Raw genomic sequence first — 57671 nt, forward strand, 5'->3', positions numbered from 1 at the left:
GACCAGTCCGCACGGCAACCGCGACAACTCGCTGGCAGCCGTCCTGGGGACGCGATCGTCGGTGGATTTGTCGCTGGTGCACCAGGCCCGCGGGATGCCGAGCTCGGCTCCGATGCGGGACCTGTGCCGGTCATCGCACCCCACGCGGTCCGCCGGCCGCGAAGCGCCGTTCGAGATGGCGCGCCCAATGCCGCGCAGGCGGGATTCGGCGTGCTGCCGGCGGCACGGCAAAATGGTAGTTCGGACGTTCTGAGGAGCACGATGAGCGACAGTTCGAGGCGCGGCGAAGATCGGGACCGCGATCGGCGTGACAGCGGCCGCGACAAGCGTTCGGGAGGCGGTGCCTCCCGAGGTCGGAGCGACGGTGCTGCCGGCGCCCGGGGCTCGCGCTCCTCGGGGACCGGCGGGCGCCCCGGAGGCCGCTTCGGCCAGGGCGGGTCCGGTCGTTCCGAGGGACGTCGTGACTCGAGTCAGGACCGGCGCGGCTCGGGACGATCTTCTGATCGGACCACCGGGTCTACGGGAGCGCGCTCGGGCGGCAGCCGTTTCGGTGGCGCCGGCGGCTCCCGGGACGGTTCTGGACGCCAGGACGGCGGCGCACGCGGTGCTGGAGGTGGCACCCGCGGTAGCGGCGGCTTCGGCGGCGCACGAGGTTCCGGTTCTGGAGATCGGCGGAGCGATTCGCCTCGTCGTAGTGATTCCCAGGGCTACCGCGGCGGCTCGTCCGGACGTTCGTCGAGTGCTTCGGGCGCCGGCCGGTCGAGTTGGGACAAGCCGTCGCGCACTTCGCGCTCTGACCAGGGTGATCGTGGGGGGCGTTCGGAGCGTCGGGATTGGAACGATCGGCCTGAGCGGAGTTCGCGGCCTGAGCGGAGCGACCGCGGGGATCGCCCCGGTCGCTCAGGTGGTGGCTTCGGACGTTCGTCGAGTGCTTCGGGCGCCGGCCGGTCGAGTTGGGACAAGCCGTCCCGGACTTCGCGCTCTGACCAGGGTGATCGTGGGGGGCGTTCGGAGCGTCGGGATTGGAACGATCGGCCTGAGCGGAGTTCGCGGCCTGAGCGAAGTGACCGTACGGATCGTGGGGGGCGTTCGGAGCGTCGGGATTGGAATGACCGGCCTGAGCGGAGTTCGCGGCCTGAGCGGAGCGACCGCGGGGATCGCCCCGGTCGCACGACTGGCGGCTCCGGACGGGGTCGCTTCAGCGAGGGCGACCGCCCGGCCGGGCGTTCCGCGACTGGCGCTGGTGGGCCTTCTCGCGCCGGATCCGGGCGCTCGCAGGGATCGTCGGCCTCGCGTTCTGGAGGCTACGCGGGGAAGGGCACCGGGTCGGACCGCCCAGGACGAAGCGGCGAGAAGCCGGAAAGGCGAAGCTTCGACGACCGCCGGAGCGGGCGGCCGTCGGACGCTCGGTCAGCCGGCAGCGATCGGCGCGACGGTTACGGCGAGCGTCGCCGCGGAGGCACCCGTGACCGTGAGGTCGCGGCGACCGTCGTTTCCGGGCCACCCATCCCCAGCGAGATCACCGGCCTGGAGCTCGATCCGGAGGTACGCCGTCAACTCGGCACCCTCAGCAAGGCGGCAGCAGACCGGGTGGCACGCCATCTCGTCGCGGCCGGCCAACTGGTCGACGACGAGCCCGAGACGGCGTTGGCCCACGCGATGGAGGCACGTCGCGAGGGCTCGCGCCTGGGTGTCGTCCGGGAGGCGGTGGGCTACACGGCCTACGCCGTGGGCAACTTCGAGCAGGCCCTGGCGGAGTTTCGTGCCGCCCGCCGGATGACCGGCTCCGCGGAGTACTTCCCGGTGATGGCCGACAGCGAGCGCGGCCTGGGCCGGCCCGAACGCGCCCTCGAGCTGATCGCGAGCGTGGATCGGACCGAGCTGGACCCGGTCGAACGCATCGAACTCCTGATCGTCGAGGCGGGGGCGCGTCGCGACCTCGGCCAGGCTGCTGCGGCGTTGGCGGTGCTCGATGTCCCCGCCCTGCAGGGTCGAGCCTCCGACACGGCCGTCGCCCGAGTCCGCTACGCCTACGCCGACACGCTCGAGGAACTCGGCCGCACGGACGAGGCTGCGCAGTGGTTCGAGCGCGCGATCGACGCGGATCCCGAGGGGGAGACCGACGCCGAGGAGCGCCTCGCCCGGCTGACCTGACCCGGTGTCAGAACTTCTCCACAGCTGCCGGATCGGTGGGCGTGTCCACAGCGCTCACGGCGGGCATGGCGGCTCCTACCGGCTGAGAGAAGAGTTGGCGGCGCCAACCTTCTGTCGAGCCGGAGGTAGTCGTCATGACCGACGCACCAGACGACACAGGTCCCGCCGTTCCACCACATCGCAACGAGGTCCTGCTGGTCGGCCGGGTCGCGGCGCCCGCGGTCCGTCGTGACCTGCCCAGCGGGGCCGTCGTGGTCTCCGTCCGCGTGGTCGTGGAGCGAGATCCGCTGACCTTGCGGGAGCGGTCCGCCCGGGTGGATGCGATCGACTGCGCGTCGTGGGTGGCGACCTGCCACGCCGCGATGGAGGAATGGCAGGCGGGCGACGTCGTCGAGGTCGCTGGAACGCTGCGGCGGCGGTTTCGGCACAGTGAGGCCGGTCCGATCAGTCGCTACGAGGTCGAAGCCGATCGAGTCCGCCTTCTTGCTCCGAAGGAGCGGGTTCATGCTCCCCGAACGCGCGCATGACGAAGCCGGTGCGTGGTTTGGGTCCGAACGAGGTCGACTTCCGCGGCATCCGCCCACCCGCGCGGGCGACGGCCTGGACCGTCGCCACGTCGACGGGGTTGAGAAGGATCGCGATACCCCCACCGTCGCGGGCGCGTTGTGCCGCGGCGGCTTCGGTGTGGTCATAGCCGATCTGGTTCTCGCCCACGCCGACGATCCTCTCGAGCAACATGCCGTGCAGGACCTCCGTGTCGAGCGCGGGCAGGTGGCGCGGTTCGCCCGTGTCGAGCCGCGCCTCCTCCGCACCCTCCGGGGATGGGCGACCAGCGCCTGGCGCCCGGGTGCCCTCCTGCGCGCCGGCGGCCTGTCCGGTGAGCGGAAGGCTGAGCAGCTCCCACTGCTTACCGTCGGTCAGAAGGAACGCGTGTCGCTCGCCGCGGCAGGCCGCGAGCGCCGCGTGCGCCTGGGTGGCGTCCGCGCCGTAGGAATCGATCCGAAACGCACTCGCCGCGGCGGCGGTGACGTCCGCGAGGGTCACCCCCGACACCGTTCGGTGGATGGCGGTGAGCTCGAGTGGATGGGCGCGCTGGTCGACGAGAAGTGCGAGGCCGCTGTCCCAGGGGCCGGCGCCGGCGCCGCGGGCGCGCATCTCTTCCTGCAGCCGCAGATAGGTCGCATACCGGTGGTGCCCGTCCGCGATCAGTGCCTGTCGTGGCGCGAGGTCGGCCGCGATGGCCGCCAACGCCGTAGGGTCGCTGATCCGCCAGATTCGATGCTCCGACCCGTCCGTCGCGGGCGCGTCGATCAACGGCGCAACACGGACCGCCGCCTCCACGAGTTCGCTGGCGACCCCGCCGCCGTCGTAGACGAGCAGGATGGGTTCGAGATTGGCCGCACAGGCCGACATCAGGGCCAACCGGTCTGCGACCGGCCCGGGCAGCACGTCCTCGTGGGGGAGGATCACCCCTTCTTCGGCCTGTCGCAGTCCGACCGCTCCGAGCAGCCCGCGAAGGATCACCGGCCGGCCGGTGAGGGTTTCCGTCCGCTGCTCGTAGACATACAGGGCGGGCTCGCCGTCCACCCGCAACACACCGTCCTCGCGCCAGCTGGCAAACAGTGCCGCCGCGCGCCGGTAGTGCTCGCGCCCGTTCTCCTCGGCCGCCGGCGGGCGACGGTCCGTCGTCCAGTCGGCGGGTCCAGCGGGACGTGGAAGGATGACCCGGACAATGTTGTGCGGTTCGGCCGCGGCCAGTGCCGCCACCGTTTCGCGGTCGAGGACGTCATAGGGCGGGGACGTGACGGCGGCCAGATCACTGACCTGATCGGCCGCATACCGCAGGCCACGAAACGGCGAGAGCACGAGTGGGCGGTTGGTTGGGGCGGTATCAGTCACGCTGGGCATGGTAGGTCGCCGCCCGCGGCCACTGTGAACGACGTGCATACCTGCTGACATACCCGTCAGGAATAGCGCCGCGCCCCCGCCGGTTGAGTGGGCCTTGAGGACGGGAGGTAAACGTGACCGAGAACACCGCTGGCGAACCCCGTGGGGACGTCTACGACTGGTATCGCCGTGGGGTCGAACTCCTCGAAGCCGGTGACTCCGCTGCCGCCGCCCAGGTGCTTGGCCACGCCCAGAACGCCGAGCCCGCGTCGAAGTCGATTCGGGAGGCACTGGCACGTGCCCTGTTCAACAGCCGACAGTACGCCGACTCCGCGGCCACCTTCGAAGGGCTGGTCGAGGAGAATCCTTCCGACGATTACGCCCATTTCGGGCTCGGCCTAGCGCTGAGCCGGATGGGGCGCCACGATGCCGCCGCGCCGCACCTCGCGATGGCGGCGGCGATGCGCCCGACGTCGGATCACTACACCGGTGCCCTCCGACAGGTGAGGGCCACGCTGAAAGCGCGGGAGGACATGCAGTGACCGGCTCGATCACGCCCGAGGCAGATCCCGATCCGGGGCTGACACCACTGGCCGGGGCGATCCGACCGCTGGTGGAACTCTTCGACACCGGACTGTTCGACCTCGACGGCGTGGTCTACGTCGGCGCGGACGCGGTACCGCGGGCTCCGGAGGAGCTGAAGCGGGCCCGTGCCGAAGGCCTACGGGTCACGTTCGTGACCAACAACGCATCTCGTACACCGGACGCGGTCATCGACCACCTGCGCAAGGTGGGGGTGGCCGCGTCCGTCGACGACGTGGTGACGTCGGCACAGGCGGCGGCTCGGCTGGTCGCCGACCGGGTGCCCGCCGGGTCCCGCGTCCTCGTGGTCGGCGGTGAGGGCCTCCTGGTCGCGGTCCGCGAGCGTGGCCTTGTCCCCGTCGCCTCGGCCGCCGACGATCCCGCCGCGGTGGTCCAGGGCTTCCATCCGAGCGTGGGCTGGCGCAACCTCGCGGAAGGGGCATACGCCCTGGCGAGGGACATCCCCTGGGTGGCGTCCAACGTCGACCGGACCCTGCCCACCGACGGCGGTTTGGCGCCTGGCAACGGCACGCTCGTCGAGGTGATTCGGCTGGCTACCGGGAAGACGCCGGTCATCGCCGGGAAGCCGGCACCTCCGCTGTTCCACGAGACGGTGGAGCGCGTGGGTGGCAAACGGCCGCTCGTGATCGGTGACCGACTCGACACCGACATCGAGGGAGCCCATGCCGCCGGAATGCCGAGCCTGTTGGTGCTGACCGGAGTCACGACCCTCGACGATCTCGTCGCGGCGCCGCCGAACCACCGACCCACCTACCTCGCCAACGATCTGGCCGGCCTGTTCACCACGCATCCAGCGCCACGGCGCGAGCCGAACGGTGCTCGGTGCGGCGCCTGGACGGCCACGATCGAGGACGCGTCCCGGGACGACGGCGGCGCGGCCGGCCGGTCCTCGCGCGCGCGGGTTCGACTGAGCGGCTCCGGTGACCCGATGGACGGCGCCCGGGCTCTGCTCAGCGCCGTCTGGGCGACCGACGACCCGGGCGAGATCGACGCCGCGGAGGCCCTGGAAGTCCTGCGCGCCCACCGGAAGTCCATGGGCTAGTGTCGAGTGGCGGGCCGGTCACGGTCCGCTGGTCAGACTCACTGATCAGGTTCTCGGCACCACCCGGTCGTGACGTGGTGGAAACGTCGGGCCGCCACGGGGAGCGTCGAGGCAAGGAGACACAGGCAGCGTGGAACACCAAACACCGGGGGAGCGCCCGGCCTTCTCCCACTCGGGCGAGCCCGAGTCGGTGTCGGTCGCGCCGCCCTACGACGACGCCGAGACGGTGTCGACCGGCGCGGATGTTGCCTACGACCCCACCGGCAGGCCCGACGTCGACGCCGTCCTCGACCGGCTGACCGAGCTCGAAGGGCTCCCGCCGAGCGAGCACATCGACATCTACGAGGACGCCCATCGCCGTCTGCACGAGACCTTGCTGGCGGCGGGAGAAGGCCGTGAGGATCGCGCTGGGCAGCCCTGAGCGGTCGGGTCAGCGGTCGGGTCCAGGAGGGCCCTCCGGGCGGGCGCGCCTCGATGTCGAGTTGGTACGCCGGGGGCTCGCGCGTTCGCGTGACCACGCCGTCGAACTCGTCGCGCGCGGCAGGGTGCGAGTCGGCGGTGTCGCCGCGACCAAGGCCTCCCGCCCGGTGACGCCTGACGACCAGCTCGAGGTCGACGACACCGGCACCGATTTCGTCTCGCGCGGCGGTCACAAGCTCGTCGGTGCGCTCTCGGCCTTCGGCCCACACGGGTTGACCGTCGAGGGCCGGCGCTGCCTGGACGCGGGTGCCTCCACCGGGGGTTTCACCGAGGTCCTGCTTCGGTCCGGCGCCACCCGGGTGGTGGCGGTCGACGTGGGCCGAGACCAGCTCGTACCGGCCCTGCGTGCCCACCCGCTGGTCGACGTCCACGAGCGGACCCACGTCCGCGATCTCCGGCCGGAGCAGGTGGGCGGAACCGTCGACCTGCTCGTCGCCGACCTGTCGTTCATCTCACTCACCGTCGTCATGCCCGCCCTGCGACGACTCGTCGAGGAGGGCGGCGACCTGGTGCTCCTCGTCAAGCCGCAGTTCGAGGTCGGCAAGTCCCGCCTGGGCCGTGGTGGCGTCGTCCGCGACCCCGCGCTCCGGCACGACGCCATCCGCGGTGTCGCCCGGGCCGCCGCTGAGGTGGGTCTCGGCGTCGCCGGCCTAACCGTGAGCCCGATCCAGGGACCGGCCGGTAACACGGAGTACTTTCTGTGGCTCCGCGCGGACGCGCCGTCCTTCCGGGAGAGCGCACTCGACACACTCGAAACACCAGACCAGGACAGCGAACCACCGAAGGAGTCTCCGCTGTGACTGACGAACGCACAGTGCTCCTCGTGGTTCACACGGGGAGATCGGAAGCCACCCATCTGGCCAGGGAGTCGGCCGCGAAGCTCGCGCACGCCGGCGTCGGCGTACGCCTGCTCGCTCCCGACGCCGAGGACGTGGGAGTGGACAAGGCCGAGGTCGTCGAGGTGACCCCCACGGCGGCCGAAGGCTGCGAGATGGTGATGGTGCTCGGCGGTGACGGCACCATTCTGCGGGGCGCCGAGGTGGCGCGGGCCTCTGGCACACCTGTCCTCGGGGTCAACCTCGGGCACATCGGATTCCTCGCCGAGTCCGAGCGCGACGACCTCGACGTCACCATCGACCACGTCGTCCACAGGAAGTACGCCGTCGAGGAGCGGATGACCCTCGACGTGACCATCACCTACAACGGTGGCGTGGTCGCCTCGCAGTGGGCACTGAACGAAGCCAGCATCGAGAAGTCGGCGCGGGAGCGGATGCTCGAGATGGTCGTCGAGGTCGACGGGCGGCCCCTGTCGCGCTGGGGCGCCGACGGCATCGTCGCGGCGACGCCAACGGGTTCGACGGCCTACGCGTTCTCCGCGGGCGGCCCGATCGTGTGGCCCGAGCTCGAGGCGATGCTGGTGGTGCCGCTGAGCGCGCACGCGCTGTTCTCCCGTCCCCTCGTCGTCTCGCCGCGTTCGGTGGTGGCCGTCGAGCTGATGCACCGCAACACCGAGCCCGGCGTCCTGTGGTGCGACGGACGTCGTACGGAGGAGCTTCCGCCCGGAGCACGTGTGGAGGTCCGCCGTGGCGTGCAGCCGGTCCGGTTGGCCCGACTGCACCGCGGACTGTTCACCGACCGCCTGGTGGCGAAGTTCGGCCTGCCCGTGCAGGGCTGGCGCGGCGGTCTGGACCAGCCCCCACGGCACGCGGCGGCCGATGTCGGGGCCGTACGACGGAAGCGTCCGACACCACCGGTGGACGAGCACTCGGACGACGTCGGCGCGACCCCGTAGAGTTCCGGCGATGCTGGAGGAGATCCGGATCCAAGGACTCGGCGTCATCGACGACGCCGTACTCGATCTCGACGCAGGCCTGACCGTCGTCACCGGCGAAACCGGCGCCGGGAAGACGATGGTGGTGACGGGTCTGTCGTTGCTGCTCGGCGGCCGTGCCGACGCGGGGCTGGTCCGCCCCAACGCCGACCGTGCGGTGGTCGAGGGACGGGTTCGGCTCGACGGCGCCTCGCCCGCTGCCCGCCGTGCCGTCGACGCGGGCGCCCAGCTCGACGACGACACCCTGATCGTGATGCGCACGATCTCCCGCGACGGCCGCTCACGCGCCTACGCCGGCGGAACGGGCGTACCAGCCGCGGTTCTGGCCGAGCTCGCCGACGAGACCGTCGCGCTGCACGGACAGTCCGACCAGATGCGACTGCTGCGGCCGTCCCGCCAGCGCCAGATCCTCGACCGCTACGCCGGAACCGCCGTCGAGGCGCCGCTCACGACCTATCGGGCCCGCTACGCCCGGCTCGCCGAGGTCGAGGCGGACCTCACCGAGCTGGTGGCACGTGCCCGCGAACGAGCCCAGGAAGCCGACCTGCTCCGGTTCGGGCTGGTCGAGGTCGAGGCCGCCGATCCCCAGCCCGGCGAGGACAAGGCACTGGCCGCCGAGGAGGACCGCCTCGCCTACGCCGACTCCCTGCGAGGTGCCGCCGCACAGGCGCACGCGGCGCTGACCGGCGACGACGACCCGGCGGCCGAGGCGGTCGACGCCCTCTCACAGGTCGCGGCGGCCCGCAAGGCACTCGACGCCGCGGGCGTCCACGACCCGGAGCTCGCGGGGGTGTCCGACCGGCTTGCCGAGGCGGCGGTCCTGCTCGCCGACGCGGGCGCGGACCTTGCCTCCTACGCCGCCGGTGTCGACACCGACCCGCTGCGGCTGCAGGCGATCGGTGAGCGACGCGCGGTGCTTGGTGCCCTGACCCGCAAGTACGGCGACTCCATCGACGAGGTGCTCGAGTGGGCGCGGCGTTCCGCGCAGCGGCTCGGCGAGTTGGACGGCTCCGACGATCGGATCGTCGGACTGCGGGCCGAACGCCAGGACCTCCTCGCCGCGCTCGCGAAGCTGGCCGGCCAGGTCAGCGCCGCTCGCTGCGCCGCTGCCGAACGACTCGGCGTGGCCGTGACGGCCGAGTTGGCTGCGCTCGCGATGCCGCACGCCGTTCTGACCGCCGACGTCGCCCAGACAGAGGTGGTCGATCCGGCGGAGTCGGAGGAGGGGTCGGGCAAGCGCCGGACCGGCGCGTCCGGGCGCACGTCGCCACCTTCGGCCGGCCAGACACCTGCCGAGGGCACCCGCAAGGCTCTGCTCGTCGACGGCCGCTGGCTGTCCTTCGGTCCGCACGGTGTCGACGAGGTGGAGCTGCGGCTGAGCCCGCACCCAGGAGCGCCGGCGCGACCGGTGCAGCGCGGCGCGTCCGGAGGTGAGCTGTCGCGGGTGATGCTCGCCGTCGAGGTGGTGTTCGCCGGAGTCGACGGGGTGCCGACGTTCGTGTTCGACGAGGTCGACGCGGGGGTCGGTGGCCGGGCGGCGGTGGAGATCGGCCGTCGACTCGCTCGGCTCGCGACCAACGCCCAGGTCGTGGTGGTCACGCACCTTCCGCAGGTCGCCGCGTTCGCCGACCGGCACTACGTCGTACGCAAGAGCAACGACGGCTCGGTCACGCGCAGCGGCCTGACCCGGCTGGACGACGACGGCAGGGTGGAGGAGTTGGCCCGGATGCTCGCCGGCCTCGACGACTCGGCCAGCGCTCGCGCCCACGCCGAGGAGTTGCTCGCGACGGCTGCCGCGGCGCGCACGCCGAAGCGGACGACCAGCCGACGGGCGAAGAAGGCCGGCGGTGCCGGAGCGTCCAGGGGCGATTCCGCAAAGTAGTGAAGCGGTCGCGTTGCGCCACGCCCGCGCGTCCCGGATGTACCGACACGTCAGCGTTCACGTGTCAGAATTCGCATTGCGATGAGACTCCCCACTTTGCGCCGTACCCGGTCGCTGACAGTGCCCGGTGTCGTTGGCGTGGCCCGGCTCGACACCCGCACGAAGAACCTCACCAAGCGCCTGCGCCCAGGCGACATCGCCATCGTCAACCACCTCGACCTCGACCGGGTGAGCGCCGAGGCGCTGGTCGCCGCGGGCGTCGCGGCGGTGGTCAACGCCGCCCCCTCGATCAGCGGGCGCTATCCCAACCTCGGCCCGGGAATCCTCGTGTCGGCCGGCATCCCACTCGTCGACGACGTGGGCATGGAGGTCTTCGCCAAGGTCGGTGAGGGAGACACCGTCCGGCTCGACGGACCGAGCCTGATCCGTGGAGATGCCGAGGTCGCCTTCGGTTCGGTGCAGACCCTCGAGACGGTCACCAAGGCGGCCGACGACGCCCGGGCCGGTCTCGCCACGCAGTTGGAGGCGTTCGCCGCCAACACGATGGAGTACCTCCGCCGTGACCGCGACCTGCTGCTCGACGGTGTGGGCGTTCCCGACATCGCGACCGAGGTCGAGGGACGGCACGTCCTGATCGTCGTTCGCGGTTACGACTACCGCGAGGACCTCGTCGCGCTGCGCTCCTACATCCGGGAGTACCGCCCGGTGCTCGTCGGTGTCGACGGTGGTGCCGACGCGCTGCTCGAGGCTCGATTCAAGCCTGACATCATCGTCGGCGACATGGACTCCGTGTCCGACACGGCGCTGCGCTGCGGGGCCGAACTCATCGTGCACGCCTACCGCGACGGGCGGGCGCCCGGTTCCGACCGGCTCGAACGGCTCGGCCTGGAGTCCCGCATCTTCGCCGCGACGGGCACCAGTGAGGACGTCGCCATGCTCCTCGCCGACTCCAAGGGGGCGGCACTCATCGTCGCCGTCGGCACCCATCTCTCGCTCGTGGAGTTCCTGGACAAGGGTCGTGCGGGCGCGGCGAGCATGTTCCTGACCCGGCTTCGGGTAGGCGGCAAGCTCGTCGACGCCAAGGGCGTCAGCCGGCTCTACCGCTCGCGGATCCAGACCTGGCAGATCGTCATGCTGCTGGTCGCGGGTCTGTTGGCGTTCCTGGTGGCGCTGGCCGCCACTCCAGCGGGCCAAGCCTGGCTCGAGGTCATCGGCATTCGATGGAATGACCTGATCTACTGGTTCCGGGGTCTGTTCACGTGATCGACTTCCGCTACTTCCTCGTCTCGATCGCCGCCATCTTCCTCGCGCTCGCGGTCGGTGTCGCCCTTGGCGCGGGGCCGCTCAAGGGTGAGCTCGACCAGCAGTTGCGCGCCACCATCGAGTCCCTGGGCAAGGAGAAGGACGGCCTTCGCCAGGAGATCAACGCCCTCCAGCAGGGTGACAAGTACCGCGACTCCTTCGCCGCCGACCTCGCCCCGAGCCTGGTCAAGAACCGCCTTGCCGGCGAGAAGATCGTCGTGGTCGCGCTGCCGGACGCCAACCGCGGCCTGGTCAAGGACGTGCAGGACAGCCTTCGGGCCGCGAACGGCACCGTCACCGGCACCGTTCAGATGACGGCGAAGTGGGCCGATCCAGAGCAACGTCAGTTCGTCGACGACCTGGCGGCCCGGCTGGTGACCGGCGACGTGCGCATGCCGGTCGAAGGGTCGGCCTACGACCGGGCCGGCATCGTGCTCGCGCGAGCCCTGGTCACCCGCGACGCCCAGGCCGCCGGCCGTAAGGACGCCGCGACCCCGACCATCATGGGGGCGTTCGGCGAGGGCGACCTGGTCGACGCCGACAGCGACCTGCCACAGGCCGACCTCGCCGTGGTGGTCGCGCCGCCGATGCCCAAGGGTGGAGAGAAACCCGATCCCGCGGCCAACGACGCGTGGGTCGCGTTGGCCCGTTCCCTCGACTCCGCGAGCCAGGGCGCGGTCGTCGTCGGCGACACGTCCTCCGCGACCGAGGGCGGTGTCCTGGCGAGCCTGCGCAACAACGCCCAGGCCAGTGCCCAGGTCTCCTCGGTCGACGTCGCCAACCTCACCAGCGGCCGGGTCGCCGCGGTCTGGGCGTTGGCCGAACAGGCGGGCGGCGGAGTCGGACAGTACGGCGCGGTCGGCACCACGGACGGCGCGCTGCCGAAGGCGGCAACCGGCCCATGAGACCTACGCCGGACCCCCGGACCCGGGCCCGTGCCACCACCCTCCTCGCCGCCGCTGCGGCGGCGGTCGCGGCCCGCGGCGTCTTCCGGGTCTGCCGCTCTCGCCCGCCGGGAGGCTCGGCCCGCTGGACGCGCACGAACCACCGCGGCGAACAGGTGAGCCTGCTGCTCGGTCCGGCGGCCGTCGCCGCAGCCGCGGCGACCACCGCGGTCGCACCCGGTCTGGATCGCGGCGAGCGTCTCGCCGGCATGGTCGCGGTGCTGGGCAGCGGGGCGGTAGGCCTCTACGACGACCTCGCCGGCACCACGACCGTGAAGGGGTTCCGCGGCCACCTGCGCGCCCTGCGGCGCGGGGAGGTCACCAGTGGACTGGTCAAGATCGCCGGTATCGGCGCGAGCGGGGTGCTCGCGGCCGCGGCGCTCCGGGAGGGAAGCCGCGCCCAGCGCACCGACGGGGCTCGTTCCGCGTCGGGACCGACCGCACTCGTCGACACCCTGGCCGACGGCGCTCTCATCGCCATGGCCGCCAACGTCGTCAACCTGTTCGACCTGCGCCCGGGCCGCGCCCTGAAGGTCGTCCTCGCCCACACACCCGCGCTGCTGGCCGCCGCGGGTCCCGCGCTGGCGGCACCGGTCGGAGCCGCGGCGGGGCTGGTGGCCGACGACCTCGGCGAACGCGGCATGCTCGGCGACTGCGGTGCCAACGCGCTCGGCGCCGGCATCGGCGTGGCCATCGCCGCACGCGCGCCCAGGCCGTTGCGCTGGGCGGCTCTCGCCGGCCTTGTGGGGCTGACACTCGCGGCCGAGCGGGTATCGTTCACCGCCGTGATCGAGGCACACCCGCCGTTGCGCCGGCTCGACGAGCTGGGCCGACGCAAGCCCAGCCGATGACGACCACGCGGGAGCCGCGGCAAGCGGGCCCGCGTGCGTGGGGGGCCGGTCTCGCCCGCGCGGCCGTGCTGGTCGCGGCAATCACGGTCGCGGCCCGGGTGGTGGGCTTCGGGCGTTGGCTCGTCTTCTCCAAGACCGTCGGTGACACCTGCCTCGGTGACGCGTACAACACCGCGAACCAGCTTCCGAACGTCACCTTCGAGATCGTGGCGGGCGGTGCCCTGGCCTCGGTGGTGGTGCCGGTCCTCGCGGGTGCCCTCGCCCAGCCCGATGGAGCGGGTCGGGCCGACGCCGAACGCACGCTGTCGGCTCTGCTGTCGTGGACGCTGCTCCTGCTCACACCGGTCGCGCTGCTCGCGGCGGTTCTGGCCGGGCCCTACGCCGAGTTCATGCTGGCCGGACACCCCGGCTGCTCCGACTCGACGGGAGCACTCGCGACGCGGATGCTGGTCGTCTTCGCGCCGCAGGTGTGGTTCTACGGAATCGCGGTGGTGCTCTCCGGCGCCCTGCAGGCTCAGCGTCGGTTCGTCGCCGCCGCGGCCGCGCCGCTGGCCAGCAGCGTCGTCGTGGTGGCGGCGTACGCCGGCTTCGGCCTGCTCGCCGACGGACGGCTCGGAGCGGCGGAGGTGCCCGGCGCCGCCATCGGCCTGCTCGCCGGTGGGACGACCCTCGGCGTCGTGGCGCTCGCCGTCACCGTGTCGGTGCCCTTCGCCCGGACCCGGCCGCGGGTGCGGCCCACCCTCCGCTTCCCCGCCGGCGTGGGCCGGCGGGTGCGCGCGCTGGCGGCGGCCGGCATGGTGGCGCTCGTCACCCAGCAACTCGTCGCCCTCCTGCTGACCTGGCTCGCCAACCACCGGGGCGACTCCGGGACGCTGACCCTCTACACCTGGGCGTACGCGCTGTTCACGCTGCCGTACGCCGTCCTCGCCGTGCCCGTGGCGACCACCGTCTTCCCGCACGTCTCCGCGCTCGCGGGGGACCAGGGGGCTCGACCTGCCCCCAGCGCCGACGTCGACGCGGTCGCGTCCGTCGCGACCCGGGCGGTCCTCCTGCTCGGAGCCCTTGGCGGTGCACTGCTCGCGGGTACAGCGACGCCGGTCGCCCGGCTCTTCGTCCTCGGCCCCGGGTCCGGTGCGACGTCGTCGTTGGCCGACGCGTTGGTCACGTTCGCTCCCGCGGTGCCCGCGCTCGGGGTCGTGACGCTCGCCAGCCGGCTGCTCTACGCGCGCGGCCACGCCGCGTGGAGCGCACTCGGCACGGCGACCGGCTGGCTCGCCGTGGCCGCCGCCGCGGTGCTCCTCACCGCACGGCTGTCCGCGGACGCCACGACCGCCGCACTCGGCGCGGCGACGTCCGTCGGCCTCGCGGTCGGCGCCACCGTCCTGGTCGTCGGAGTCCGGCGCAGGACGGGGCGGGCGGCGATGCGCGGCCTGCCTCGGGGGTTGCTGGCCGGTAGCCTCGCGGGAGTGGTGTCAGCAGCGGTAGGCGATGTGGTGGGTCGGGGGTTCGCGACGGTGGGGTTCGCGGCAGCGGTTCTGGGAGCGGTGGTCACCGCGGTGACGGTCGTGGTCGTCTTCGGGGCGCTCGTCGCCCTGGTCGACCGGAGGAGCGCGGCGCTCGTGGTGCGCCGGGTCGTCCGCCGTCCCGTCGGGGACGCGGAGTGAGTGGTCCCCGCGTCGCACTGGTCCTGGGACCGAGCACCGGGGGCATCGGACAGCACGTCCGCTCGCTGGCGCTCCGGCTGGTCGACGAGGGGTGCGACGTGCGCGTCCTCGGTCCCGCCTCGACGGGGGAGCGCTTCGGGTTCGGGGAGCACGTGGAGTTCGTCCCGCTCGAGATACCCACGCCCGGCTCGGTCTGGCACGGCCGGACCCTCCTCGCCGACACCGACGTGGTCCACGCGCACGGTCACGCGGCCTCAGCGGTCGCCACACTAGCCCTGCGCCGTACGACACCTCTCGTCGTCAGCTGGCACAACACCGTCACGGCACGAGGGTGGCGACGCGTCCCGTTGCGGCACGCCCGGCAGTGGGTGGTTCGCCGGGCGCGGGTCGTGCTCGGTGCGTCGGCGGATCTGGTCGAGGAGGCGACCGCCCTCGGAGCCGCGGACGCCCGACTCCTGCCGGTGGCGGCTCCCTCCCTCGAGCCGGCCACGCGCGAACGCGACGAGGTGCGGATGTCCTGGGGTCTCGCCCAGCGTCCACTCGTCCTCGCGGTCGGACGCCTCGCGCCGCAGAAGAGGTACGACGTCCTCCTCGACGCGGTCGCCCGGGTGTTCGCCCGCGACGCGATCCCGCCGCTCGTCGTCATCGCGGGCGACGGGCCACTGCGCGAGCCGCTATACGAGCGGATCCGACGGGAGCGGCTGCCGGTCCTGCTGGTCGGGCACCGCTCGGACGTGGCCGAACTCCTCGAGGCCGCGGACGTCGCCGTCCTCACCAGCGACTGGGAGGCACGCGCGCTGGTCGCCCAGGAGGCGCTGCGAGCGGGGGTCCCCCTGGTGGCGACGGCGGTCGGCGGCATACCGGATCTGGTGGGTGACGCCGCCCTCCTGGTGCCGCCGGGCGACCCGGAGGCGGTGGCGGCGGCGCTCGTGGAGGTCATCGAGCAGCCGGCGGTGGCGGCGCGACTGCGGGCGGCCGGACCGCCGCGAGCCGCGACCTGGCCCGACGAGGACGAAACCGCCCGGGAGATCCTGAAGATCTACCGCGAGGTCGTCACCCCGCGTGCTTGAACCGCGGCGGATCTCTGTCGAGGCCGCCCACCGCTCCGCCGAGCGGACGGATCACCTTGCACTCGGTGAGGCCCCGGCTTCCGATGGTGGCGAGATCCTGCGCAGATGCCCCCGTTCGACTGCTTCGTCCCGGTGGGCGGCGTGGTGTGTCGTAGGTTGGCTGCTGCTTGATAGGCTGAAAGCCCGTGGACATGCTGGATTCCGCCCGGGTTTCCGGCCCCGACCGACCACGGGGAGTTGCTTTGGCCGCCTCTTCGCCGACTAGGCATGTGTTCGTCACAGGGGGCGTCGCCTCCTCTCTTGGTAAGGGCCTCACCGCCTCGAGCCTCGGAAATCTGTTGAAGGCGCGCGGACTACGCGTCACGATGCAGAAGCTCGACCCCTACCTCAACGTCGATCCCGGCACCATGAACCCGTTCCAACACGGGGAAGTGTTCGTGACCGGCGACGGCGCCGAGACCGACCTCGACATCGGGCACTACGAACGGTTCCTCGATGTCGACCTCGGCCGTAGCGCCAACGTCACGACCGGACAGGTCTACTCGAGTGTGATCGCCAAGGAACGCCGCGGCGACTACCTCGGCGACACCGTCCAGGTCATCCCGCACATCACCAACGAGATCAAGGCCCGGATCAGGGCGATGGCAGCCCCTGGGATCGATGTCGTCATCACCGAGATCGGCGGCACCGTCGGCGACATCGAGTCGCTGCCGTTCCTGGAGGCCGCCCGGCAGGTGCGTCACGACGTCGGCCGCGACAACGTGTTCTTCCTGCACGTCTCGCTGGTTCCCTACCTCGCGCCCTCCGGTGAGCAGAAGACCAAGCCGACCCAGCACTCGGTCGCCCAGCTCCGCAGCATCGGCATCCAGCCCGACGCGATCGTCTGCCGGTCCGACCGGCCGATCCCGACCGGGGTGAAGCGCAAGATCTCGCTGATGTGCGACGTCGACGAGGAGGCCGTGGTCGCCTGCCCGGACGCGCCGAGCATCTACGACATCCCGAAGGTGCTGCACACCGAGGCGCTCGACGCCTACGTCGTACGCCGGCTCAACCTGCCGTTCCGCGACGTCGACTGGACCGAGTGGGACGAGCTGCTGCGGCGGGTCCACCACCCGGCCGACGAGGTCACGGTCGCGTTGGTCGGCAAGTACATCGACCTTCCGGACGCCTATCTGTCCGTCACCGAGGCCCTGCGCGCCGGCGGGTTCCGCCACGACACCCGCGTCAACATCCGCTGGGTCCCCTCCGACGAGTGCACCACCACGGAGGGAGCCGCGAAGCATCTCGCGGACGTCGACGCGGTGTGCATCCCCGGTGGGTTCGGCGTCCGCGGCGTCGAGGGGAAGATCGGCGCGATCACCTACGCCCGTGAACACCAGCTCCCGACGCTCGGCCTGTGTCTCGGCCTGCAGTGCATGGTGGTCGAGGTCGCCCGGAATGTCGCCGGCCTCGAGGACGCCAACTCCAGCGAGTTCGAGGTGGGCTGCGCCCATCCCGTGGTCGCGACGATGGAGGAGCAGCGCGACATCGTGGCGGGTGCGGGAGACCTCGGCGGGACGATGCGACTCGGGCTGTATCCCGCCAAGCTCGCCGAGGACACGCTCGTCCGGCGGGCCTACGGCGAACCGTACGTCGAGGAGCGGCACCGGCACCGGTACGAGGTCAACAACTCCTATCGCACCCAGCTCGAGGAAGCCGGGCTCGTCGTCTCGGGCGCGTCGCCGGACGGACGCCTGGTGGAGTTCGTCGAGCTGCGTCGCGACCTGCATCCGTACTTCGTGGCGACCCAGGCGCACCCGGAGCTTCGCTCCCGCCCGACCCGCCCGCACCCGCTGTTCGCCGGGCTGATCGAGGCCGCGCTCGTTCGCCAGCGCGAGATGCAGCTTCCCGTCGGTGACCTCGCGGTCGCCTACGCCGAGGACAGCGACGGTGCCCCCGCGAGTGTGGTCGAGGATCCGGACGAGCCCGCCGACGGTGTGGGTGCGTGGTTCCAGGCGGGAGCGCGGCCGTGACCGCCGCCCGCGGCAACGGTCGCACGCCGGAAGCGGGGGGCGAGCTCGGTGACGCCCCGGAGCGCTGGCCGGTCGAGTCCTCGGCCTTCTCCCTGCGCACCGGCCGGGTCATCGACATCCGTGAGGACGTCGTGGCCTCCGGTGGGCAGCGCTTCACCCGGGACGTCGTGGTGCATCCCGGCGCGGTGGGCATCATCGCACTCGACGAGCAGGAGCGGATGCTGCTGGTACGCCAGTACCGCCACCCGGTGGGGCAGCGGCTCTACGAGCCGCCTGCCGGGTTGCTCGACATCGAGGGCGAGGACTACCTCGCGGCAGCCCAGCGCGAGCTCTACGAGGAGGGTCACGTCCGCGCCCGCGACTGGAGGGTGCTCGTCGACGCGTTCACCTCGCCCGGCATGACGACCGAGTCCCTGCGGATCTACCTCGCCCGTGGCATCACCGACGTGCCGCCGCAGGATCGCCACAACGGCATCGACGAGGAGGCCGACATGCCGGTCTCGTGGGCGCCGTTGGCGGACGTCGTCGCCGGTGTGTTCGCCGGCCGGTTGCACAACCCGACGTTGGTGATGGGGTCCATGGCGGCGTGGGCGGCACGCAACGGTGCCGGCTACGACGCTCTGCGCGCGGGCGACGCGCCGTGGCCCGTACGCGACGAGATCCCCTACGACCTGCTGGCCCGACCACCGCTCAGATGTCGACGGTTCCGCCGCTTCGCCAGTAGACGGCGTACTCCCTGGTCATGAAGCCCTCGTCGACCAGGAAGCGGCGGAGCTCGGCGAAGTCGTCGTACACCAGTGAGAGCATGTCGTTGACGTCCTTCTCCGGATAGCGGACGCCGGGCTCGAAGAGCCGGGCCACGTAGTCGAGGAGGACGCGGCGGCGGGAGTACTTCGCGGGCATGGCCACGATGCGACCGTCGCGGACGAACGCACGGAAGAGCTTCTCGGTCTCCGGGTCGGCGTCGGGTGGCATCGCCAACCCGCCTCCGGTGGCCGCTTCGAGCCCCACGCGTTCCTCCTCCGCCTCGCCGGCGACGCCCGGTCGGACCGCCCGCTTCACCGGCGTCGCTGCAAAAACCGTGCCTAGTCTCGCAGCCCTCGGCGGCCCGGTGCCCGGGTTTTTCCCGGCCGGGCCTACCGTCGGTCAGCATGACGGACGTCGCTCGACCCACCGCAGGGGCCCAGTCAGGTAACGGCCGAACCCCGGACCTGGCCGGCCGTACCGCAGTCGTCACCGGTGGCGCCGGCGGCATCGGCCGCGCCTGCGCGCTGCGGCTCGCGGCGGCCGGCGCCCACGTCGTCGTACTCGACCGCGACGCCGACGGCGCGTCGGCGGTCGCGGCCGAGGTGGGCGGCGAGGCCCGCGTCGTCGACCTGGGCGTTCGGTCCGCCCTCGACGGGATCACCGTGGACGCTGACATCCTCCTCAACTGCGCGGGTCTCCAGTACGTCGCGCCGGTCGAGGAGTTTCCGGTGGAGATGTTCGCGCTGATCCAGCGGGTGATGCTGGAGGCTCCGTTCCGCCTGGCGCGGGCGGTCCTGCCCGGGATGTACGCGCGGGGTTGGGGCCGGCTCGTGCACATCTCCTCCGCGCACGGGCATCGGGCATCGGCGTTCAAGTCCGCCTACGTCGCGGCCAAGCACGGGCTGGAGGGTCTGTCGAAGGTCCTCGCGCTGGAGGGCGCCGGCCGGGGCGTCACGTCCAACACGATCTGCCCGGGGTACGTGCGGACCCCGCTGGTGGAGAAGCAGATCTCGGCCCAGGCCGCGGTGCACGGAGTCGAGGAGTCGGCGGTCCTGGACGACGTCCTGCTCGCGCGGACGCCGGTGAAGCGGCTCATCGAACCCGCCGAGGTGGCTGAACTCGTCGCCTTCGTCTGCGGTCCTGGTACCGCCTCGCTGACCGGAGCCTCGCTCAGCCTGGACGGCGGATGGACCGCGTCCTGAACGCGGAGGTCGCCCGACGACGTGTCGACCGGGCGACCTCGAGGCGCAGCGGCGGCCGTCAGATGTCGCGGAAGGTCTCGATCTGGGCGCCCAGCTGGTTGAGCCGTTCGGCCAGGTCCTCGTAACCGCGGTTGATGACGTAGATGTTGCGGAGCACCGAGGTGCCCTTCGCCGCGAGCATCGCGAGCAGGATGCACACGGCCGGACGCAGCGCGGGCGGGCAGATGACTTCCGTGCCCGACCAGTGGGTCGGCCCCTCGACGTAGATCCGGTGCGGGTCGGCCAGCTTGACCCGTGCGCCGAGCCGGTTGAGCTCGGTCAGGTGGATCGCGCGGTTTTCGTAGACCCAGTCGTGGATCAGGGTCGATCCCTGCGCCGTCGCCGCGATCACCGCGAAGAAGGGCACGTTGTCGATGTTGAGGCCGGGGAACGGCATCGGGTGGATCTTGTCGATGGGAGCGTGCAGCTGCGACGGGTAGACCGTCACGTCGATCAGCCGGGTGTGCCCGTTGACCGCGGCGTATTCCTCGCTACGGGAGAAGTGCAGCCCCATCTCCTCCAGCTGGGCCAGCTCGATCTCCATGAACTCGATCGGCACCCGCCGGACCGTCAGCTCGGAGGAGGTGACGATGGCCGCGGTGATCAGGCTCATCGCCTCGATCGGGTCCTCCGACGGCGCGTAGTCGACGTCGCGGTCGATCTCGCGCACCCCGTGGACGGTGAGGGTGGTCGTGCCGATGCCGTCGATCCGGACCCCGAGTTCGGTCAGGAAGAAGCAGAGGTCCTGAACCATGTAGTTGGGGCTGGCGTTGCGGATGACGGTCACCCCGTCGTGCCGGGCGGCGGCCAGCAGGGCGTTCTCCGTGGCGGTGTCGCCGCGCTCGGTCAGCACGATGGCCGACGGGGAGACGGTGCGGTCGACCTCGGCGTGGTAGAAGCCCGCGGTGGCCTTCACCTCCAGACCAAACTTCCGCAGCGCGACCATGTGCGGCTCGACGGTGCGGGTGCCGAGGTCGCAACCGCCGGCGTAGGGAAGCTTGAAGCGGTCCTCGCGGTGCATGAGCGGACCGAGGAACATGAGCACACTGCGGGTACGTCGGGCGGCGGCGACGTCCATGCTGTCCAGGTCGAGCTGTGCGGGCGGGACGATCTCCAGGTCGTTCTGCGCGTTCAGCCACCGGGTACGGACGCCCATGCTGTGCAGGACGTCGAGGATCCGGTTGACCTCCTCGATCCGCGCGACCTTGCGCAGCGTCGTCCGCCCGTTGTTGAGCAGCGACGCGCACAGCAGGGCGACGCAGGCGTTCTTGCTCGTCTTCACGTCGATGCTGCCGGAGAGCTCGCGGCCACCGACGACCCGCAGGTGCATGGGTCCCGACGTGCCGAGTGAGACGATCTCGCTGTCGAGTGCGTCACCGATCCGGGCCAGCATCTCGAGACTGAGATTCTGATGGCCGCGTTCGATCCGGTTGATCGCACTCTGGCTGGTGCCGAGTGTCTCTGCGAGCTGGGCCTGGGTCCAGCCACGATGCTGGCGTGCGTCCCGGATCAGCGTGCCGATCCTGCGCAGGTAGTCCTCGATCATGAGGCGAGACGATATCTCACATGTGAGGTAGATCGTCATCAAGGGGGCGGCGTGTCGTCCCAATTTGGGCGTGTCCATCAAGATCGACTTGCGCGTCATGGCATCAGGTCGAAGATTGCTGTCGTCGTCGAGCGGTTCCTCCCCGCTCACCTCCGCGTCCACCCCCGTCCGCTGCTGTCCGCTCCGGGGAGGTCATCCCGGGCAGAGCGCGTCGACGGCGCGTTCCACGTCCCGCTCGGTGTTGTAGACGTGGAACGACAGCCGCACCCGGCCACCACGAACGGCGGCCCGGACACCCGCGGCGGCGAGCCTGCGCTCGGCGTCGGCGACATCCGTCGAGACGATCGCCGAGTCACCCGGAGGAAGCCCCAGGCCCGCCCGGAACCCGTTCGCGAGCCCCACGTCGTGCGCGTGCACCTGCTCGACGCCGAGGTCCACCAACAGCTCCATCGCGGGCGCGGCACCGACGAAGCTGAACCACGCGGGGGAGAAGTCGAACCGCCGCGCGTCGTCGGCCAACCGGAGTGGCGGGCCGTAGAAGGAGTCGTGAACGTCCGCACCGGCGTACCACCCGGCCTGCAGTGGTCGGAAGCGGTCGCGGACAGCGGGGGAGAAGTAGCCGAACGCGGCGCCGCGCGGCGCCATCAACCACTTGTATGCCGAGGCCACCACCACGTCGGCGCTCGCCCACGAGCGGGGAAGCCAGCCGACCGCCTGGGTGGCGTCGACCACTACCAGGGCGCCTCGTTCGCGGGCGGTCTGGACCAACCGGTCGAAGTCCGCCACCTCCCCGGTCGCCGACTGGACCGCGCTGAAGGCGACGACCGTCGTACGCCGGTCGACCGATCGCACCAGGTCGTCCGTGGGCACGGTCACGACGTCCACGCCTCGGTCGGCGTGCACCAGCCACGGGAAGAGGTTGGACGTGAACTCGACCTCCGGCACGACCACGCGAGCGCCTGCGGGCAGCGCCGCCGCGACCGGGGCGAGCAGGCCGGACACCGTACTGCCGACCGCGACGTCGCCAGGCGGGGCACCGACCAGGCGGGCGAACGCGGCCCGGGCGCGCTGGGTGGAGACGTCCCAGGGCTCCCAGCTGGATCGGCCGACGCGCCAGTCGGCCAGGGCGGCCTGCAGCGCGGTCCAGGCCGGTCGCGGCGGCAGGCCGAAGCTCGCGGTGTTGAGCCAGCCCGGCTCGGCGTTCCAGAGTTCCTGCGCGTCGGCGAGGTCCATGACGGTCATCCTGCCCGGCCGCCGATCCTGTCGGAGGGTCGCCGAGGCCTGATCACCGTGGCGACGCGTGCGCCACGCGTGCGTGAGGGTCGGTGCCCGCCGCTCCCGCGGATTACACTCGGCCCCGCCACGACAGGTGCGTTTCCGGCCGGTCGCGGCCGTAGGTGGCATGGCAATGACGCCCTGTCGCGTGAGCAAGTGGAAGGTCTGAGCGACCGTGAAGATCGGTGTCCCGAAGGAAGTCAAGACCCACGAATACCGTGTCGCGCTGACCCCCGCCGGGGCGCACGAACTTGTCCGACACGGGCATGACGTCGTGGTCGAGCGGGGTGCGGGCGCGGGGTCGTCCATTCCGGACCAGGAGTTCGAGCGTGCGGGCGCCCGGATCCTCGGCTCCGCCGAGGACGTCTGGGGCGCGGCCGATCTCGTGTTGAAGGTGAAGGAACCGGTCGCCTCGGAGTACAACCTGCTCCGCAAGGGACAGGTGTTGTTCACCTACCTCCACCTCGCGGCGTCCCGCCAGTGCACCAACGCACTGCTCGACTCGGGCATCACCGGCATCGCCTACGAAACCGTCCAGCTTCCCGACGGCTCGCTCCCCCTGCTCGCGCCGATGAGTGAGGTCGCCGGCCGGCTCGCTCCCCAGGTCGGTGCCTACCACCTGATGCGCCAGGGCGGCGGCCGCGGCATCCTGATGGGCGGCGTGTCCGGCGTCTACGCCGCGAAGGTCGTCGTCATCGGTGCCGGCGTCTCCGGTCTCAACGCCGCCGCCATCGCGCTCGGCATGCAGGCCGAGGTCCTCCTCCTCGACAAGAACATCGAACGCCTCCGCCAGGCCGACCGGGTCTACCGCGGCCACCTGCAGACCGTGGCGTCCAACGCCTACGAGGTGGAACGCGCGGTGCTCGACGCCGACCTCGTGATCGGCGCGGTGCTCGTGCCCGGCGCGAAGGCACCGACCCTGGTCACCAACGACCAGGTAGCGCGGATGAAGTCGGGCAGCGTTCTCGTCGACATCTCGATCGACCAGGGCGGCTGCTTCGAGGACTCCCGACCCACCACCCACGACGAGCCGACCTACCGCGTCCACGACTCGGTCTTCTACTGCGTGGCCAACATGCCGGGCGCCGTCCCGCACACCTCGACCTACGCGCTCACCAACGTCACGCTGCCCTACGTCCTGGAGTTGGCCGACCGCGGCTGGCAGGAGGCGTGCCGCGCCGACCCGGCGCTCGGGCTCGGGCTCAACACCCACGAGGGTCATCTCGTCAACGCCGCGGTCGCCGAGGCGCACGGGCTGCCGCACGCCGACTTTGCCGGGGTGGTGGCCTGAGTGACGGCCACCGGGGTGGAGCGGGCTGTCACCGGCTACCTCAACCACCTCAGCGTCGAACGCGGGCTCGCGCCCAACACGCTCTCGTCCTACCGGCGTGACCTGCGCCGGTACGCGGAGTTCCTGGCCTCGCGCGGACTCGACCTGGCGGACGCGGTGGGGCCGGACGACGTGACGGCGTTCCTCGCGCGCCTTCGGGAAGGTGACCCCGACCACCCGCCGTTGGGTGCGAGTTCGGCGGCACGGACCGTCGTCGCGGTCCGGGGGTTCCACCGGTTCGCGCACCGGGAAGGGCTGGCGGCGGCCGACCCGGCCCGCGACGTACGCCCGCCCGCCCCGCCGCGGCGGCTGCCCAAGGCGCTACCCGTCACCGACATCGAACGCCTGCTGGAGGCGGCGAGCACCGGTGACACCCCGCTCGCGCTCCGCGACCGCGCTCTGCTGGAACTCCTCTACGGCACCGGCGCCCGCATCTCCGAGGCGGTCGGGCTCGACGTCGACGACCTCGACCTGGACGCGGGCGCCGTCCTGCTGCGTGGCAAGGGCGGCAAGGAACGCCTCGTGCCGGTGGGGTCGTACGCCGTCTCAGCGGTCAGGGCCTACCAGGTCCGGGCCCGTCCCGCGCTCGCCGCCGGGGGCCGGGGCACGCCGGCGGTGTTCCTCAACGCCCGTGGTGGCCGGCTGTCCAGGCAGAGCGCGTGGACGGTGTTGCGGCACGCGGCCGAACGCGCGCAGGTCAGGACGGAGGTGTCTCCGCACACGCTTCGCCATTCCTTCGCCACGCACCTGCTCGACGGTGGTGCCGACGTGCGCGTCGTTCAGGAACTCCTCGGACACGCGTCCGTCACGACGACCCAGGTCTATACCCTCGTCACCGTCGACAAGCTGCGCGAGGTCTATGCCGCGACACACCCCCGCGCACTGGCGTAGAAACCCTGCATTGGGTCTACCGTCTTAGGAAGCACGGCGCACGCGCCGCAGGGATCGCAGGGGCGAGACCAGTCGGCTCGGTGCCCTGACTCACCTCCACGTCCGACGTCAGGTGAGACTAGAGTCACCGAACCGCAGAGTGCACCTGAGGTATGGGCCCAAGAATGTGGCAGGAGGTTACGCGAGCCGTGAACGACTCGATGAACGGTCCCAGAGCCGAGTCTGCCCAGCTGTCCCGTGACGTCCAGGCAGAGATGCCGGACGACGGTGCGCTGGAGGAGACGACGCGGGCTCGGGGCAAGTTTCCCGAGCCGCCGCCGCTGGAGAGTCATGGGCCCGCGCGCATCGTCGCGATCGTCAACCAGAAGGGCGGCGTCGGCAAGACGACGACCGCGATCAACCTGGGTGCCTCGCTGGCCGAACTCGGCCGTCGCGTCCTGCTGGTCGACTTCGACCCCCAGGCCTCGCTGACGATTGGGCTCGGGATCGACCCGCTGGCCCTCGACGCGTCCACCTACGACATGGTCATCGACCGTGAGATGGGCGCCGAGGACATCCGGGTCAAGACCGGGATCGACGGGATGGACCTGCTTCCGTCCGACATCTCGTTGTCCGGTGCGGAGATCCAGCTCGTCTCGGAGGTCGCGCGGGAGACCACGCTCGCCCGTGAGCTCGAGGTGATGCGGCCGGAGTACGACCTGATCCTGATCGACTGCCAGCCCTCGCTCGGTCTGCTCACGGTCAACGCCCTGACCGCGGCCGACGGTGTGATCATCCCCCTCGAGTGCGAATACTTCGCTCTGCGTGGCCTCGGCTTCCTCGTGGACAAGACGATCCGAACCGTCCAGGAGCGGATCAATCCGAAGCTGCGGATCGAGGGCATCCTCGCGACGATGTTCGACATGCGTACGTTGCACGCGCGAGAGATTCTGGAAGAGGTGGTGGAACGCTTCGGCGAGACCGTGTTCCACACGATCATCTCCCGGACCGTACGCTTCCCCGAGACCAACAAGGTGGGGGAGCCGATCACTACCTACGCGCCGAGCAGCCTCGCGGCCGAGGCTTACCGCCAGCTCGCCCGCGAACTGCTCAGCCGTATGGCCTGATCGACTGACAGCCCAAGCATTGACCTTCGTGACAGACCCCGTGACCGAACCCTCCGATGACGCCGTCCCCGATGTGCTGCCCGAACGCCGAAGCAGCTTCACGGTGCGACTGGACAACTTCGAGGGACCCTTCGACCTGCTCCTCGGCCTGATCTCCAAACACAAGCTGGACGTCACCGAGGTCGCTCTCTCCGTTGTCACCGACGAGTTCATCGCCTACCTCAAGGCCAAGGGGCCGGAGTGGGACCTCGACCAGACGACGGAGTTCCTGCTCGTCGCCTCGACTCTGCTCGACCTCAAAGCCGCCCGGCTGCTCCCGCAGGGCGAGGTCGAGGACGAGGAGGACCTCGCGCTGCTGGAGGCGCGTGACCTGCTGTTCGCCCGGCTGTTGCAGTACCGCGCGTACAAGCAGGTCGGGACCCTGCTCTCGGCCCGGATGGCGCAGGAGGCTCGGCGGTTCCCGCGGGCGGTCGGGCTGGAGGAGCGGTACGGCAAGTTGCTCCCGGAAGTCCTGATCGGGATCGGCTTGGACGATTTCGCCCGACTGGCGGCGAAGGCGCTGCGTCCACGGCCGGAGCCGATCCTCTCCCTGGCGCACATCCACGCCCCTCGGGTCAGCGTGCGCGAGCAGAGCGCGGTGCTGATCGAACGCCTCCGGCGGATACGCTCGACGACGTTCCGGGCGCTGGTCGCCGACTCGCCCAACCTGGTGACGACGATCGCGCGCTTCCTGGCGCTGCTGGAACTGTTCCGCGAGGGCGCCGTGACCTTCGAGCAGGCCGAGGCGCTCGCCGAACTCACGGTGCGCTGGTCCGGAACCGACGACGGTGACATCACGGTCAGCGACGAGTTCGACGAGAGTGACACGGCAGAAGGCGGGACGGGGACCGCGGCAGAGGATTCGACAGGAGAGGCGACATGACCGGTGCCGAGGACGACGCGCCCCAGAGCCAGGGCGTGGCGCCGCCCTCCGGTGCGGAGGTTCCCGCCACTGAGGTGGCTGAGCCGGCCGAGGTGGCTGAGCCCGCTGAGGTGGCTGAGCCCGCTGAGCCGGCCGAGGTGGCTGAGCCCGCTGAGCCGGGCGAGGTGGCTGAGCCCGCTGAGCCGGCCGAGGTGGCTGGGCCCGCTGAGGTGGCTGAGCCCGCTGAGGTGGCTGAGGTGGCCGAGGCTGGGGACCAGGACGACGACACGCTCGACATCTCCGTCCCGGGTGACCTGAACGGTCCGATCGAGGCGATCCTGCTGGTCGTCGACGAACCCCTCTCGCCCGTGACCCTGGCGCAGGTGCTGGGCCGGCCACGTCCGGAGATCGAGGAAGCCCTGCGTACCCTGTCGGCCTCCTACACCGAGGAGGGCCGTGGGTTCGACCTGCGCGAGGTCGCCGGCGGCTGGCGCCTCTACACCCGGGAGAGGTACGCCGAGGTCGTCGAGCGGTTCGTCCTCGACGGACAGCAGGCCAAGCTCACCCAGGCGGCGCTGGAGACACTGGCCGTGGTCGCCTACCGCCAGCCGGTCAACCGCGCCCGGGTCTCCGCGATCCGAGGCGTCAACTGCGACGGTGTGATGCGTACGTTGGTGACCCGTGGCCTGGTCGAGGAGGCTGGCGCGGAGGGGGAGAGCGGCTCCACCCTGTACCGCACCACGTCGTACTTCCTCGAACGCCTCGGCGTCCGCTCGCTCGAGGAGTTGCCCGACCTCGCGCCGTACCTCCCCGAGATCGACGACATGGACGCCGAGCAGGGGGACGCGCTCGGCGGAGGATCAGGGGCGGTGGTTCCCGAGCAGGCCCGTGGTTCGGGTCAGGACGAGTTGGAGAAGGAAGACTCCTCGTCCGACCTCGCGCCACCGCCGGACGAGGACATCGAGACCGCGGCCAACGAAATGCCGCACGCCTTGGACGACGCCGCCGATCAGCCGATCGACGACGCCGCCGATCAGCCGATCGACGAGGGCGACGAGCCGATGGACGAGGGCGACGAGCCGATGGACGAGGGCGACGAGCCGATGGACGAGGGCGACGAGCCGATGGACGAGGGCGACGAGCCGATGGACGAGGGCGACGAGCCGATCGACCAGGGCGCCTCGTCGGAGGCGGAGGACCAGGTCGCGCCTTGGACAGGAAGCGAGGAAGAGTCTGAACCTCACGTTGAGGTCGAGCTGTCTCCCGAGGACGAGGCCTGGTCTGAACCTGAGGTCGAGCCTGAGTTCGAACCTGAGGTCGAACCTGAGGTCGAGGTCGAGCCTGAACTCGAGACCGGGACCGAGACCACGACTGAGTCCGGGACTGAGGTCCATGGTGAGGTCGATGACGAGGCGGACGCGCAGTCGCGCGACGTCGACGTACGGCATGGGCAGTAGGCGCGGATGAGCGAACAGGAAGGCATCAGGCTTCAGAAGGTGCTCGCGCAGGCTGGCGTCGCCAGCCGGCGGGCGGCTGAGGACCTCATCGTTGACGGGCGCGTCGAGGTCAACGGCGCGGTGGTCACGGTGCTCGGAACCCGCGTCGATCCAGAGCGCGACGTCCTGCGCGTCGACGGCGAACGGATACCGGTCGACGTCACCAAGGTCTACCTCGCCCTCAACAAGCCGCGCGGAGTGGTGAGCACGATGAGCGATCCGGAGGGCCGCCGCTGCCTCGGCGACCTCGTCCAGGACCGTGCGGAGCGACTGTTCCACGTCGGCCGGCTCGACACCGACACCGAAGGACTGATCCTGCTCGTCAACGACGGCGAGTTCGCCCACCGGATGGCGCACCCGTCCTACGGCGTCCAGAAGACCTACCTCGCCGAGGTCGCCGGGCCGGTGGCCAACCGGGTCGCCCGGCAGCTGCGTACCGGCGTGGAGCTGGAGGACGGGCCGGCGAAGGTGGACAGCTTCCGGATCGTGCAGCAGTCGAACGGCAAGGCGCTGGTCGAACTCGTCCTGCACGAGGGTCGCAAGCACATCGTCCGTCGCCTGCTCGCCGAGGTCGGCCACCCGGTACGCCGGTTGGTCCGGACGGCGATCGGCCCGGTGAAGCTCGCGGACCTGCGGCCCGGTGCCATGCGTCCGCTGACCCAGCGCGAGCTCGGCACCCTGCTCGACACCGTCGAGCTCTGAGCGGACCGCCCACCCCTGCCTGAGCCCCGGGCCAGGCGGCGAGATGCATCACCACCCGCACTGACCGGGGTGCGTCCGTCACCGGGCCGCGGGCTCCAGGACGTCGACGGTGCCGTGTTCGCCGTCCACCCGTACCCGGTCTCCGGTGTGCAGCCGGAGCGTGGCGTTGCCGCATCCGACGACCGCGGGTATCCCGAGTTCGCGGGCGACGATCGCCGCGTGCGAGAGCGGAGCGCCGACGTCGGTGACGACGGCGGCCGCGCGCGGGAACAGCGGGGTCCAGCCGATGTTGGTGACCGCGGTGACCAGGATCTCTCCGGCGCGCAGTTCGTCCCCCTGGTCCGGGGTCGAAACGACGCGTACGAGGCCCTCGACCACGCCGGACGCTCCCGGGAAGCCGGTGACCGTGTCGCTCATGGGCAGGTGCTCGGCGGTCGCGTCGTGGACGTCGCCGCGCCGGTTGGGGTCGGCCGCCCAGCGTTCCGGGTCGATGGTGCCGCGGATCAGTGTCGGGGTGACCGGGAGCGATCGGTAGTGCTCGTACGTCCTCCGGCGGATCGGGATCCGCGCGAGTGGTGTCTCGTCGCCGGCGAGTATCCGCTGGATCTCCTGGATGGTGCAGAGGAACAGGTCGTCCCCGTGTCCGGTCAGCTCACCGGCCCGCAGGATGAAGACCCGCATCGCCCAGAACGCCCGGATGACCTCAGAGCGTCCGGCCTCGCGGGCGCGGGCGGCGTGCGCGGCACGGTCGATCCGGCGACGCAGTGAGCGCACGGCCCGGGGATGGGTACGTCCCAGGCGTTCCCACGCCGCAGTCCGGGCCGACTCCTGCCGGGCGAGCAGGTCGTTGGCGTCGGCCTTCGCCTGCTCCATCTCCGCGAGTTGGCGGTCGGTCCAGTACGGGTCCTCGGCCGGGCGGGGGATCGACACCTCGAACTCGTGCGGGCCGCGGTGCCCCCAGCTTCGCGCGTAGGTCTCGCGGTCGATCTCGCGGCGCCGCAGCTGGGCCAGCCCGACCAGCGGCCCGAGGCTGGCCAGCTGCGCATCACCGCCCTGCAGGCCGGTGAGCAGCGCGTTCGTGTCCGCCTCGGAGGCGAGTGCGCGCACCCTGGCCTGGATCCGGACCTGGGCGTTGTTGTCGGAGCGGGCGCCCGCCGCGAGCAGCCGGCTGGCGTCGCGGAGGTAGGGCTCGAGCGCGTCGCGCCACAGGTCGGCCAGCTCGCTCGGGGTCGTCGCGTCGCCCACCCGCGCGGTGACCCGGTCGAAGCGGGCGGGTGCCTCGGCCACCAGGCGAGTCGAGGTTGCGCTGGTAGGGGAGAAGTCGCCACCGGAACGCCACCGCGGGCGGGATCGTCGCGCGGATCAGCTCCCAGCGGGACATGGGCAGCGGCGGGATGGTGACGGTGTCCGGTATCCGGCCGAAGACCTGCGGAACACTCGACAGGAAGAGCCTGGTCAGACCGAACGCGCCGGCGGCGGCCGCCGAGACGCTGAGGTTGAGATAGAAACGACCGGCGATGTTGCCCGACAGGCGATGCCCGCCCACCTCCGCCAGCGCCATGGTCTCGGCCATGAAGATCTCGATCAGCGACCAGGTCGCGGGGGTCATCACGTCCGGGATGGCTTCGCCAAGGTTGGCGCTCGTCCAGAGGTAGTCGCCGTGGCGAGTGTCGTTCCACTCCTCGGTGGCGGGCTCGGACGTTCGCAGCGCGGTGATGGGTCGTGCCTGGACGATGAAGACCGTCCCGTCGTGCCGGGCCCACTCGATGTCCATCGGCCGGTCGTAGAGCCCCTCGACCCGAACGCCGAGACGGGCGAGCTCGCCGGCCTGGGCGTCGGTGAGGACGGGTGCCGAGCGACGTTCGGCGGGCACCGGCACCTCGCGCGTGCCGTCCGACGTTCGCACGGTCATGACGGCCTTGTCACCCAGGCGGCGTTCGGTGACCGCGCCGGTGGCCCGGTCCACGAGGATCGTGTCGGGGGTCACCTGGCCGCCGACCAGCGCCTCGCCGAGGCCCCAGGTCGCGTTGACGAGCACCTGGTCCGTCGCCCCGGTCATAGGGTCGGCGGTGAACAGGACGCCCGCGGCGTCGGCCGGCACGAGCTCCTGCACGACGACGGCGAGCGCGACGTCCTCGGCGGGGATGCCGTTGCGGAGGCGGTAGCCGATCGCGCGGGCGGTCCACAACGACGCCCAGCACCGGCGTACGGCGGCCAGGACCTCTCTCTCGCCGTGGATGTTGAGGTAGGTGTCCTGCTGGCCCGCGAACGACATCTCCGGTAGGTCCTCCGCGGTCGCGGACGAACGCACGGCGACCGGTACGGAGCCGCTGCCCAGGCCCGCGTACGCCTCCCGGACCGCTTCGCTGATCGGCTCGGGCACCACGCCCTCGACGAACAGGCGGGCGATCTTGTCAGCCGCCTCCTCGCACGCCACCGGATCGTCCGCGCGGAACCCCGCCACGGCGGCGAGGATCTGCCCCTGGCGGGCGTCCTGGGCGACGAACGCGTGGTAGGCGGCCGTCGTCACGTGAAAGCCCGGGGGGATCGGCAGGCGCGCCGCGGCGAGGCGGGCCAGCGAGGCGCCCTTGCCACCCACCTGCGCGACCGTGGTGCCCTCGTCGAGGGGCACGACGTACGGAGTGTCCGGACTGTCCGGGTCCTCGTTCACCGTGCTCGCTCCTTCCAGAAGCGTCGCGGCGCTTGGCTGTCCACCTGGCCGCGCAGGTCGAGGGCACCGCCGTGGCGGATTGACCAAATGAGCCCATCTGGTCAATTCATCGACGCTTGGACGCTACCTCCCGGTCGAACGCCGGTCAACGTGGGCGGAGCGCCCGGGTCACACCCGAGCGGACCCGCCCGCCGGTTCGGGTGCGACGCTTCCGTCACGGTCGCCAACCCGTCCGTCCGGGTGCTCGTCGAGCATGGTCGACTCGTCGAACGGGTTCGCGCCCGCGAGCACCTGCTGGGCCCGGCCCCGGTCGTACTCGCCCGTCCAGGTGCCGACCAGGACGGTCGCGACGGCGTTGCCGGCGAAGTTGGTGAGGGCGCGCGCCTCGGACATGAAGCGGTCGATGCCCACGATCAGACCCACACCGTCGAGCAGGTCCGGTCGATGGCTCTGCAGTCCGCCCGCGAGGGTGGCGAGCCCCGCGCCGGTCACGCCGGCCGCCCCCTTGGACGCCGCCACCATGAAGACCAGCAGGGAGACCTGCTCGCCGATCGACATCGGTGTGCCGAGCGCATCCGCCACGAAGAGCGAGGCCATCGTGAGGTAGATCGCCGTGCCGTCGAGGTTGAACGAGTACCCCGTCGGGACGGTGATCCCGACCACGGACCTGCTGACGCCCAGGTGTTCCATCTTGGCGATCAGCCGGGGGAGCGCGGACTCCGACGACGACGTCGAGACGATCAGCAGGAACTCCCGGGCGAGGTAACGCAGCAGCGCGAAGATCGACGTACGGGCGACGAACCGGAGCAGCAGGCCGAGTACGACGAAAACGAAGACCAGACAGGTGAGATAGAAGCCGAGCATGATCTGGGCGAGGCTGATCAGCGCGTCGACCCCGGTCGAGCCCACCACGGCGGCCATCGCGCCGAAGGCGCCGACAGGCGCGAGCCACATGATCATGGTGAGGATCTTGAAGACCAACCGCTGGATCACGATCACCGCGGAGATCACCTGCTCACCGTGTCGACCCATCGCCTGGACGGCGAAGCCCACCAGCAGGGCGACCAGAAGTGTCTGCAGAACCTCGCCCTGGGTGAGCGCCGAGAGCAGGGACGTGGGGATGATGCCGAGGAGGAAGTCGACGGTGCTCTTCGCCTCGCCGGACACCTGTTCCTGGCCCGCGGCTCGGACCGCCTCGGAGAGTTGCAGGCCCGAGCCTGGATGGATCGCGTTGCCGATGATGAGTCCGATGACGAGCGCCACCGTCGACATCACGAGGAAGTAGACCAGCGCGAGTCCGCCGACGCGCCCCACCTTTGCGGCCCGGCGTACGGAGCCGACCCCGAGGACGATCGTGCAGAAGATCACCGGGCTGATCATCATCGTGATGAGGCTGACGAAACCGGTGCCGATCGGCTTGAGCTTGGTGCCGAAGTCGGGGAAGAGCAGTCCGACGGCGATGCCCGCGAGCACCGCCACGATCACAGCCGGATAGAGCAGGTGAGTTCGATCACGCCTTGCCGTGGAGACCTCGTCGCGTGCCGGGGTCTGGCCTGCCATGTGAGCTCCTGGTCCGGACGGCGGGGGCCGGATACCCCCGATCAACGCCAGACTGTGGCGCAATCCTCACGCATTGTGCAACGGCGCGGAGTTGGTGAGTCGCGGGCGGATCCGTTTCGCCACCGCGCCGGCGGGTGAGGTCCTCCCCTGGATGGACGGCGAATCCGCACGAAGGACGGCCCGATCCGGACAGTCGAACCCGCGACGCGGGGTGTGACGGAAGTGGCGGCGCCTCGGTGCCGTCCGATGGCGTATGTGCACCTCGACGCGAGGCTGCGTACGCTGCTGCGACGTAGCGAATTGTCAGAGTCGGACTCCGGCGGCTTGAGGACTGGTGAATGTGAGTGCGGTGAGGACGGGCACATCACTCGGGCGCTACCGCCTCGAGGAGCTCCTGAGCCGCGGCGGCATGGGCGAAGTGTGGCGGGGCTACGACACCACCCTCGGCCGGCCGGTCGCGGTGAAGGTGTTGCACGCCGGCGTGAGCGACCCCGACGACCGGGAGCGCTTCCTTCGGGAGGCCCGCGCCGCGGCCCAGCTGAGTCACCGTCACGTGGTCGCGGTCTTCGACGTGGGGGAGTGGTCGGGCCGGCCGTTCCTCGTGATGGAGCTACTGGACGGTCGTACTCTCGCCGCCGAACTCACCCAGCGCGGCCCGCTGCCGGTCGACGAGGTACGCGACCTCGGCGCCCAGACCGCGGCCGCCCTGCAGGCCGCCCACGGGGCCGGCGTCGTCCACCGGGACATCAAGCCGAGCAACCTGATGCGCTCCCTGGACGGCACGCTCAAGGTCGTCGACTTCGGCATCGCGAGGGTGCTCGACGAGGCCTCCACCCGGCTCACCCGCACGGGCACCGTGGTGGGCACCGCCGCCTATCTCGCGCCGGAGCAGGCGCGGGGTCACATCGCGGACGCTCGCAGTGACCTCTACGCGCTCGGATGCGTGCTCTACCAGCTGCTTTGCGGGCGGACGCCGTTCGTGGGTGGGTCGACCGAGGTCGTCTACGCCCACCTGCACACCGAGCCGACCCCGCCGTCACGGTTGCGCTCCGACGTCCCACCCGACCTGGACCACCTGATCCTGAGCCTGCTGGCGAAGGAGCCCACCGAGCGTCCGGTCGACGCCGCCCGGGTGCAGTCGATCCTGCTCGGCCGGGCCGAGGCCGACACCGACGAGCACGCCGTTCCCCAGGACGATCCGGGCGCGCCGACCATGGTCCATCCGATGGTGGTCGCTGTGCCGAACACCGAGAACCCGGCCTCCGACGCGACGCGGACGATGGCCGTGGCCGCGGACCCGGGCGGCGATCCGCCACGGACCCGCGCCGCGGGCACGCGGCCCCGGAGGAAGGTGGGGGCGGCGGTGACCCTCGTGATCGCCTCCCTCGTCGCCGTCGCATTGCTGGGCGGGGCCGTGTGGGCCTGGCGTTCCGCGAACCCCCTGGGTGGGCGACCCGTCGCCAACGACGCGACGAGCAACCCCACGCCCTCGGCCACGCCGAGTGAGCCGAAGACCACCCCGAGCAGTACGCCGACACCTCCGCGACAGACGACATCAACTGCCTCCGACTCCGACCCGCTGGCGATCGGCTCGCCGGCGTGGCTGAACCGGCTGGACACGACCCTCGCCCTGCTCGCCTCGACCGGACGGATCGCGCCGGACCTGGCCGACAACCTGCGCGACACGATCGACGACGCCCGCTCGGCCTACGCCAAGGGCGACTCCGGTCGGGCGCGGGACAAGATCGAGGATCTGCGCAAGGACCTCTCGAACGCGTTCCAGGACCGCGAGCTCCCCACATCGGGCCAGCTCATGAACCTGCTGGGTTCCGGCTGGCTTGACGAGCAGTCCGTGGAGCGGGTACGCGACAACAGCAACCGCGACGATCACGGCAAGGACCGGGGAGACAACCGTCACCGGGACAACGGGGACAACTGATCCGTGTCGAGCGAACCCCTGCCCCAGGTTCCCCGCAGCGCCCGACAACGCAAGCACGACATCCTCCAGCGTCTGGAGCGCGAGGAGGACGTCTGGGTCTCCTCCGCGGACGAGAGGGGCAACGCCTTCCTCGCTCCACTGTCGTTCGTGTGGGACGGGACGACGCTGACCATGGCGGCGCCCGAGACCAACCTCACCGCGCGCAACGTGCGTGCCGCGGGGCAGGTCCGGATGAGTCTGCCCGCCACCCGCGACGTCGTGCTCATCCACGGCCTGGTCGACGCCTTCAGCGAGGAGACCGTTCCGGTGGGGGTCGCCGACCGGTTCGCCGCTCGGCTCGGGTGGGATCCGCGCAAGATCGACGGCGTGGCGTACGTCTACCTGCGGGTCACGCCCCGCCGGATCCAGGCCTGGCGAGGTCAGGGGGAGGCGTCCGGCCGCACCGTGCTGCGGGACGGTCGTTGGGTCGTCTAGTCGGCACGCCGGACGCTTCTCTTGCGTCGGTGCCGCCGCGTCGGTATGCGTGACGTCGCGCGGGTCAGTGTGCGTGACCTCGCCCGGGACGGTGTGCGTGTGCGATGTCACGGTGTGGTCGTGTCAGGCTTGGGCGACGGAGCGGCACCGTACGTCGTACGCGGCGTGGCGAGAGAGGACTGACATGAGCGTTGTTCGGTGGCAGGCTCAGACCCGGGAGCAGCTCAGCGCGCTGCTCCCCGAGGCGGTCGTCGTCCTCCCGATCGGGGCGACCGAACAGCACGGGCCACACCTCGCGACCGGAACGGACGCGTTGCTCGCGGAGACCGCGGCCACCAGGGCGGCGGAGATGGCCGCGGCGTCCGCGACGCGAACGTTCGTTCTCGCCCCGACGCTCCCGATCGGGGCGTCCGATCACCATCTGCCGTTCGGCGGGACCATCTCGCTGCGACCGGAGACGCTGCTCGCGCTGCTTCTCGACGTCGCCCGCTCCGTCGCCGATTGCGGCGGGCGTCGGCTCGTGATCGTCAACGGGCACGGCGGCAACCGGGGAATCTGCTCGGCTGCCGCCGCGGCGGCGTCGGTCCGATCGCCCATCACCGTCGCTTATCTGGACTACTGGGACGCGGCCGCCGGAGCCGACCTCGGGGCGACACCCCTGCCCGGGCACGCGGGCGGCTTCGAGACCTCGCTGGTGCTCGCCGTCGATCCGACCCTTGTCCAGGAACGTACGCCGCGGGGAGCTGTCCCCGTCGTTCCGAGTGTTCCCGGGGTGGAGATCCAGCGCCAGGCATCATGGCACGAACAGAAGGGCTTCACCGACGAGCCGGCGAACGCCGATGCCCAGCAGGGCAAGGAATGGCTCGATCATCTGGTGAGTACGCTCGCGGGCCAGCTCGTCGCCTTGGCGGCTGCGCTGTAGGAGCGCTTCGGTGGCGAACATCTCTGGGTCGTCGACCGCGTTGTCAATACATTGTTGACGGCGCTTCGTGGCGCGGCGAACGACCGCGGTCACGACCGGCGAGGTGGGGGTCGTCTAGTCCGGCTCGAGGTTGCATTATCACGGTCAACCGACAGGTGGGCGGTTGCTCATGGCGGGCTGTTTCGCCTTGTGGATAAGGGGTTTCTGGTTCGCTTTGGGTCTTCGTCGCCGGTAGGATCGGGCGTATGGGCGAGTCTGGTGGTGTGTCGGTGCGGGTGTCTCCGTTGCCTGCGGGGTTCGCTGAGATGCTGCCGGGTCCTGGGTTGTTGTCGGTTTTGTTGGCGGTGTCGCGGGGGGACTGTAACGGGGTTGAGTTGGAGGAGTTGGTTCGTGCGCGGCGGCGGTTGATCAGTTGGTTGGAGGAGGGGTGTCTGGGTGAGGTGGTGGAGTTGGCGCACACCCCGCCGGGTCTGATCGACGACCCCGCGGTGCGGATGGAGTCGTTGGATCCGCACACGCCCGCGGTGTTGGAGCCGTTGTTGGGGTGGACTGCTTATCACGCTGACTGGTACGCGGCCCTGGCTCTGATCCTGTCCGAGTTGCCGCGGACGCGGGCTGCTCTTGATCGATGGTGCCGCCGACCTTGCCGTTCGGGGAGTGCCGGCTGATCAGGCGGCGGAGGCGTTCGGCTATGTGGATGCGATCGCCCGCACCATGAAACAGGCAGGCGACCTGCGCCGGCTCGGCCAGCTTCGCGCCGACATCGCCACCAGCTTGCTGTCGGGTCGCACCCACATCCACAACCCCGACCCCCACGACACCGGCAACCCGCGTAACGGTGACGCTGACGGCCGCGACGACGGTGACGGCGGCAGGGCTGCTGGCGAGTCGAGTGATCAGGCTCGCCGTGGTGTGGTGAAGGTTCCCGCGCCTCGTGCACCGCAACCAGCCACACCCACAATCGCCGCAGCCACGGCCAGTGCCGCTGAACCCGCAGACGATCCGACCACCGCCGATGCAGCCGCGAGTGCCGGTCGGGGGAGTGGTGCGCCCAGGGTGGGGGTGCGGGCCCGGATCCAGCTAAACGTTCCGCTCACCACGCTGATGGGACTGTCGCAGCGGCCCGGTGAACTCGGCGGGTTCGGACCGATCGTCACCGAGGTCGCCCGCCGACTGACCCTCAACCAGCTCACCAACCCCGATGCCCGCTACACCGTCGGGGTCACCCATCCGATCACCGGGCAACTACTGCACCTGCACCCGCTCCCGCAACGGTTCCTGCGCGGACTACAAGCAGAACTCGTGCACGCCCTCAACCAACGCTGCATCTGGCCCACCTGTCGAAGACCCGCCCCCACCTGCGACCTCGACCACAACACCCCCCACGCGGACGGCGGACCCACCACACCCACGAACACCGCACCCCTATGCCCCCACCACCACACAGCCAAAACCGAATCAGCCTGGACCCTCCACCAGACAACACCCGGCCACTACAGACTCACCAACCCACACGGCAGACACCACCACACCCACCCACCCACCCACCCACCCAACCTCACCGACCCCGCACCACCACCCCAACTACCCACACCCACCTACACCGCGGCCAACAACGACGACACAGACGCGCCGCCGTTCTGAGAAGCACGCCGCCGCGTCGAAGCTAGGGGCCGAGCAGCGTGGCCATGTCACTGCCGGGGGGTTCGGGAGTGGGCGCGACACATCGCGAGGGCAGCCGGCCCGGCTCACGGACCGGCTGACGCATCGGCTCAGGGACGGCGATACACGCGGACGTAGTCCACGTCGAAGCTGTTCGGAAACACCGTGGTGGCGTCGGGCGGCCCGCCGCGGTCGGCGTTCATCCAGACCCCGCTGTTGAGGATGACGTACATCGGCTTGTCCGGCACGAAGGAGCCCTCGAAGGTACGGGTCGGGCGACCGTCGATGTAGAAGACGGCGCGGCCGGGTTCCCAGCGCAGAGCGTAGGTGTGCCAACCGGTGGTGGGCGCGGGATCGTAGGTCCAGTTGCTGGACCAGCGGACGTTCGGCCAGGAACCCGTCGCGATGCCCTGGTGCATTCCGTCGATGCCGCCGAACCACTCCGCTACATCGAACTCCGGCGGCCAACTGCGATCCTGCGGGACCAGCCAGAACGCCGGCCACAGCCCACGTCCAGCGGGATACCTCGCGCAGATCTCCCAGTACCCGTAGGCCTGCGAGAACTTGTCGTGGGACGACATGAACCCTTCGGAGTACGCGTACGTGCCGGGCGGGTCGTCGCCAACCACCGGCTCGTCGTCGGCGATCAGATGGAGGCGCCCGTTCTGGATGACGATGTTGGAGTCGAGCGCGTAGCTGCCGTAGGAACTGTTGTGATAGTGGCCGCCTGCTCGACCGGGGAAGTCCATGACGGTGTTCCACTTGGCGCGGTCGAGCGTCGAACCGGTGAACTCGTCCTGCCAGGCGAGCTGCCAGCGAGGCTCGGGCGGCTTGGTACGGGCACAGGCACGTGGGTCGTCCGGATCGGCGGCGTTGGCGGCACCGGCAGCGGCAGCGGCACCGGCACCGGCAGCGGAGGACCCGGTGCCGTCAGCGGATGCCGCGGCGGTTCGCCCCGGCTCGGCTGCCGTCGCGGTCCGCGGGCTGACAGCGGCAGTGGTGAGCGCGCCGAGCGTGAGGCACGCGGCCGCGGCGGCGAGAAGAGGGGTACGTCTGACAAGTCGGCGGGACATCGTCGACCTCCTGGGAGTTGCGCCGAGTGAAGTCGGGCGGCGGGCGTTCGTCAACGGGTCTGACCGGCTCCGGTTACATCCCGATTTAGGCCTGATCCAGCGGCGATCATGGGTTTGCGTGGGTGGCGCCCGGGCAGGCTGCCCAGCGTGTGACGACGACGGGAGCGTTCATGACCGCCGGCACCGCCGAGACGACCACCCTGTCCAGCTCCGAGCTCGCCCTGATCGACGCCTACTGGCGCGCCGCCAACTACCTGTCGGTCGGTCAGATCTATCTCCTCGACAACCCGCTGTTGCGCCGGCCGCTGGAGCCGTCGGACATCAAACCGAGGCTGCTCGGGCACTGGGGCACTACACCGGGCCTGAACCTCGTCTACGCCCACATGAACCGCTTGATCCGGGCCCGCGACGTCTCGGCCATCTTCGTCGCGGGTCCTGGACACGGTGGGCCGGGCGTGGTGGCCAACACCTATCTCGAGGGCACCTACAGCGAGGTCTACCCGCGGGTCGGCAGGGACACCGAAGGTCTGCGTCGGCTGTTCCGGCAGTTCTCCTTCCCGGGCGGGATACCGAGCCATGTCGCCCCGGAGACTCCCGGGTCGATCCATGAGGGCGGCGAGCTGGGCTACTCGATGCTGCACGCGTACGGGGCGGCTTTCGACAACCCCGACCTGCTGGTGTGCTGTGTCGTCGGCGACGGCGAGGCGGAGACCGGGCCGCTCGCGGCGAGCTGGCATTCGAACAAGTTCCTCGACCCCGCGCGTGACGGGGCGGTCCTGCCGGTACTCCACCTGAACGGCTACAAGATCGCGAACCCGACGGTGCTGGCCCGGATCCCGGAGCGGGAGTTGCTCCTCCTGCTCGAGGGCTCCGGTTACACCCCGTACGTCGTGGCCGGCGACGAGCCGGCCGAGGTGCACCAGGAGTTCGCGCGGGCGTTGGAGTCGGCGTACGACGAGATCCGCGCCATCCAGTTGAGGGCCCGGGAACGCGGAGCGGTTGGTCCGGTGAGCTGGCCGATGATCGTCCTGCGTACGCCGAAAGGATGGACGGGTCCCCGCGAGGTCGACGGGCGTCGGGTGGAGGGGACCTTCCGGGCGCACCAGGTCCCGCTGAGCGAGGTCCGCACCAACCCCGCGCACCTGGAACAGCTCCGGGACTGGATGCTGAGCTACCAGCCGGAGGAACTCTTCGACGCCGACGGCCGCCTGCGCCCGCAGGTGGCCGCGCTCGCGCCGTCCGGTGAACGCCGGATGAGTGCGAACCCGCACGCGAACGGCGGCGTCCTGATGCGTCCGCTGGACCTGCCCGACTTCCGCGACTACGAAGTCGACGTCCCGGCGCCCGGTGCCACGAGCGGCGAGCCGACGCACGTGCTCGGCACCTGGCTGCGCGACGTGATCCGCGCCAACCCGACGAACTTCCGGCTCTTCGGTCCGGACGAGACCGCCTCCAACCGGCTGTCGGCGGTGTTCGAGGCGACGGACCGGGCCTGGGACGCCGAACGCCTCCCCGGTGACGACCACCTCGCCCCCGACGGTCGGGTGATGGAGGTCCTGTCCGAACATCTGTGCCAGGGCTGGCTGGAGGGCTATCTCCTCACCGGCCGGCACGGCCTGTTCAACTGTTACGAGGCGTTCATCCACATCGTCGACTCGATGTTCAACCAGCACGCCAAGTGGTTGAAGGTCACTCGGCAGATCCCCTGGCGGGCGCCGATCGCCTCGCTCAACTACCTGCTGTCCTCCCACGTGTGGCGGCAGGACCACAACGGCTTCTCCCACCAGGACCCCGGTTTCCTCGACCTGGTGGTCAACAAGAAGGCCGAGATCATCCGGGTGTACCTGCCCCCGGACACCAACACCCTGCTCTCGGTCGCGGACCACTGCCTGCGCAGCCGGGACTACATCAACGTCGTCGTCGCGGGCAAGAACCCCCAGCCGAACTGGCTGTCGATGCGGGAGGCCATCGCGCACTGCACCCGTGGGATCGGCGTCTGGGAGTGGGCGAGCAACGACCAGGGAGCGGAGCCAGACGTCGTACTCGCGTGTGCGGGAGACGTCCCGACCATGGAGACGTTGGCCGCGGTCGACCTGCTCCGCCAGCACCTGCCCGAGGTCCGGGTCCGGGTCGTCAACGTCGTCGACCTGATGCGCCTGCAGTCCGACACCGAGCATCCACACGGCCTGCCCGAGCGGGAGTTCGACGCGCTCTTCACGGTCGACCGGCCCGTCGTGTTCGCGTTTCACGGCTATCCGCCGCTCGTCCACCGGCTCACGTACCGCCGGACCAACCACGCCAACTTCCACGTGCGTGGTTACCTGGAGGAGGGCACCACGACGACGCCGTTCGACATGGTGATGTTGAACGACCTGGACCGCTTCCACCTCGTCATGGACGTGATCGATCGGGTGCCGGGACTCGCGGTGCGTTCGGCGGCGCTGCGGCAGCGCATGGTGGACGCTCGGCTGGCGGCCCGGCTCCACACCAGGGAGTACGGCGAGGACCCGCCGGAGATCCGGGACTGGACCTGGCCGGGTGTCGGACATGCGGAGGTGGACGACTGATGCGAATCCTCGTGGTCAACGCTGGGTCGACGACCCTGAAGCTGTCGTTGCTGGACGACGACAAGGTCCTCGCGAGCCGGCAGGTCGAGGTCTCCGACGCGGAGTCCGGACAGCGGGCGTTGGAAGAGGCGCTGGAGGAACTCCAGACTCCGGAGGCGGTGGGCCACCGGGTCGTGCACGGTGGCCCCGCCTACACCCACGCGGTCAGGATCGACCAGGGAGTTCGGGACCGACTGGAGGAGTACGTCGGCCTCGCCCCGCTGCACCAGCCGGCGGCGCTCGCGGGCATCGACCTGGTGTCCCGGGCGCTGCCGGACGTGCCTGTCGTCGCGTGCTTCGACACGGCGTTCCACGCCACCATGCCACCGGCGGCGTCGACGTACGCCGTTCCGGCGGAGTGGCGCGAGGAGTACGGCCTGCGGAAGTACGGCTTCCACGGACTGTCCCACGCCTACGCCGCGCGGCGGGCCGCGGAGATGGTGGGCCGCCCGATCGAGGAGTTGCGGACGGTCGTCTGCCACCTGGGCGCGGGCGCCTCGGTGACCGCCGTCCGGGCCGGCCGCAGCGTCGACACCACCATGGGGTTCACCCCGCTCGCCGGTCTCGTGATGGCGAGCCGGTCCGGGGACGTCGACCCGGGTCTCCTGGTGTGGCTGCTGCGCAACCGCGTCGTCGACGCGGAGGAACTCGACACCGCCCTCGAACGCCACAGCGGACTGGTCGGCCTGGCCGGCACGGGCGACATGCGGATCGTCCTGGACGACGCCGCCGCGGGCGACCCACGGGCCCGGCTCGCCGTCGAGGTCTACCTGCACCGGCTGCGCGCGCAGATCGCCGCCATGACCGCCAGCCTCGGTGGTCTCGACGTCCTCGCCTTCACCGGTGGTGTGGGTGAGCACGCGGCACCGATCCGCGACGGGGCGGTGCGCGGACTCGGCTACCTCGGCATCGAGGTGGACCCCGACCGCAACGCCGAGGCGGACGGGGACACCGACATCAGTGCCCTGGCCTGCGCCGTACGGACCCTCGTGGTCACCGCCCGGGAGGACCTCGAGATCGCCGCGGAGGTACGCCGGGTGTGTGCCCCCGAGGACCGGTGACCGCTCAGCTCAGGCCGGTGTAGAGGGCACGCAGGTGCTGTGCCCGGTCGGCGGCCGACAGGACGTCGGTGGAGTCGGCGAACTGGTCGACGGAGCCCACGAGGGGGAGTGTGGCCAGCCAGGGATCCTCGATCGCGTCCCGGCACGCGTTCGCGAAGCGGGTGGCGTCGAGCACCTGGAACGGCCGGCCGTGGAACGGGCGAACCGTCGGGTCGTCGATCGGGACGGTGAGCCCGGAGGCGTTGTGTTGCCGGGCGAGGAGTTCGTAGACCTCGACCAGCGCCGCCTCCCGGGCGGGGAAGTCGGTGGCCGCGGCCGCTCGCCGCAGTGGCGGGGTCAGCTCGGCGGCGCCGGGAAGCCGGGCGAACGCCGTACCGAACCATTTGGAGTACGGGCGATACTCACCGGCGAGCAGGAACGCCACCCCCATCGCGTCGCGGACCAGCCGACCAGCCAGCAGTGCCGAACCCAGGTCGTCCCCGACCTCCGCCGTACGCCCGACGAAGGCGTCCTCCTGCGCGATCCGGCCCCACTGCGAGGCGAGCATCCACAGCCACACGTCCCGGGGGTACCAGCGCAGCGCCTCCCGGGTCGCGGCGAGCTCGCCCTTCGGGTCGGCGTACACCGCGCCGCGGACGACTCCGAGCAGTTGCTGCTGGGGGATCGTCAGCCAGTCCAGCGGGCTCATCCCGCCGAGGGGATCGAGGCCGAGCTGGCCGTGCAGCCAGTCGCGCCAGGTGAGGACGTCGACCCGATGCTGCTCGGGTACGTCGTCCCAACCGAACCGGACCGGCCAGTTCCGGAACGTCCGCGGGAGCCTGGCGTCCACCCGCTCCCGGACGGCGTCCACGTCGTCGGCCGCCACGAAGATCTGCAGCCGTGGCCCCCAGCCGTGGTCGGTGGAGCGGGCCGTGTCGTAGCCGAGGACGTCCGAGCCCCAGCCGAGCAGCGCGGCCGCGTGCTCGAGGGGTCCGAGCAGGGGTGCGACGACCTCGGCGTAGAAGGCAGCGTTCAGCTCGAGGGACGGCACGAACGTCTGGGTCATGGGCACCATCCTCGGTGGTGCGGCGGGGGTGGCGGCAACCGGTTTATGGCGTACGGCCGGCGAGGTGGGCGTCGAGGAACGCTCGATTACCCGGGGAGAGTGGAAGCGAGGGGAGCTCGGCCACGGCGACCACCCGGCTGGCGAGCTCCCACCCTTCGGTGTCGGTCCAGGCGGCGTCGGGCGCCACCTCGCGCGTGACCGCGTGGGCGCCGAAGACCCACTGCAGACTGTCCGGGTAGAGGTAGGCGTAGCCGGTGGGGCGCGCGCCCAGGTGGGCGAGGTGGAGGAAGCCGAGCGGTCTCAGCGTTCCTGGGTCGAGCCGCCAGCCCGTCTCCTCGACGACCTCGCGGGCGGCGGTCTCCGCGAAGGTCTCGCCGGTCTCCCGCCGTCCGCCGGGCAGGACGTGCTGCTCGCGGCTGTTCGCGCAGACCACGACCCCGCCCGGCGCGCTGACCAGGCAACGCACCGAGGTGACCAGGTCGGCGGGTACGAGCGTGTCCGGCACCGGCGTGGGAGTCAGGCACGACGCGAGTTCCAGCGGCATGCTGGCATCCACGCCCCAGGACTCGCGGTGCACGGCCGCGGGGCGCCGCCCGGCGAGGAGGCGGAGCAGGGCGGGGTCGCGGTTACCGGCGATCTCCATCCGCCCAGTCTCGCAGCGACAACCGAGGGGCGCGGAGTTCCGATCACGGGAGAACCATGTCGTCCGCAGCAGAGCAGGCCAAGGACCTCTACCGCAGCTTCCTTCTCGACCTCTGGCACGCTTCGCCGCGGCGACGCGCGAGCCTCGCGGAGCGGATCGTCGCCGACGACTTCGCCATCCGGCGGGGCGGCCAGCACGACCCCGCCCACGGACCGGCGGCGATCGTCGACACCATCGAGCGGAGTCTCGCGCTCTTCGACGACGTGCGTGTCACGCTCGATCAGGGACCTGTCGCGGAGGGTGACCTGGTGGCCGCACGCTGGACGTTTTCGGGCTCTTTCCGCGGTGGGCTGCCCGGCGCGAGTGCGCCAGTTGGAACGCGGGTGGCGTTCTCCGGCATGGATCTGGTTCGGTTGGCCGACGGCAAGGTGGCCGAATACTGGGTGTCCTCAGATGCCGATCATCTGATGGCGCAGCTCGGGGTCGAGGGAGAGAGCAACGCGTGAGTGAGCTGGATGCGGCGAAGGTGACTGCGTGGTTGGGAGCCGGCGAGGAGTACGCGAGCTGGGTGGCTGAGCTCGACGCGATAGGAGAGTCGGAGGAGGTGTCGCTCCCGGAGGCCGCCCAGGTGGACGCCCTCGCGCAGCCGCTGGGCCTGCACGACGACGACCTGGCGGAGATCAAGGCGACGGCGTTCTCCGCGGCGCAGGAGCCGGAGCTGTGGTGGTTGCTGCAGCGCTGCCACCGGCAGCTGATCCGCCAGATGGGCGACGTGGACTCGCCGTGGCTGCGGTGGCCGCACCTGCCGGCCGCTCTGGAGGCGAAGGGGCGGTTCTTCTACGTCCACGTGTTCCTGGCCTCGATCCCCGCGCTGCTGCGCTACCACGAGAAGCGCGGCATCCCCGCCGAGGACAGCTGGGGGATCCTCGCCGACCTGGGCCGGCAGATCGCGGTCTACCGCCGGATCCACGGCGGCGTCGGCGGGCTCGACGTGCAGTTCTGGTTCTCGCTGCACTTCCGGGGACTCATCTACGACATGGGCCGGCTGCAGTTCAACCGGGGCCGGGTCCAGTACGACGAGGAGACGATCGCGACGGCGGGTGCGCCGTTCGGCAAGGGTGACCCGGTGCTCGGCGTCCACATCCCCGAGTCCGGCCCGATGACTCCCGAGGCCTGCGAGGAGTCCTTCCGGCGGGCCAAGGAGTTCTACGACCGGTACTTCCCCGAGGACAACTACCGCTACGCGGTGTGCTCGTCCTGGCTGCTCGACCCGCAACTCGCGGAGTACCTCCCGGAGGACTCCAACATCGTGCGGTTCCAGCGGCGCTTCCAGGTGGTGCCCGGCGGACACGACGGCGACAAGGACGTGTTCCAGTTCGTGTTCCGGCTGATCAACCCGCGCATCGAGGACCTGCCTCGACGTACGACGTTGGAGCGGGCGGTCGTCCAGCACCTCGAGTCCGGCCGGCACTGGCAGGTGCGTTCCGGTTGGCTCGCGCTCTGAGCCTGCCTACCCGGCCAGCGTGCCGACGAGGCGGCGGCAGCGGACGGGGTCCTCGGTGAGCCCGATGCCGAGGCCCCACAGCCAGTAGTCGACGGCACGCACGACGGTCCACGCCCGGGCCCGATCGCGGTCGAGTCCGCCGGCGTCGGCCAACGCGGTGAGCAGGTCACGGACGTCCGCCGGCTCCGCCGCCTCGTCGATCCGTGTCCACATCAGCTCGGGCACGGAGTACTCCGGGTCCCCGGCCACCGGCCGAGGATCGATGGCCAGCCAGGGCTCGCGCGTTCCGGCAAGCACGTTGCCGTAGTGCAGGTCGGCGTGGACGAGGCTCTCGCCCGCGTCGGCGGCCAGGTCACGTGCCGTCCGGGCGGCGAGGTCGACCCACGGCCCCGGCAGCGGCCCTCCCAGGGCCCGCTGCCGGGGCCACACCGTCTCGGCGATCTCCGTGCCGATGTCGGCGAGCCGCGGGATGCCCGGCGGTGCCGGCATGGTGAGGCGCCGGAGCAGCGCACCGGCCAGCTCGGCGGCGGGCAGCAGCTCGACATCGGCCAGCGACCGACCGGCGTCGAGGCGTTCGAGCAGCAGCGCGCCGTCGTCGGTCCAGGCGTCCAGCAGGCGGACGACGCCCCGCCCCGCCCAGGCCCGCAGCCCGATCGCCTCGGTCACGGTGGTCTCCGGCGGCTGGCAGACCTTGAGGACGCAGGGGGCTCCGTCGACGCGACGCCGCGCGGAGAGGACGAGGCTGTTCGCACCGTGCCGCGGTGATTCCGAGTCCAGCCGCAGGTCCCACCGCTCGCACAGCCGCTCGACCAGGGCGGGTATGCCAGCGATCCACTGGTGACCCTGCGTGCCCGCGATCCGGGTCCGTTCCTCGACGAAGGTGTCGGGTATGTCGATCTCCATCACCGCTGCGTTCGGCTCCGTCCCGCCCGGGTGCGCATACGGGTCGCGACGTGCCGGCGCGTCCCGGCCGGGACCCTACCGGCGGCGGGGTGGGCGGGCCACGCCTTTGTTCGGCGCGCCTGACGCACCTGGCGTACCTGCTGGCCGACGGCCGGCGGGGGCGATCCAGGGGGCGTCGATAGGCTGAGGGGCGGAAACGGCGTACAGAAGGGAACCCCCAAAGGTGGCTGTCCGGGCAGTGCGCGGAGCGACCCAGCTCGAGGTCGACGAGCGCGAGCACCTGCTGGAGCGTGTGGCGGAGCTGGTCAGGGACGTCCTGCGACGGAACGATCTCGGCAATGACGACCTGATCAGCATCATTTTCACCGCGACGTCCGATGTGAAGTCGGAGTTCCCCGCCTATGCCGCCCGGCAGATGGGCATGACCGACGTCCCGCTCCTGTGCGCCCGGGAGCTGGAGATCGAGGGGTCGATGCCGCTCGTGGTCCGGCTGCTCGCCCACGTCGAGACCGAGCTGTCCCGGGACGAGATCACCCACGTCTACCTGCATGGTGCGGCCGCGCTACGGCGCGACCTCGCCCATGTGCACGCCGTACCCGATGAGGCTTCGGCCGGCACGCCTCCGGTCGAGGGAGCGCCGGCATGAGCGACCTGCCGTTTCGACGGGTGGTCGTGATCGGCGCCGGCCTGATGGGCACGTCGGTCGGACTCGCGCTGCGTCGGGCCGGGGTCGAGGTGTTCCTCGAGGATCTCGACCCGGCCAACCTGCGGGTCGCCGTGTCGCTCGGCGCCGGCAAGCCTCTCCTGACGGATGCCGGGACAGCTGCCGAAACTGAGGCCGAGGTCGACCTCGCGGTGGTCGGCGTACCCCCAGCCGCGCTCGGCCGCGTGATCGCGGACGCGCTGGCGAGGTTCCCCGCCGCCACCGTCACCGACCTCGGCAGCGTCAAGGCCGCCCCGCTCACCGACGCCGGCACGCATGCCGCGGCGTCCCTGGACCGTTACGTCGGCGGTCACCCGATGGCCGGCAGCGAGCACTCCGGTCCCCTCGCGGCCCGGGCCGACCTGTTCGACGGGCGGGCGTGGGCGGTGACGGCGCACCCCCAGAGCCGAACCGACGCGGTGGAAACGGTCGAGGCCCTGGCGCTCGCCTGCGGCGCGTTCCCGGTCCGCCTCACCCCGGCCCAGCACGACGAAAGGGTCGCGCTGGTCTCCCACCTGCCCCAGGTCGCCTCCACCGTCGTCGCGGGAATGCTGACCGGCGCCGCGGAGGACCACCTCGTTCTCGCCGGTCAGGGCCTGCGCGACGTGACCCGGATCGCCGGCGGCGATCCGGAACTGTGGACGCAGATCCTCTCCGCCAACGCCGAACCTGTCGCCCGGCTGCTGCACGAGGTGGCCGACAAGATGCACCAGGCGGCCCTGACGCTGGAGAAGCTCGAGCCCGCCTCGTCGGCCGTCGACGACCTGCGCAGGTCGTTGGAGCGTGGCGTGACGGGCGTCGGCCGGCTGCCGGGGAAGCACGGCGCGCGGCCGGGCGTCTTCGCCGCGGTGCCGGTGCCGCTGCCCGACCAACCCGGCGAGTTGGCGCGTCTGTTCGCCGACGTCAGCGCCGCCGGTGTCAACATCGAGGATGTCCGCATCGACCACAGCCCGGGCACTCCGGCCGGTCTGGTGGAGTTGTCGGTTCATCAAGGCGCCGTACCCGCGCTACTGGAGGCCCTGGCGCGACACGGGTGGGACGTGCACGGGTAGCCTCCCCACAACGCTTCGAGGGAGACGACAGGTGGAGCGAGCCGACGACGCAGGCAGAGCCGGGATCGTGGTGGCCATCGACGGTCCGTCCGGCTCCGGAAAGTCCAGCGCCGCGCGGGGTGTCGCGCGCAGGCTGGAGTTGCGCTACCTCGACACCGGGGCGATGTACCGCGCCATCACCTGGTGGATGATTCAGGTCGGCGTTCCGGTCGACGACTCCGATGAGGTCGCCGCGCGTTCCAGCGAGCCGGAGATCGAGGTCGGCATCGACCCCGAGCATCCGACCATCGCGGTCGACGGCGTCGACGTGGCCGGTCCGATCCGGTCCCGTGAGGTGACCAACGCCGTCAGCGCGGTGGCCGCCGTACCCGCCGTGCGCAGGCGGATGGTCGAGATTCAGCGCGAGCTGATCGGCTCCGGCGGCATCGTCGTGGAAGGCCGTGACATCGGTACGACGGTCGCGCCGAAGGCACATGTCAAGGTCTACTTGACGGCGCACGAGGAGGAGCGCGCTCGTCGCCGTGCTGCCGAAGGGCTGGCCGGGGCGAAGCTCGAGCTCACCCTCACCCAGAAGGAGATGGCGCTGCGGGACCGCAAGGACTCCAGCCGTACCACCTCACCCCTGAACAAGGCAGCCGACGCCGTCGTTCTCGACACCACCGAACTCAACCTGCAGCAGGTCATCGACCGGATCTGCGCCCTCGCCGGCGAGCACGCCGGGGCGCACGGCCGGCGATGACCAGCCAGGTGGTGCCGCAGTACTGGAGCGGCGCACAGGGGCCACCACGGCGAAGTCTGAAGACGGTACGCCCGTTCGTCACGGGCCTGATGCGGACCGCCTGGAAGGTCCGCATCTACGACCAGCACCACGTACCAGCCGGTGGTCCGGTGATCCTCGCGTCCAACCACCTCGGCATCCTCGACGGCCCGCTGCTGTGTGCCGTCGCGCACCGACCGGTGCACGCGGTCGTGAAGCAGGAGATGTTCCGGGGTACCACCGGACGCGCCCTGCGCAGGCTCGGCCAGATACCGGTCGACCGGGAGGCCTACGACCCGGGCGCCGTCAAGTCGGCGTTGGCCGTCCTGGACCGCGGGGACGTGCTCGCGATCTATCCCGAGGGCGCGCGAGGCGCCGGCGACTTCGCCCTGATCAAACCCGGCGTCGCCTACCTCGCGATGTGCACCGGCGCGCCCGTCGTTCCGGTCGTCTGCCTCGGCACCCGGCCCTCCGGCGGGTCGATCGGCACGCTGCCCCGGATGCGCTCCACGGTCGACGTCGTCTTCGGGCCCCCGGTCCGGCTGCAGCGCACCGAGTGGCCCCGGCGTACCCACGAAGTACGCGAACAGGCACGCTGGCTCCAGAAATGGTTGGTGAGCCACGTGCGTTACTCCTGTGGGGTGACCGGCCGGGACCTTCCCGGCCCGGTTCCCCGACCTGAAACCGAACCCGGACCGGTCGTCACCTCGTAGTCCACGGACTTCGTCACTTCGTAGTCCACGGACTAAGGTCCGCAGGACAGCGACATGATCCGACCCGCCGCCCGGCATCGAACATTTGAGGACTTTCTGTGAGCAACGAGGAGCAGACTCGCGTCGAGGACTATTTCGACGTGGAGGAGTTCGACGCCGAGGGCATGCCGGTCGAAGGTGGCGAAGGCCCGGAGGACGTACCGGTCGTCGCCGTCGTCGGGCGGCCGAACGTCGGCAAGTCGACCCTGGTCAACCGCATCCTCGGCCGCCGCGAGGCGGTCGTCGAGGACATCCCGGGGGTCACCCGTGACCGGGTCGCCTACGACGCGAACTGGCGCGGACGGCGCTTCACCCTCGTCGACACCGGCGGCTGGGACCCCGAGGCGCGAGGGTTCATGGCGCGGGTCTCCGCGCAGGCCGAGCTGGCCGTCGCCGCCGCCGACGTGGTGCTGTACGTACTCGACGTGACCGTCGGTGCCACCGACGTCGACGAGGCCGTGGTGAAGATCCTCCGGCGTTCGGGGAAGCCGGTCGTGGTCGCGGCCAACAAGGCCGACGACCAGCGCGGCGAGGCCGACTCCACCGCTCTGTGGTCGCTCGGCCTGGGCGAGCCCCAGGCCGTGTCGGCGATGCACGGGCGGGGGAGCGGTGACCTGCTGGACGCGCTGTTCGAGGTGCTTCCGGACGCCCCGGCCGAGCGGGAGCCCACCACCGGGGGGCCCCGCCGGATCGCCCTGGTCGGCAAGCCGAACGTCGGGAAGTCCAGCCTGCTCAACCGGCTCGCCGGGGAGGAGCGGGTGGTCGTCGACGAGGTCGCCGGTACGACCGTCGACCCGGTCGACGAGCTCGTCGAGCTGGGCGGTAAGACCTGGCGCTTCATCGACACCGCGGGCATCCGGCGCCGCGTGCGCGAGGCGTCCGGGCACGAGTACTACGCGAGCCTGCGTACCTCCGCCGCCATCGAGCGGGCCGAGGTCGCCGTCGTGCTGCTGGACGCCTCGCAGCCGCTGTCCGAGCAGGACCTACGCATCATCACCAACGTCGTCGACGCCGGACGTGGCCTGGTCCTGGCGTTCAACAAGTGGGACCTCGTCGACGAGGAGCGGCGGCTGCGGATAGAGAAGGAACTGGACCGCCAGGTTCGGGTCCGCTGGGCGCCCCGCATCAACGTCAGCGCCCGCACCGGCTGGCACGTCGACCGACTCGTCCGCGCGATCGAGACCTCACTGGGCGGGTGGGAGACGCGGGTCTCCACGGCGCAGCTCAACGCCTTCCTCGGCCGGCTCGTCGCCGCCAACCCGCACCCGCTCCGCGGCGGGAAGCAGCCCCGGATCCTGTTCGGCACCCAGCCGCAGACCTCGCCGCCGAAGTTCCTGCTCTTCACGACCGGGTTCCTCGAGGCGTCCTACCGCCGCTTCATCGAACGCCGGCTCCGCGAGGAGTTCGGCTTCGACGGCTCACCGATCATGATCTCGCTGAAGGTACGCGAGAAGCGGGGGAAGAAGAGCTAGGTGGCGCCGCCGGCGCCTCGCTGGGGTCTTGGCCGCGGGGCGTCCGGTGGTGTCGCTTTGGCAGGATTGGTGCGGATACCCGGAGGCCGGGTTGCCACCCGGTGACGCACAGGGAGCCGGTGGGGGAGCCCGGGCCGGCCTGCGGTAAGGTTCCATCCGCTTGGCCGGTTATGCCGGGCAACGGGCTGTGGCGCAGCTTGGTAGCGCACTTGACTGGGGGTCAAGGGGTCGTGGGTTCAAATCCCGCCAGCCCGACAGAGTTTCCGCAGGTCAGCGGCGGTGGCGCTCCAATTGGTGGGCCATCTGGGGACCACAGGTGACTAACTGAGTGACTAGGGTCTAGATCTGCGTCGCGACATCGCTGATCTTGACCGCTGTGGACGTTGCCGACTTAGGCTCTCTTGTGGATCATGGCGCCGCTGACGCGGCGCTGCATCGGCCCGCCCTTGCGGGCGGCTCTGGGGGCCGTCCTCGGACGCTCGGCGCCCGGCGGGGGACCTGTTCTCATCGAAGACCTCAGGGGCTCCGCCCCCGAAACCCCGGTCCTCTCTCCGGAGGGGAAGGCCCGTGCTCCGGCGTGTTGGGATGTCAGCCGTGGTTCTCCCGATCATTCGGCGCGGGCAAGTGTTGCCCGCCACTCGAGATGAGCATGTCGGCGTCATTCGCGGTGAGCATGAAGGGCGTGGGCATCGGAGTGGGGTGGCCGTCTCGGTGTGCATAATGTCGCGTTCATGCTCGGGTTGTCGCCTGGTTCGGGGTGTGGCTGTGGTGGCGGGGCTCGGGTGGTCAGCCGCTGGGTGTCACGGCGGCAGCGTCGCCAGTCCACTGTCGGGGTCGGCCAAATGGAGTCGGTCTTCGATCTGACGGCGGTGTTGGTGCGGCGAGTAGCCCCAGGTAGTCGAAGCCAGTAGAGCCGGGGCGAGCGGGCCGCACCGGCGGAGGCTGGTCAGTGTCGCCGCTGAAGGACCGGGCGGCGTCGGCGAGGGCGTCGAGGGCCTCAGCCAGCTCGGTGCCGTGCCAGCTGGCCGGAGAACAGCGTCGAAAAGGCCGGCTCCCGCGCTGGCGGCGACCGTGGCTGCGTGCGAGATCAACGCTCGTGCACCCCGCCGTAGGCCGGCAGCCATCCCCGCACAGTCGCCGCTGGCACACCCAGCCCGGCAGCGATCTGCCTGTACCCGTGGCCGTCGACGTTCCCGACCAGTTCTGCGCCGATCACCTCGGCGCTGTAGGCCCGCCGCGGCACGTAGAACGCCGGCAACAGGACGTGGGTGCCACGACACGTGCCGCACCGCACCCGGTCCGGGGTCACCCCGACCTCGCACCCGCCCGGCAACCTGAGCGAGCGGGTCCGGGCACTGGCCCAGCTGCGCAGGACACCGGCGCAGTCGGGCTGAGGACAGCGCAGACGCCCACGCAGCAGCGGGCGCCGAGCTGCATCGACGTCCACGACCCAGATCACGATCACTCACTCCAGCCATCCGGCCAGCCTGGCCACGCCACGGTCGGGCTGGGAAGGGGCAACTGGTATTGCAGCCTGCCCGACGATCAACATCCCGACAAAGCGTTCGTACGACAACGGGTGTCAGGGCCTCGATCCTCATCGCGAACACGATCCAGACCTGCCGAGACATCCTGACGAGTCACGCCGCCTTCATGCTCACGATGTCGTCGCACATGGTGCGCGAACCGACAAGAGCTGGACGAACTATTACTCCTCAAGTCCTGCTCAAGCCGAGTGACGGAGCATGCTCATGCTGTGCGACGGTCAACAGGCAAGCGCATGTGTCTGATGGCAGGACTGATGAGAACTAGCGCGGTGATGGCCGCGGATATGCAGGTGAGCACGACGAATGTCGCGCGCGCACCGAAATCCTGGAGCAGCCATCCGCCGGCGAGGGGACCCAACGGCGCGGCGAGGCTGGCCACGAGCATGACCGCGCTCAGCACCCGCCCTTGCATCTCTGGTGGAGTAATGCTGATCTGGACTGCGGCGAGCATCCCGTTGGCCGGGGCAGAGGTGAAGTACGTCAGTGCCAGAAGGGCGCCAATAACGAACGGGTTGTATGCAAACATCAGAGCGCCCAGAGCGAAAGTGGCGGTCGCGCCGAAGAGACACACCAGCACAGGCGGTGGGAGCCGTCGCTGGATCTGCGGGGAGAGCCACGCCCCCAGTATCCCGCCGATGCCGGCCAGGGAGAAAGCCGCGCCGATCTCGACGGCTGGCGCCCCCCGTGCACTGGTCGACGCGATCACCACAAGGATGACAGCGGGGAAGATGAACTGATATCCCGCCGCGCACAGCAGCGTGACTCGCAGAAACGCACTGCCCCACACCAGCTGGATGCCAGTGAGGAGGTCCTTGCGCAGCGGCCGGGGGTTCGCCTGTCGCCCTTCCTCGCCGTACAGTCTCCGCTTGATCGAGCCGATGAGGAGACCGCTGGTCAGGAAGCTCGCGGCTTGCACCGCGATCGGCAAGGCGGCCGCGACACCGAAGAGGAGGCCGCCCAGAGGCGGGCCCCCGAGAGTGGCCAGGTGACCGCGCGCCTCGTTCTGGGCCATGGCGTTCGGTAGCTGTGTCGTGGGCACGACCTGCCGGACAGCAACCATCTGAGCAGGGCCGAAGAACGCGTCGCACGCGGCGTTTATGACGGCCGCGACGACGAGGTGCGCCATGCTAAGACGGTCGGCCACGACAGCCAGGGCAACTGATGCTGTGGCCACCGCTCTGATCGCGTCGCACGTGACCAGCAGCGCCCTGCGTGGGAGCCGGTCCACGAACACTCCGGCAGGCAGCTGCAGGACCGCTCCAGCCGCCATTCCCACGAAGGCGATGATGCCGGCCGTGCGTGCTGAACCGGTCGCCAGCAGCGCCAGCAGGGGGTAGGCGATCATGGCGATGCTGGTTCCCAAGGCTGAGATCGCGTGTCCGGCCCACAACACCATGAAGTCGCGGTTCTTGCGCAGGGGAGTCGGGGCGGGTACAGGAGTGCTCGTCAACGACTTCGCCCTTCCGTGTGGCGAGAGAGCCTGAACAAGGCGACGGACACATTCAGATGTCGGTGGGACCTGGACCTGGACCTATGCGTGCGCTCCTCGGGTATCCACACATCTGCTCCGGTGGTTGCCGCTCCGGTTCGGATCTTTGATGCGGGTCAGCGCGCTGCAAGTCTCGGAGTCGGCACCGGCGATGTCCATCACATCCGCTGACAGCGGAATGCCGCCACCGGTCACGCTAGGTTTTCAACGTCGAGCGCAAAGCGTCCGACGGGATCAAGGCGTACTCCTGACCCAGCGTGACCCAACGTCGTAGCCCAACGGGGGCCTGACTTCCAAGCTGTCCATGAGCGGGGGGAGTGGCAAGGGGAGGAGTACGGACTAACGCTCTCGCCGGGCATGCGTTCGGAGCGTGGCTCTGCACGCAATGTTTACCGATGCACGCCATCTGACCAGGGTCTTCGTTTCCCCCGTGCAATCTGGGGGTCAAGGGGTCGTGGGTTCAAATCCCGCCAGCCCGACAGATGACGAAAGTGCCCCGGACGCTGATGCGTGGGTGACTAAGTGAGTGACAATGCCGTTCACTTTCGGCTTGGTGGCTCTCGTCTAGTCCAGGCGCTCACTTACCCTTCTGCTGACCGGACCTGTCGATGAGGCCCAAGAGCGCCGCCGACGCGGCCCAGCCGCTCGGCCGTCGTGCGGGCGGCGCTCGTTGGTGGACTCTGTGGAGGGCAGGCCGACGGCCTGTGCCTTCCGGTTCCGGCGTGGTCGGCCCGTGGCGCGTGCCAGCCGGGACCCACGCAGCCGTCGCCAGGGGGTCCAGATTCACCCGCCGTTGACACGGGCAGCGGCCGTGCAACTAGCGCGCGATTACTGCCGGGAGATCGCCGACTGGGTGTACCCGAGCGGCGCGGCGGCCGTGGTGAAGGTTCCTTGTTCGGCCACGGCGCGCAACACGTGCAGCGCGGTCAGCGACACATCAGTGAAGTCCATGACGTTTACGCATAGTACGAGTGCTGAACTTTCGTTGGACTCATGGCTGCGGCGTTCTTAGCGTGGAGACGTGAACGCATCCCGCATCGCCCTTGTCACGGGCGCCAACCAAGGACTCGGCCGCGCCCTCGTCGAAGGGCTCGCCGCCCGCATGAACCGGGACGACCTGGTTCTGCTCACCGGGCGCGACCAGCAGCGGGTGATGGACGCGGCACATCAGGTCGCACAGGCGCCGCCCTCAACCCGAGCCCGCGTCGAGGGCGAGGTCCTGGACGTCACGGACACCGGCGCCGTCTCCCGCCTCGCCGAGGACCTGCGGGCCCGCCACGGCGGGGTCGACATCGTGGTGTCCAACGCGGTCGCCCGCCTGCTGCCCGGTGAGTCGCAGGCGGAGCGGGCCGACGAGTTCATCGACGTCTCCAACACCGCCACCCACGCGGTCCTGCGCTCCTTCGGCCCCGTCCTGCGCCCTGGCGGCAGGCTCCTCGTCGTGGCCAGCAGCCTGGGCACCCTCGGCCACCTCACCCCGCGGCTACACCACCTCTTCGACGGCGCGAGCCTCGATCAGGTCGAGTACGCCGTCGAGTCATGGCGCAGCGCCATCCACCACAAGACGGCCGCGGAAGAAGGCTGGCCGCTGTGGCTGAACGTGCCCTCAAAGGTTGCCCAGGTAGCCGCCGTCCGCGCGGTCGCCGCCGACCGCCGCGAACGCGACCTGGCCACCGGCACCTTGGTCGCCGCCGTATGCCCCGGCATGGTCGACACCCCCACCTCACGCCCATGGTTCGACGACTACAGCCAGGCCCAGTCACCCGCCCAGGCCGCCGAAGCCATCCTCGACCTGATCCTCGCCGAGCACGTCGCCCCCGCCCTCTACGGCGAACTGGTCCGCTTCGGCCAGGCACTGGACTGGCACTCCGGCACACCGCCGACGGAACAGGACCGCCTGCTCCAGTGATCATTCACTCCGATCGCGGCTGGTCCACAGGGCGAAGCAGACCAGGTGATCGGACATCACCGTCCGGGAGGTACGCGTAATGCGGAACGTTGGTGTTCCCAAGTGAGCTGGGGCAACTTGTGCACGAATCGTCGGGTGCGTAGAAAGCCCACTACCGGAAATCGGCGACTGACAACCTTCTTCGCGGCGTTCATCTTGTCATGCCGGCGAATGAGTCGTGGGCGAGGGCGAGCAGCGTGAGCCGCGCAGTTGTCGGAGTTCCCGGCAGCGGTGAGAAGAGGGCAAGGATGTGCGAACGGTCCTCGTCAACGAGGAACTCACAGTCGAACTCGAGCAGCCCGACCTGGGGATGCCGTATCCGTTTGTGGCGACGGCGCAGTACGGCAACATCATGGAGGTTCCAGAGCGCGGTGAACTCTGGGCTGTCGGCCAGTAGGTGCGAGACCAGCGACCGGGCCCGAGCATCGTCGCGGCGCGTAACCGCGGCACGCAGATCGGCAACCAGCGCGCGGGATTCCGCGCCATGGTCCTCGACCGGGTAGCCGTTCCGTGCGTCGGGTTCGCAGAACCAGCGGTAGATGACGCTCGCCTTCAAGTTATTGCTACCGGATGGGCGGCCAAAGACGGCGCGCGCCAAGCTGTTCTGCACGAGAGTCTCGCCGAGATCGGTCATTACCTGGGCTGGAATGTCGGTCAGCGCGTCGAGGACACTGAGCAATGCCGCAGCGACATGCCGATCGTCTTTGTGGCGTCCAGGAACGGGGTGACCGGTGAGCCGGTAGAGGTGGTCCCGCTCGTCTTGACTCAGCCGTAGCGCCCGGGTCAGTGAACGCACAACGAGTTCGGAGGGCACCGCGGTGGCTCGTTGCTGCTCGAGCCGGGTGTAGTAGTCGGTCGAAACGCCGGCCAGGGCAGCGACTTCCTCTCGACGTAGTCCAGGGGTCCGCCGCCGGCCAGCCGAAGGTAAGCC

General features: G+C 70.6%; 53 protein-coding genes and 1 tRNA gene (1 of these 54 running past the window's edge). 38 read left to right on the forward strand and 16 right to left on the reverse strand.

The window, feature by feature from the left end:
* Positions 1-1410: 1410 nt before the first annotated feature.
* Positions 1411-1557 carry a hypothetical protein gene (locus HEB94_RS30880; protein ID WP_192753134.1) on the reverse strand — a complete coding sequence of 49 codons (147 nt, stop codon included), beginning with the start codon at positions 1555-1557 and terminating at the stop codon, positions 1411-1413.
* 33 nt (positions 1558-1590) lie between these two features.
* Between HEB94_RS30880 and HEB94_RS30885 the strand changes: the two genes are divergently transcribed.
* Together HEB94_RS30885 and HEB94_RS30890 are read left to right on the forward strand one after the other, a co-directional pair.
* A complete protein-coding gene (locus HEB94_RS30885) occupies positions 1591-2154 on the forward strand; it encodes a tetratricopeptide repeat protein (RefSeq protein ID WP_192753135.1) in 564 nt (187 codons plus the stop codon).
* 134 nt (positions 2155-2288) lie between these two features.
* On the forward strand, positions 2289-2681 hold the full coding sequence (locus HEB94_RS30890; protein ID WP_192753136.1) for a single-stranded DNA-binding protein: 393 nt from the start codon (positions 2289-2291) through the stop codon (positions 2679-2681).
* On the opposite strand, the gene HEB94_RS30895 is transcribed toward HEB94_RS30890, so the two are convergent.
* Positions 2599-4053 (reverse strand): DUF1015 family protein, encoded by a 1455-nt coding sequence (locus HEB94_RS30895; RefSeq protein ID WP_202896648.1) that lies wholly within the window; start codon positions 4051-4053, stop codon positions 2599-2601. The genes HEB94_RS30890 and HEB94_RS30895 overlap by 83 nt on opposite strands.
* A gap of 122 nt (positions 4054-4175) precedes the next feature.
* Here HEB94_RS30895 and HEB94_RS51330 point away from each other — a divergent pair, with 122 nt between their 5' ends.
* From HEB94_RS51330 to HEB94_RS30960, 13 genes are all read left to right on the forward strand, one after another.
* Positions 4176-4583: a tetratricopeptide repeat protein gene (locus HEB94_RS51330; protein ID WP_192753138.1), complete on the forward strand. Its 408-nt coding sequence runs from the start codon at positions 4176-4178 to the stop codon at positions 4581-4583.
* Positions 4580-5686, forward strand: coding sequence for an HAD-IIA family hydrolase (locus HEB94_RS30905; protein WP_337918065.1), 1107 nt, complete (start codon positions 4580-4582; stop codon positions 5684-5686). Before HEB94_RS51330 ends, HEB94_RS30905 begins: the two co-directional genes overlap by 4 nt.
* A 130-nt stretch (positions 5687-5816) precedes the next feature.
* A complete protein-coding gene (locus HEB94_RS30910; protein WP_192753139.1) occupies positions 5817-6107 on the forward strand; it encodes a hypothetical protein in 291 nt (96 codons plus the stop codon).
* On the forward strand, positions 6094-6966 hold the full coding sequence (locus HEB94_RS30915; protein WP_192756774.1) for a TlyA family RNA methyltransferase: 873 nt from the start codon (positions 6094-6096) through the stop codon (positions 6964-6966). Before HEB94_RS30910 ends, HEB94_RS30915 begins: the two co-directional genes overlap by 14 nt.
* Positions 6963-7958 (forward strand): NAD kinase, encoded by a 996-nt coding sequence (locus tag HEB94_RS30920; protein ID WP_192753140.1) that lies wholly within the window; start codon positions 6963-6965, stop codon positions 7956-7958. Before HEB94_RS30915 ends, HEB94_RS30920 begins: the two co-directional genes overlap by 4 nt.
* Before the next feature lie 10 nt (positions 7959-7968).
* The gene (gene recN / locus HEB94_RS30925) at positions 7969-9879 is read left to right on the forward strand and encodes a DNA repair protein RecN (RefSeq protein ID WP_192753141.1); all 1911 of its coding nucleotides are present in this window, start codon (positions 7969-7971) and stop codon (positions 9877-9879) included.
* 81 nt (positions 9880-9960) lie between these two features.
* Complete coding sequence (gene steA / locus HEB94_RS30930; protein ID WP_192753142.1) at positions 9961-11142, forward strand: putative cytokinetic ring protein SteA; 1182 nt, start codon at positions 9961-9963, stop codon at positions 11140-11142.
* On the forward strand, positions 11139-12086 hold the full coding sequence (locus HEB94_RS30935) for a copper transporter (protein WP_192753143.1): 948 nt from the start codon (positions 11139-11141) through the stop codon (positions 12084-12086). Before steA ends, HEB94_RS30935 begins: the two co-directional genes overlap by 4 nt.
* Positions 12083-12976: a hypothetical protein gene (locus HEB94_RS30940; protein WP_192753144.1), complete on the forward strand. Its 894-nt coding sequence runs from the start codon at positions 12083-12085 to the stop codon at positions 12974-12976. The genes HEB94_RS30935 and HEB94_RS30940 overlap by 4 nt, the downstream gene beginning before the upstream one ends.
* Positions 12973-14640 (forward strand): murein biosynthesis integral membrane protein MurJ, encoded by a 1668-nt coding sequence (gene murJ / locus HEB94_RS30945; protein ID WP_192753145.1) that lies wholly within the window; start codon positions 12973-12975, stop codon positions 14638-14640. Before HEB94_RS30940 ends, murJ begins: the two co-directional genes overlap by 4 nt.
* Complete coding sequence (locus tag HEB94_RS30950; RefSeq protein WP_192753146.1) at positions 14637-15710, forward strand: glycosyltransferase; 1074 nt, start codon at positions 14637-14639, stop codon at positions 15708-15710. The genes murJ and HEB94_RS30950 overlap by 4 nt, the downstream gene beginning before the upstream one ends.
* Before the next feature lie 191 nt (positions 15711-15901).
* Positions 15902-17722, forward strand: a complete 1821-nt coding sequence (locus tag HEB94_RS30955) for a CTP synthase (protein WP_420481608.1) — start codon at positions 15902-15904, stop codon at positions 17720-17722.
* A complete protein-coding gene (locus HEB94_RS30960; protein WP_337918066.1) occupies positions 17719-18468 on the forward strand; it encodes an NUDIX hydrolase in 750 nt (249 codons plus the stop codon). Before HEB94_RS30955 ends, HEB94_RS30960 begins: the two co-directional genes overlap by 4 nt.
* On the opposite strand, the gene HEB94_RS30965 is transcribed toward HEB94_RS30960, so the two are convergent.
* Positions 18413-18784, reverse strand: coding sequence for a DUF2087 domain-containing protein (locus HEB94_RS30965; RefSeq protein ID WP_337918067.1), 372 nt, complete (start codon positions 18782-18784; stop codon positions 18413-18415). The two genes, HEB94_RS30960 and HEB94_RS30965, sit on opposite strands and share 56 nt — an antisense overlap.
* 89 nt (positions 18785-18873) lie before the next feature.
* Here HEB94_RS30965 and HEB94_RS30970 point away from each other — a divergent pair, with 89 nt between their 5' ends.
* Positions 18874-19671: a 3-hydroxybutyrate dehydrogenase gene (locus HEB94_RS30970; RefSeq protein ID WP_192753148.1), complete on the forward strand. Its 798-nt coding sequence runs from the start codon at positions 18874-18876 to the stop codon at positions 19669-19671.
* 58 nt (positions 19672-19729) lie between these two features.
* On the opposite strand, the gene HEB94_RS30975 is transcribed toward HEB94_RS30970, so the two are convergent.
* Positions 19730-21256, reverse strand: a complete 1527-nt coding sequence (locus tag HEB94_RS30975; RefSeq protein WP_192753149.1) for a helix-turn-helix domain-containing protein — start codon at positions 21254-21256, stop codon at positions 19730-19732.
* A 192-nt stretch (positions 21257-21448) separates the two neighbouring features.
* A complete protein-coding gene (locus HEB94_RS30980) occupies positions 21449-22489 on the reverse strand; it encodes an aminotransferase class V-fold PLP-dependent enzyme (protein WP_192753150.1) in 1041 nt (346 codons plus the stop codon).
* Positions 22490-22706: 217 nt separating this feature from the next.
* Between HEB94_RS30980 and ald the strand changes: the two genes are divergently transcribed.
* The 6 genes from ald (at position 22707) to HEB94_RS31010 (ending at position 28957) form a co-directional block, all read left to right on the forward strand.
* Positions 22707-23822, forward strand: coding sequence for an alanine dehydrogenase (gene ald, locus HEB94_RS30985; protein WP_192753151.1), 1116 nt, complete (start codon positions 22707-22709; stop codon positions 23820-23822).
* Positions 23823-24752: a site-specific tyrosine recombinase XerD gene (gene xerD, locus HEB94_RS30990; protein WP_192753152.1), complete on the forward strand. Its 930-nt coding sequence runs from the start codon at positions 23823-23825 to the stop codon at positions 24750-24752.
* 188 nt (positions 24753-24940) lie between these two features.
* On the forward strand, positions 24941-25858 hold the full coding sequence (locus tag HEB94_RS30995) for a ParA family protein (RefSeq protein ID WP_337918068.1): 918 nt from the start codon (positions 24941-24943) through the stop codon (positions 25856-25858).
* 28 nt (positions 25859-25886) lie between these two features.
* On the forward strand, positions 25887-26780 hold the full coding sequence (locus tag HEB94_RS31000) for a segregation and condensation protein A (protein ID WP_420481549.1): 894 nt from the start codon (positions 25887-25889) through the stop codon (positions 26778-26780).
* On the forward strand, positions 26777-28216 hold the full coding sequence (gene scpB, locus HEB94_RS31005) for an SMC-Scp complex subunit ScpB (protein WP_192753154.1): 1440 nt from the start codon (positions 26777-26779) through the stop codon (positions 28214-28216). Before HEB94_RS31000 ends, scpB begins: the two co-directional genes overlap by 4 nt.
* A 6-nt stretch (positions 28217-28222) precedes the next feature.
* Positions 28223-28957 carry a pseudouridine synthase gene (locus tag HEB94_RS31010; protein WP_192753155.1) on the forward strand — a complete coding sequence of 245 codons (735 nt, stop codon included), beginning with the start codon at positions 28223-28225 and terminating at the stop codon, positions 28955-28957.
* Positions 28958-29035: 78 nt separating this feature from the next.
* Here the strand turns inward: HEB94_RS31010 and HEB94_RS53775 are convergent, their stop codons facing one another.
* The 3 genes from HEB94_RS53775 to HEB94_RS31020 all read right to left on the reverse strand — a co-directional run bounded on the left by HEB94_RS53775 (position 29036) and on the right by HEB94_RS31020 (position 33188).
* Positions 29036-30064, reverse strand: coding sequence for a PEP-utilizing enzyme (locus HEB94_RS53775; protein WP_337918069.1), 1029 nt, complete (start codon positions 30062-30064; stop codon positions 29036-29038).
* Positions 30003-31628: a PEP/pyruvate-binding domain-containing protein gene (locus tag HEB94_RS49615; RefSeq protein WP_202896649.1), complete on the reverse strand. Its 1626-nt coding sequence runs from the start codon at positions 31626-31628 to the stop codon at positions 30003-30005. The genes HEB94_RS53775 and HEB94_RS49615 overlap by 62 nt, the downstream gene beginning before the upstream one ends.
* 168 nt (positions 31629-31796) lie before the next feature.
* Positions 31797-33188, reverse strand: coding sequence for a cation:dicarboxylate symporter family transporter (locus tag HEB94_RS31020; protein WP_192753156.1), 1392 nt, complete (start codon positions 33186-33188; stop codon positions 31797-31799).
* Positions 33189-33537: 349 nt separating this feature from the next.
* Here HEB94_RS31020 and HEB94_RS31025 point away from each other — a divergent pair, with 349 nt between their 5' ends.
* From HEB94_RS31025 to HEB94_RS31045, 5 genes are all read left to right on the forward strand, one after another.
* Positions 33538-35127 carry a protein kinase domain-containing protein gene (locus HEB94_RS31025; RefSeq protein ID WP_192753157.1) on the forward strand — a complete coding sequence of 530 codons (1590 nt, stop codon included), beginning with the start codon at positions 33538-33540 and terminating at the stop codon, positions 35125-35127.
* 3 nt (positions 35128-35130) lie between these two features.
* Positions 35131-35601, forward strand: coding sequence for a pyridoxamine 5'-phosphate oxidase family protein (locus tag HEB94_RS31030; RefSeq protein ID WP_337918070.1), 471 nt, complete (start codon positions 35131-35133; stop codon positions 35599-35601).
* A gap of 184 nt (positions 35602-35785) precedes the next feature.
* Positions 35786-36523: a creatininase family protein gene (locus HEB94_RS31035; protein ID WP_192753158.1), complete on the forward strand. Its 738-nt coding sequence runs from the start codon at positions 35786-35788 to the stop codon at positions 36521-36523.
* Positions 36524-36768: 245 nt separating this feature from the next.
* The gene (locus HEB94_RS31040) at positions 36769-37191 is read left to right on the forward strand and encodes a hypothetical protein (protein ID WP_192753159.1); all 423 of its coding nucleotides are present in this window, start codon (positions 36769-36771) and stop codon (positions 37189-37191) included.
* Positions 37181-38167 carry an HNH endonuclease gene (locus HEB94_RS31045; RefSeq protein WP_192753160.1) on the forward strand — a complete coding sequence of 329 codons (987 nt, stop codon included), beginning with the start codon at positions 37181-37183 and terminating at the stop codon, positions 38165-38167. The genes HEB94_RS31040 and HEB94_RS31045 overlap by 11 nt, the downstream gene beginning before the upstream one ends.
* Before the next feature lie 128 nt (positions 38168-38295).
* On the opposite strand, the gene HEB94_RS31050 is transcribed toward HEB94_RS31045, so the two are convergent.
* Positions 38296-39258, reverse strand: coding sequence for a glycoside hydrolase family 16 protein (locus tag HEB94_RS31050; protein WP_192753161.1), 963 nt, complete (start codon positions 39256-39258; stop codon positions 38296-38298).
* A gap of 170 nt (positions 39259-39428) precedes the next feature.
* Here HEB94_RS31050 and HEB94_RS31055 point away from each other — a divergent pair, with 170 nt between their 5' ends.
* Both HEB94_RS31055 and HEB94_RS31060 read left to right on the forward strand, forming a co-directional pair.
* Positions 39429-41825, forward strand: coding sequence for a phosphoketolase family protein (locus HEB94_RS31055; RefSeq protein ID WP_192753162.1), 2397 nt, complete (start codon positions 39429-39431; stop codon positions 41823-41825).
* Positions 41825-42925, forward strand: a complete 1101-nt coding sequence (locus tag HEB94_RS31060) for an acetate/propionate family kinase (protein ID WP_192753163.1) — start codon at positions 41825-41827, stop codon at positions 42923-42925. Before HEB94_RS31055 ends, HEB94_RS31060 begins: the two co-directional genes overlap by 1 nt.
* Before the next feature lie 4 nt (positions 42926-42929).
* Here the strand turns inward: HEB94_RS31060 and HEB94_RS31065 are convergent, their stop codons facing one another.
* Positions 42930-43970 carry a DUF4037 domain-containing protein gene (locus HEB94_RS31065; RefSeq protein ID WP_192753164.1) on the reverse strand — a complete coding sequence of 347 codons (1041 nt, stop codon included), beginning with the start codon at positions 43968-43970 and terminating at the stop codon, positions 42930-42932.
* A 43-nt stretch (positions 43971-44013) separates the two neighbouring features.
* Positions 44014-44613, reverse strand: coding sequence for an NUDIX hydrolase (locus HEB94_RS31070; protein ID WP_192753165.1), 600 nt, complete (start codon positions 44611-44613; stop codon positions 44014-44016).
* Positions 44614-44669: 56 nt separating this feature from the next.
* Here HEB94_RS31070 and HEB94_RS31075 point away from each other — a divergent pair, with 56 nt between their 5' ends.
* The gene (locus HEB94_RS31075) at positions 44670-45119 is read left to right on the forward strand and encodes an ester cyclase (RefSeq protein WP_192753166.1); all 450 of its coding nucleotides are present in this window, start codon (positions 44670-44672) and stop codon (positions 45117-45119) included.
* Positions 45116-46117 (forward strand): acyltransferase domain-containing protein, encoded by a 1002-nt coding sequence (locus HEB94_RS31080; protein WP_192753167.1) that lies wholly within the window; start codon positions 45116-45118, stop codon positions 46115-46117. Before HEB94_RS31075 ends, HEB94_RS31080 begins: the two co-directional genes overlap by 4 nt.
* Positions 46118-46123: 6 nt before the next feature.
* Here HEB94_RS31080 and HEB94_RS31085 read toward each other — a convergent pair whose 3' ends face one another.
* Positions 46124-47020, reverse strand: coding sequence for an aminoglycoside phosphotransferase family protein (locus HEB94_RS31085; protein WP_192753168.1), 897 nt, complete (start codon positions 47018-47020; stop codon positions 46124-46126).
* A gap of 238 nt (positions 47021-47258) precedes the next feature.
* Between HEB94_RS31085 and aroH the strand changes: the two genes are divergently transcribed.
* The 6 genes from aroH to HEB94_RS31115 all read left to right on the forward strand — a co-directional run bounded on the left by aroH (position 47259) and on the right by HEB94_RS31115 (position 52011).
* Positions 47259-47666: a chorismate mutase gene (gene aroH / locus HEB94_RS31090; protein ID WP_337918071.1), complete on the forward strand. Its 408-nt coding sequence runs from the start codon at positions 47259-47261 to the stop codon at positions 47664-47666.
* Positions 47663-48775, forward strand: a complete 1113-nt coding sequence (locus HEB94_RS31095; protein WP_192753170.1) for a prephenate dehydrogenase — start codon at positions 47663-47665, stop codon at positions 48773-48775. Before aroH ends, HEB94_RS31095 begins: the two co-directional genes overlap by 4 nt.
* A 31-nt stretch (positions 48776-48806) precedes the next feature.
* Positions 48807-49514, forward strand: coding sequence for a (d)CMP kinase (cmk, locus tag HEB94_RS31100; RefSeq protein ID WP_192757210.1), 708 nt, complete (start codon positions 48807-48809; stop codon positions 49512-49514).
* On the forward strand, positions 49511-50245 hold the full coding sequence (locus tag HEB94_RS31105; RefSeq protein WP_192753171.1) for a lysophospholipid acyltransferase family protein: 735 nt from the start codon (positions 49511-49513) through the stop codon (positions 50243-50245). Before cmk ends, HEB94_RS31105 begins: the two co-directional genes overlap by 4 nt.
* Before the next feature lie 98 nt (positions 50246-50343).
* Positions 50344-51756, forward strand: a complete 1413-nt coding sequence (gene der / locus HEB94_RS31110) for a ribosome biogenesis GTPase Der (protein WP_192753172.1) — start codon at positions 50344-50346, stop codon at positions 51754-51756.
* A 181-nt stretch (positions 51757-51937) separates the two neighbouring features.
* A tRNA-Pro gene (locus HEB94_RS31115) sits at positions 51938-52011 on the forward strand.
* 832 nt (positions 52012-52843) lie between these two features.
* Here HEB94_RS31115 and HEB94_RS31120 read toward each other — a convergent pair.
* From HEB94_RS31120 to HEB94_RS31130, 3 genes are all read right to left on the reverse strand, one after another.
* Positions 52844-53215 carry a DUF6431 domain-containing protein gene (locus HEB94_RS31120; protein ID WP_192753173.1) on the reverse strand — a complete coding sequence of 124 codons (372 nt, stop codon included), beginning with the start codon at positions 53213-53215 and terminating at the stop codon, positions 52844-52846.
* A gap of 290 nt (positions 53216-53505) precedes the next feature.
* Positions 53506-54753, reverse strand: a complete 1248-nt coding sequence (locus tag HEB94_RS31125; RefSeq protein ID WP_273376828.1) for an MFS transporter — start codon at positions 54751-54753, stop codon at positions 53506-53508.
* Positions 54754-55620: 867 nt separating this feature from the next.
* Positions 55621-55743, reverse strand: a complete 123-nt coding sequence (locus HEB94_RS31130; RefSeq protein WP_202896650.1) for a helix-turn-helix domain-containing protein — start codon at positions 55741-55743, stop codon at positions 55621-55623.
* A gap of 70 nt (positions 55744-55813) precedes the next feature.
* On the opposite strand from HEB94_RS31130, the gene HEB94_RS31135 reads away from it, so the two are divergent.
* The gene (locus tag HEB94_RS31135) at positions 55814-56701 is read left to right on the forward strand and encodes an SDR family NAD(P)-dependent oxidoreductase (RefSeq protein ID WP_192753175.1); all 888 of its coding nucleotides are present in this window, start codon (positions 55814-55816) and stop codon (positions 56699-56701) included.
* Positions 56702-56891: 190 nt separating this feature from the next.
* Here the strand turns inward: HEB94_RS31135 and HEB94_RS31140 are convergent, their stop codons facing one another.
* Positions 56892-57671 carry the 3' portion of an MmyB family transcriptional regulator gene (locus HEB94_RS31140; protein WP_192753176.1) on the reverse strand. The gene runs 66 nt beyond the window's last position, so only the last 780 of its 846 coding nucleotides appear in the window; the start codon falls outside the window, past its right edge — the gene reads right to left on this strand; it ends in the stop codon at positions 56892-56894.

It is taken from the genome of Actinopolymorpha pittospori (genome assembly GCF_014873875.1).
Classification (GTDB): Bacteria; Actinomycetota; Actinomycetes; order Propionibacteriales; family Actinopolymorphaceae; genus Actinopolymorpha; species Actinopolymorpha pittospori.

What these genes read in the sequence shown, in the direction of transcription:
- HEB94_RS30890 (WP_192753136.1), top strand. Translation starts at nt 2,289, where the DNA reads ATGACCGACGCACCAGACGACACAGGTCCCGCCGTTCCACCACATCGC.
- recN (WP_192753141.1), top strand. Translation starts at nt 7,969, where the DNA reads ATGCTGGAGGAGATCCGGATCCAAGGACTCGGCGTCATCGACGACGCC.
- steA (WP_192753142.1), top strand. Translation starts at nt 9,961, where the DNA reads ATGAGACTCCCCACTTTGCGCCGTACCCGGTCGCTGACAGTGCCCGGT.
- HEB94_RS30940 (WP_192753144.1), top strand. Translation starts at nt 12,083, where the DNA reads ATGAGACCTACGCCGGACCCCCGGACCCGGGCCCGTGCCACCACCCTC.
- murJ (WP_192753145.1), top strand. Translation starts at nt 12,973, where the DNA reads ATGACGACCACGCGGGAGCCGCGGCAAGCGGGCCCGCGTGCGTGGGGG.
- HEB94_RS30955 (WP_420481608.1), top strand. Translation starts at nt 15,902, where the DNA reads ATGCTGGATTCCGCCCGGGTTTCCGGCCCCGACCGACCACGGGGAGTT.
- HEB94_RS30970 (WP_192753148.1), top strand. Translation starts at nt 18,874, where the DNA reads ATGACGGACGTCGCTCGACCCACCGCAGGGGCCCAGTCAGGTAACGGC.
- HEB94_RS30975 (WP_192753149.1), bottom strand. Translation starts at nt 21,256, where the DNA reads ATGATCGAGGACTACCTGCGCAGGATCGGCACGCTGATCCGGGACGCA.
- HEB94_RS30980 (WP_192753150.1), bottom strand. Translation starts at nt 22,489, where the DNA reads ATGGACCTCGCCGACGCGCAGGAACTCTGGAACGCCGAGCCGGGCTGG.
- scpB (WP_192753154.1), top strand. Translation starts at nt 26,777, where the DNA reads ATGACCGGTGCCGAGGACGACGCGCCCCAGAGCCAGGGCGTGGCGCCG.
- HEB94_RS31010 (WP_192753155.1), top strand. Translation starts at nt 28,223, where the DNA reads ATGAGCGAACAGGAAGGCATCAGGCTTCAGAAGGTGCTCGCGCAGGCT.
- HEB94_RS31020 (WP_192753156.1), bottom strand. Translation starts at nt 33,188, where the DNA reads ATGGCAGGCCAGACCCCGGCACGCGACGAGGTCTCCACGGCAAGGCGT.
- HEB94_RS31035 (WP_192753158.1), top strand. Translation starts at nt 35,786, where the DNA reads ATGAGCGTTGTTCGGTGGCAGGCTCAGACCCGGGAGCAGCTCAGCGCG.
- HEB94_RS31040 (WP_192753159.1), top strand. Translation starts at nt 36,769, where the DNA reads ATGGGCGAGTCTGGTGGTGTGTCGGTGCGGGTGTCTCCGTTGCCTGCG.
- HEB94_RS31050 (WP_192753161.1), bottom strand. Translation starts at nt 39,258, where the DNA reads ATGTCCCGCCGACTTGTCAGACGTACCCCTCTTCTCGCCGCCGCGGCC.
- HEB94_RS31055 (WP_192753162.1), top strand. Translation starts at nt 39,429, where the DNA reads ATGACCGCCGGCACCGCCGAGACGACCACCCTGTCCAGCTCCGAGCTC.
- HEB94_RS31060 (WP_192753163.1), top strand. Translation starts at nt 41,825, where the DNA reads ATGCGAATCCTCGTGGTCAACGCTGGGTCGACGACCCTGAAGCTGTCG.
- HEB94_RS31065 (WP_192753164.1), bottom strand. Translation starts at nt 43,970, where the DNA reads ATGACCCAGACGTTCGTGCCGTCCCTCGAGCTGAACGCTGCCTTCTAC.
- HEB94_RS31070 (WP_192753165.1), bottom strand. Translation starts at nt 44,613, where the DNA reads ATGGAGATCGCCGGTAACCGCGACCCCGCCCTGCTCCGCCTCCTCGCC.
- HEB94_RS31075 (WP_192753166.1), top strand. Translation starts at nt 44,670, where the DNA reads ATGTCGTCCGCAGCAGAGCAGGCCAAGGACCTCTACCGCAGCTTCCTT.
- HEB94_RS31085 (WP_192753168.1), bottom strand. Translation starts at nt 47,020, where the DNA reads ATGGAGATCGACATACCCGACACCTTCGTCGAGGAACGGACCCGGATC.
- HEB94_RS31095 (WP_192753170.1), top strand. Translation starts at nt 47,663, where the DNA reads ATGAGCGACCTGCCGTTTCGACGGGTGGTCGTGATCGGCGCCGGCCTG.
- HEB94_RS31105 (WP_192753171.1), top strand. Translation starts at nt 49,511, where the DNA reads ATGACCAGCCAGGTGGTGCCGCAGTACTGGAGCGGCGCACAGGGGCCA.
- HEB94_RS31130 (WP_202896650.1), bottom strand. Translation starts at nt 55,743, where the DNA reads ATGGACTTCACTGATGTGTCGCTGACCGCGCTGCACGTGTTGCGCGCC.